The 57,671-nt window shown below is 38.1% G+C and carries 53 protein-coding genes (1 of these 53 running past the window's edge); 29 read left to right on the forward strand and 24 right to left on the reverse strand.

Translation table 11 applies throughout. The annotated features are described in order from the left end of the window. Positions 1 to 45: 45 nt before the first annotated feature. Genes FC27_RS04890 through rsmG form a run of 7 tightly spaced genes read right to left on the reverse strand, consistent with a single transcriptional unit; the run spans position 46 to position 5,433 of the window. The gene (locus tag FC27_RS04890) at positions 46 to 792 is read right to left on the reverse strand and encodes a DUF1129 family protein (protein ID WP_010625470.1); all 747 of its coding nucleotides are present in this window, start codon (positions 790 to 792) and stop codon (positions 46 to 48) included. A 14-nt stretch (positions 793 to 806) separates the two neighbouring features. Further along, entirely contained in the window at positions 807 to 1,910 is a 1,104-nt protein-coding gene (ychF, locus tag FC27_RS04895; protein ID WP_010625471.1) for a redox-regulated ATPase YchF, read from the reverse strand. Beyond that, complete coding sequence (locus FC27_RS04900) at positions 1,910 to 2,176, reverse strand: DUF951 domain-containing protein (RefSeq protein ID WP_029508253.1); 267 nt, start codon at positions 2,174 to 2,176, stop codon at positions 1,910 to 1,912. Before FC27_RS04900 ends, ychF begins: the two co-directional genes overlap by 1 nt. A 9-nt stretch (positions 2,177 to 2,185) precedes the next feature. Further along, positions 2,186 to 3,058, reverse strand: coding sequence for a ParB/RepB/Spo0J family partition protein (locus tag FC27_RS04905; RefSeq protein WP_010625473.1), 873 nt, complete (start codon positions 3,056 to 3,058; stop codon positions 2,186 to 2,188). After that, positions 3,039 to 3,815: a ParA family protein gene (locus tag FC27_RS04910; protein WP_010625474.1), complete on the reverse strand. Its 777-nt coding sequence runs from the start codon at positions 3,813 to 3,815 to the stop codon at positions 3,039 to 3,041. The genes FC27_RS04905 and FC27_RS04910 overlap by 20 nt, the downstream gene beginning before the upstream one ends. Positions 3,816 to 3,825: 10 nt before the next feature. Then, positions 3,826 to 4,692: a ParB/RepB/Spo0J family partition protein gene (locus tag FC27_RS04915; RefSeq protein ID WP_010625475.1), complete on the reverse strand. Its 867-nt coding sequence runs from the start codon at positions 4,690 to 4,692 to the stop codon at positions 3,826 to 3,828. A 12-nt stretch (positions 4,693 to 4,704) separates the two neighbouring features. Beyond that, positions 4,705 to 5,433: a 16S rRNA (guanine(527)-N(7))-methyltransferase RsmG gene (gene rsmG, locus FC27_RS04920; protein ID WP_056938075.1), complete on the reverse strand. Its 729-nt coding sequence runs from the start codon at positions 5,431 to 5,433 to the stop codon at positions 4,705 to 4,707. A gap of 468 nt (positions 5,434 to 5,901) precedes the next feature. On the opposite strand from rsmG, the gene FC27_RS04925 reads away from it, so the two are divergent. Then, positions 5,902 to 8,187, forward strand: a complete 2,286-nt coding sequence (locus FC27_RS04925) for an LPXTG cell wall anchor domain-containing protein (RefSeq protein ID WP_040521412.1) — start codon at positions 5,902 to 5,904, stop codon at positions 8,185 to 8,187. Between the two features lie 45 nt (positions 8,188 to 8,232). Here FC27_RS04925 and FC27_RS04930 read toward each other — a convergent pair whose 3' ends face one another. Together FC27_RS04930 and FC27_RS04935 are read right to left on the reverse strand one after the other, a co-directional pair. Beyond that, positions 8,233 to 8,724, reverse strand: a complete 492-nt coding sequence (locus FC27_RS04930; RefSeq protein WP_010625479.1) for a hypothetical protein — start codon at positions 8,722 to 8,724, stop codon at positions 8,233 to 8,235. Positions 8,725 to 8,895: 171 nt separating this feature from the next. Beyond that, positions 8,896 to 10,209, reverse strand: coding sequence for a C1 family peptidase (locus FC27_RS04935; RefSeq protein WP_010625480.1), 1,314 nt, complete (start codon positions 10,207 to 10,209; stop codon positions 8,896 to 8,898). Positions 10,210 to 10,265: 56 nt separating this feature from the next. On the opposite strand from FC27_RS04935, the gene FC27_RS04940 reads away from it, so the two are divergent. Continuing rightward, on the forward strand, positions 10,266 to 10,937 hold the full coding sequence (locus tag FC27_RS04940) for a type 1 glutamine amidotransferase (RefSeq protein ID WP_010625481.1): 672 nt from the start codon (positions 10,266 to 10,268) through the stop codon (positions 10,935 to 10,937). A gap of 88 nt (positions 10,938 to 11,025) precedes the next feature. Here FC27_RS04940 and FC27_RS04945 read toward each other — a convergent pair whose 3' ends face one another. The 3 genes from FC27_RS04945 to proC all read right to left on the reverse strand — a co-directional run bounded on the left by FC27_RS04945 (position 11,026) and on the right by proC (position 13,163). Next, positions 11,026 to 11,619 carry an ECF transporter S component gene (locus FC27_RS04945; protein ID WP_420805451.1) on the reverse strand — a complete coding sequence of 198 codons (594 nt, stop codon included), beginning with the start codon at positions 11,617 to 11,619 and terminating at the stop codon, positions 11,026 to 11,028. 72 nt (positions 11,620 to 11,691) lie between these two features. Then, on the reverse strand, positions 11,692 to 12,294 hold the full coding sequence (locus tag FC27_RS04950) for a hypothetical protein (RefSeq protein WP_010625483.1): 603 nt from the start codon (positions 12,292 to 12,294) through the stop codon (positions 11,692 to 11,694). Positions 12,295 to 12,392: 98 nt separating this feature from the next. Next, positions 12,393 to 13,163: a pyrroline-5-carboxylate reductase gene (gene proC / locus FC27_RS04955; protein ID WP_010625484.1), complete on the reverse strand. Its 771-nt coding sequence runs from the start codon at positions 13,161 to 13,163 to the stop codon at positions 12,393 to 12,395. A 150-nt stretch (positions 13,164 to 13,313) separates the two neighbouring features. Between proC and FC27_RS04960 the strand changes: the two genes are divergently transcribed. Continuing rightward, on the forward strand, positions 13,314 to 13,997 hold the full coding sequence (locus FC27_RS04960) for a DUF975 family protein (RefSeq protein WP_010625485.1): 684 nt from the start codon (positions 13,314 to 13,316) through the stop codon (positions 13,995 to 13,997). A gap of 138 nt (positions 13,998 to 14,135) precedes the next feature. On the opposite strand, the gene FC27_RS04965 is transcribed toward FC27_RS04960, so the two are convergent. Further along, the gene (locus tag FC27_RS04965) at positions 14,136 to 17,963 is read right to left on the reverse strand and encodes an amylopullulanase (protein ID WP_010625486.1); all 3,828 of its coding nucleotides are present in this window, start codon (positions 17,961 to 17,963) and stop codon (positions 14,136 to 14,138) included. Between the two features lie 576 nt (positions 17,964 to 18,539). On the opposite strand from FC27_RS04965, the gene thiD reads away from it, so the two are divergent. The 7 genes from thiD to FC27_RS05005 all read left to right on the forward strand — a co-directional run bounded on the left by thiD (position 18,540) and on the right by FC27_RS05005 (position 27,465). Further along, a complete protein-coding gene (gene thiD, locus FC27_RS04970; protein ID WP_010625487.1) occupies positions 18,540 to 19,349 on the forward strand; it encodes a bifunctional hydroxymethylpyrimidine kinase/phosphomethylpyrimidine kinase in 810 nt (269 codons plus the stop codon). A gap of 28 nt (positions 19,350 to 19,377) precedes the next feature. After that, positions 19,378 to 19,788 (forward strand): hypothetical protein, encoded by a 411-nt coding sequence (locus FC27_RS04975; protein ID WP_010625488.1) that lies wholly within the window; start codon positions 19,378 to 19,380, stop codon positions 19,786 to 19,788. Between the two features lie 583 nt (positions 19,789 to 20,371). Then, positions 20,372 to 21,835 (forward strand): cytochrome ubiquinol oxidase subunit I, encoded by a 1,464-nt coding sequence (locus FC27_RS04985; RefSeq protein WP_010625489.1) that lies wholly within the window; start codon positions 20,372 to 20,374, stop codon positions 21,833 to 21,835. Then, positions 21,832 to 22,851, forward strand: coding sequence for a cytochrome d ubiquinol oxidase subunit II (cydB, locus tag FC27_RS04990; RefSeq protein WP_029508256.1), 1,020 nt, complete (start codon positions 21,832 to 21,834; stop codon positions 22,849 to 22,851). The genes FC27_RS04985 and cydB overlap by 4 nt, the downstream gene beginning before the upstream one ends. A 1-nt stretch (position 22,852) precedes the next feature. Beyond that, positions 22,853 to 24,592 (forward strand): thiol reductant ABC exporter subunit CydD, encoded by a 1,740-nt coding sequence (gene cydD, locus FC27_RS04995; protein WP_010625491.1) that lies wholly within the window; start codon positions 22,853 to 22,855, stop codon positions 24,590 to 24,592. Then, positions 24,589 to 26,337 carry a thiol reductant ABC exporter subunit CydC gene (gene cydC, locus FC27_RS05000; protein WP_010625492.1) on the forward strand — a complete coding sequence of 583 codons (1,749 nt, stop codon included), beginning with the start codon at positions 24,589 to 24,591 and terminating at the stop codon, positions 26,335 to 26,337. Before cydD ends, cydC begins: the two co-directional genes overlap by 4 nt. A 402-nt stretch (positions 26,338 to 26,739) precedes the next feature. Then, positions 26,740 to 27,465 carry a MerR family transcriptional regulator gene (locus FC27_RS05005; protein ID WP_010625493.1) on the forward strand — a complete coding sequence of 242 codons (726 nt, stop codon included), beginning with the start codon at positions 26,740 to 26,742 and terminating at the stop codon, positions 27,463 to 27,465. A 59-nt stretch (positions 27,466 to 27,524) separates the two neighbouring features. On the opposite strand, the gene FC27_RS05010 is transcribed toward FC27_RS05005, so the two are convergent. From FC27_RS05010 to hisJ, 5 genes are all read right to left on the reverse strand, one after another. Further along, positions 27,525 to 28,241: a hypothetical protein gene (locus tag FC27_RS05010; RefSeq protein ID WP_010625494.1), complete on the reverse strand. Its 717-nt coding sequence runs from the start codon at positions 28,239 to 28,241 to the stop codon at positions 27,525 to 27,527. 4 nt (positions 28,242 to 28,245) lie between these two features. Next, a complete protein-coding gene (locus FC27_RS05015; RefSeq protein WP_010625495.1) occupies positions 28,246 to 28,914 on the reverse strand; it encodes an ABC transporter ATP-binding protein in 669 nt (222 codons plus the stop codon). Between the two features lie 473 nt (positions 28,915 to 29,387). Further along, on the reverse strand, positions 29,388 to 29,801 hold the full coding sequence (locus FC27_RS12000; protein WP_235699671.1) for a metallophosphoesterase family protein: 414 nt from the start codon (positions 29,799 to 29,801) through the stop codon (positions 29,388 to 29,390). After that, positions 29,791 to 30,264: a metallophosphoesterase family protein gene (locus FC27_RS12005; RefSeq protein WP_235699672.1), complete on the reverse strand. Its 474-nt coding sequence runs from the start codon at positions 30,262 to 30,264 to the stop codon at positions 29,791 to 29,793. The genes FC27_RS12000 and FC27_RS12005 overlap by 11 nt, the downstream gene beginning before the upstream one ends. Next, a complete protein-coding gene (hisJ, locus tag FC27_RS05025; RefSeq protein ID WP_010625496.1) occupies positions 30,264 to 31,148 on the reverse strand; it encodes a histidinol-phosphatase HisJ in 885 nt (294 codons plus the stop codon). Before hisJ ends, FC27_RS12005 begins: the two co-directional genes overlap by 1 nt. Positions 31,149 to 31,521: 373 nt before the next feature. Here hisJ and FC27_RS05030 point away from each other — a divergent pair, with 373 nt between their 5' ends. The 5 genes from FC27_RS05030 to FC27_RS12225 all read left to right on the forward strand — a co-directional run bounded on the left by FC27_RS05030 (position 31,522) and on the right by FC27_RS12225 (position 34,705). Then, positions 31,522 to 31,764, forward strand: coding sequence for a hypothetical protein (locus FC27_RS05030; protein ID WP_010625497.1), 243 nt, complete (start codon positions 31,522 to 31,524; stop codon positions 31,762 to 31,764). A 28-nt stretch (positions 31,765 to 31,792) separates the two neighbouring features. Further along, positions 31,793 to 33,232, forward strand: a complete 1,440-nt coding sequence (locus FC27_RS05035; protein ID WP_010625498.1) for a dermokine domain-containing protein — start codon at positions 31,793 to 31,795, stop codon at positions 33,230 to 33,232. A 64-nt stretch (positions 33,233 to 33,296) separates the two neighbouring features. After that, a complete protein-coding gene (locus FC27_RS05040) occupies positions 33,297 to 33,635 on the forward strand; it encodes a hypothetical protein (protein ID WP_010625499.1) in 339 nt (112 codons plus the stop codon). Between the two features lie 30 nt (positions 33,636 to 33,665). Continuing rightward, the gene (locus FC27_RS11775; RefSeq protein WP_010625500.1) at positions 33,666 to 34,340 is read left to right on the forward strand and encodes a hypothetical protein; all 675 of its coding nucleotides are present in this window, start codon (positions 33,666 to 33,668) and stop codon (positions 34,338 to 34,340) included. Between the two features lie 230 nt (positions 34,341 to 34,570). Then, positions 34,571 to 34,705: an LPXTG cell wall anchor domain-containing protein gene (locus tag FC27_RS12225; RefSeq protein ID WP_369336280.1), complete on the forward strand. Its 135-nt coding sequence runs from the start codon at positions 34,571 to 34,573 to the stop codon at positions 34,703 to 34,705. 72 nt (positions 34,706 to 34,777) lie between these two features. Here FC27_RS12225 and FC27_RS05050 read toward each other — a convergent pair whose 3' ends face one another. Continuing rightward, positions 34,778 to 35,749, reverse strand: a complete 972-nt coding sequence (locus FC27_RS05050; RefSeq protein WP_010625501.1) for a polyprenyl synthetase family protein — start codon at positions 35,747 to 35,749, stop codon at positions 34,778 to 34,780. 85 nt (positions 35,750 to 35,834) lie between these two features. Between FC27_RS05050 and FC27_RS05055 the strand changes: the two genes are divergently transcribed. Then, entirely contained in the window at positions 35,835 to 36,749 is a 915-nt protein-coding gene (locus FC27_RS05055) for a 1,4-dihydroxy-2-naphthoate polyprenyltransferase (RefSeq protein ID WP_010625502.1), read from the forward strand. Here the strand turns inward: FC27_RS05055 and FC27_RS05060 are convergent. Further along, on the reverse strand, positions 36,746 to 37,945 hold the full coding sequence (locus tag FC27_RS05060; RefSeq protein WP_010625503.1) for an acetate/propionate family kinase: 1,200 nt from the start codon (positions 37,943 to 37,945) through the stop codon (positions 36,746 to 36,748). The genes FC27_RS05055 and FC27_RS05060 overlap by 4 nt on opposite strands. A 126-nt stretch (positions 37,946 to 38,071) precedes the next feature. Here FC27_RS05060 and FC27_RS05065 point away from each other — a divergent pair, with 126 nt between their 5' ends. The 5 genes from FC27_RS05065 to FC27_RS05080 all read left to right on the forward strand — a co-directional run bounded on the left by FC27_RS05065 (position 38,072) and on the right by FC27_RS05080 (position 42,281). Next, complete coding sequence (locus tag FC27_RS05065) at positions 38,072 to 38,962, forward strand: hypothetical protein (protein ID WP_029508258.1); 891 nt, start codon at positions 38,072 to 38,074, stop codon at positions 38,960 to 38,962. Positions 38,963 to 39,025: 63 nt separating this feature from the next. Then, positions 39,026 to 39,181: a hypothetical protein gene (locus FC27_RS11780; RefSeq protein ID WP_155802171.1), complete on the forward strand. Its 156-nt coding sequence runs from the start codon at positions 39,026 to 39,028 to the stop codon at positions 39,179 to 39,181. A 42-nt stretch (positions 39,182 to 39,223) separates the two neighbouring features. After that, positions 39,224 to 40,060, forward strand: coding sequence for a hypothetical protein (locus FC27_RS05070; RefSeq protein ID WP_029508259.1), 837 nt, complete (start codon positions 39,224 to 39,226; stop codon positions 40,058 to 40,060). Between the two features lie 23 nt (positions 40,061 to 40,083). Beyond that, positions 40,084 to 41,334, forward strand: coding sequence for a glycosyltransferase family 2 protein (locus tag FC27_RS05075; RefSeq protein ID WP_010625504.1), 1,251 nt, complete (start codon positions 40,084 to 40,086; stop codon positions 41,332 to 41,334). Between the two features lie 2 nt (positions 41,335 to 41,336). Continuing rightward, positions 41,337 to 42,281, forward strand: a complete 945-nt coding sequence (locus FC27_RS05080; protein ID WP_010625505.1) for a glycosyltransferase family 2 protein — start codon at positions 41,337 to 41,339, stop codon at positions 42,279 to 42,281. A 41-nt stretch (positions 42,282 to 42,322) separates the two neighbouring features. Here FC27_RS05080 and FC27_RS05085 read toward each other — a convergent pair whose 3' ends face one another. Then, complete coding sequence (locus tag FC27_RS05085) at positions 42,323 to 43,912, reverse strand: L-lactate permease (RefSeq protein WP_010625506.1); 1,590 nt, start codon at positions 43,910 to 43,912, stop codon at positions 42,323 to 42,325. Between the two features lie 315 nt (positions 43,913 to 44,227). Between FC27_RS05085 and FC27_RS05090 the strand changes: the two genes are divergently transcribed. The 3 genes from FC27_RS05090 to FC27_RS05100 all read left to right on the forward strand — a co-directional run bounded on the left by FC27_RS05090 (position 44,228) and on the right by FC27_RS05100 (position 47,243). Further along, the gene (locus tag FC27_RS05090) at positions 44,228 to 44,815 is read left to right on the forward strand and encodes a TetR/AcrR family transcriptional regulator (protein ID WP_010625507.1); all 588 of its coding nucleotides are present in this window, start codon (positions 44,228 to 44,230) and stop codon (positions 44,813 to 44,815) included. Positions 44,816 to 44,824: 9 nt separating this feature from the next. Further along, positions 44,825 to 45,979 (forward strand): cation:proton antiporter, encoded by a 1,155-nt coding sequence (locus tag FC27_RS05095; RefSeq protein ID WP_010625508.1) that lies wholly within the window; start codon positions 44,825 to 44,827, stop codon positions 45,977 to 45,979. A 79-nt stretch (positions 45,980 to 46,058) separates the two neighbouring features. Beyond that, positions 46,059 to 47,243 (forward strand): NAD(P)/FAD-dependent oxidoreductase, encoded by a 1,185-nt coding sequence (locus FC27_RS05100; RefSeq protein ID WP_010625509.1) that lies wholly within the window; start codon positions 46,059 to 46,061, stop codon positions 47,241 to 47,243. Between the two features lie 143 nt (positions 47,244 to 47,386). On the opposite strand, the gene FC27_RS05105 is transcribed toward FC27_RS05100, so the two are convergent. Beyond that, positions 47,387 to 48,586, reverse strand: coding sequence for an ammonium transporter (locus FC27_RS05105; RefSeq protein ID WP_010625510.1), 1,200 nt, complete (start codon positions 48,584 to 48,586; stop codon positions 47,387 to 47,389). Positions 48,587 to 48,730: 144 nt separating this feature from the next. Between FC27_RS05105 and FC27_RS05110 the strand changes: the two genes are divergently transcribed. Continuing rightward, positions 48,731 to 49,522, forward strand: a complete 792-nt coding sequence (locus FC27_RS05110) for a DUF1003 domain-containing protein (RefSeq protein WP_010625511.1) — start codon at positions 48,731 to 48,733, stop codon at positions 49,520 to 49,522. A 221-nt stretch (positions 49,523 to 49,743) separates the two neighbouring features. Here the strand turns inward: FC27_RS05110 and FC27_RS05115 are convergent, their stop codons facing one another. Then, entirely contained in the window at positions 49,744 to 50,301 is a 558-nt protein-coding gene (locus FC27_RS05115; protein WP_056938076.1) for a cysteine hydrolase family protein, read from the reverse strand. Between the two features lie 171 nt (positions 50,302 to 50,472). On the opposite strand from FC27_RS05115, the gene cas9 reads away from it, so the two are divergent. The 4 genes from cas9 to csn2 all read left to right on the forward strand — a co-directional run bounded on the left by cas9 (position 50,473) and on the right by csn2 (position 56,567). Then, the gene (gene cas9 / locus FC27_RS05120; RefSeq protein ID WP_056938077.1) at positions 50,473 to 54,516 is read left to right on the forward strand and encodes a type II CRISPR RNA-guided endonuclease Cas9; all 4,044 of its coding nucleotides are present in this window, start codon (positions 50,473 to 50,475) and stop codon (positions 54,514 to 54,516) included. Positions 54,517 to 54,674: 158 nt separating this feature from the next. Beyond that, positions 54,675 to 55,550: a type II CRISPR-associated endonuclease Cas1 gene (cas1, locus tag FC27_RS05125; protein ID WP_010625515.1), complete on the forward strand. Its 876-nt coding sequence runs from the start codon at positions 54,675 to 54,677 to the stop codon at positions 55,548 to 55,550. Positions 55,551 to 55,554: 4 nt separating this feature from the next. Further along, positions 55,555 to 55,860 carry a CRISPR-associated endonuclease Cas2 gene (gene cas2 / locus FC27_RS05130; protein ID WP_010625516.1) on the forward strand — a complete coding sequence of 102 codons (306 nt, stop codon included), beginning with the start codon at positions 55,555 to 55,557 and terminating at the stop codon, positions 55,858 to 55,860. Beyond that, entirely contained in the window at positions 55,857 to 56,567 is a 711-nt protein-coding gene (gene csn2, locus FC27_RS05135; RefSeq protein ID WP_010625517.1) for a type II-A CRISPR-associated protein Csn2, read from the forward strand. The genes cas2 and csn2 overlap by 4 nt, the downstream gene beginning before the upstream one ends. A 423-nt stretch (positions 56,568 to 56,990) precedes the next feature. On the opposite strand, the gene FC27_RS05140 is transcribed toward csn2, so the two are convergent. Continuing rightward, positions 56,991 to 57,671, reverse strand: the 3' portion of a protein-coding gene (locus tag FC27_RS05140; protein ID WP_010625518.1) for an alpha/beta fold hydrolase. Its footprint extends 150 nt past the window's final position; 681 of the gene's 831 nt are visible here — the last part of the coding sequence; its start codon lies off the right edge, out of view; the stop codon is at positions 56,991 to 56,993.

A 57,671-nucleotide genomic window follows, 5' to 3' on the forward strand; every position in this document is an offset into this window, starting at 1 on the left:
ATTTGACTTAGAGCCTTTTTTGCTTGAATCTTTTTGAAACTTCTTTTAAATAAAGGCACGTGTTTTGATACCCATAAAACGTCTGTATAAGAAGCGACCACCATAAGCAACTACAGCTAATACTAAGTAAACAATTCCGTTCAGAGCTGGATTGATACTTGATGGCACTAATTCCATCAGTCCTAAGAAGACGAACATGATGATCAACCCGGCACCAAGATAACCGATGGTCAATAATAGTCCCGGACGTTCAGCCTTAGGCTTTCTCATTTGTAAGTTGAACCAAGTTAGGAGGACACCCCACATAGCAGCCAACAAAATCAAAGTAATGATACCTGTTTGGTTTTGTGGATTAGCTTTTTTACTAGTTAAACCAACAACTCCGTAAAGAACACTGAACAAGGCAAAGAATAGTAATGATGTATCAATACTCAAAGCCCAAAATGGTGTCTTTTTCTTAGGTTTCACTGGATGTGCGATATCACCAGCTTTTTTAGAAACTGGTCCATACAGTTGATTGGCTGGGATTCCCTTGATTTGATTCGAAACAATTTCAGGTAATAAATTGTTGATCGACTCCTCTGCCTCTGCTTCGGTGAAGTCATCATCAACTAACCATTTGTTAAGTTTAAAAACATATTCTTCGTTTTTATTACTTAATTGTTTCCGCAATTCTTTCGGATCAGCACTATTGATCTTTTCAGCGATTTCTTGATGTTTTTCTGCTTTTTCAGAATGTTTCTTCTGCTTTTCGGCAGCTTTTTTATTTCTTTCTCTTAAGTCGTCAGCCATTGATTTCTCCCTAATTAAACATTAAATCTAAATTCAATAATATCACCGTCTTGAACTTCGTAATCTTTACCTTCCAGTCCAAGTTTTCCAGCTTCTTTGACTGCTTGTTCACTGCCCAATTTATCTAGGTCGTCAAAAGCCATCACTTCAGCACGAATAAATCCACGTTCAAAGTCAGAATGGATGATACCAGCAACTTGTGGTGCTTTCATCCCTTCATGGAAAGTCCAGGCACGAGTTTCCTTGCCACCAGCAGTAAAGAAGGTTCTCAAGCCTAATAATTTATAACTAGCCTTGATCAACTTATCAAGTCCAGATTCTGTAACACCTTCAGCTTCAAGGAAATCTTGTCTTTCATCATCATCAAGTTCAGCAATTTCTTCTTCAGTCTTAGCTGAAACGCCAATAACTTGAGCATTTTCCTTCTTAGCGTAGTCTTCAATGACCTTGTAATATTTAGATGCTTCAGGATCTGACATATCATCTTCAGCAATGTTAGCAACATACAAAACAGGTTTTGAAGTTAACAAGAATAAGCCTTTAACGATTTTTTGTTCATCTTCGTTAAATTCGATTGAGCGAACAGCGCCGCCTTCTTCAAGAACTGGCTTGATCTTTTTCAAAACAGCCAACTCAGCAATAGCATCCTTATCCTTGGCACTTGTAGCTTGCTTCTCAACTTTTGAGAAACGTTTGTTGATTGCATCAAGGTCAGCAATGCCTAATTCCAAATTGATAGTTTCAATATCATCAAGGGGATCGACAGTACCAGTAACGCTAGTAATGTTGTCGTCATCAAAGGCACGGACAACGTGCACGATAGCGTCAACTTGACGAATATTTTCCAAGAATTTGTTTCCTAAACCTTCACCCTTACTAGCACCCTTAACGATACCGGCAATATCGGTAAATTCAAAAGTTGTATGAATGATTTTCTTAGCAGGGATCAGCTCGTCGATCCGTGACAATCTTTTATCTGGTACTTCAACCATACCCACGTTTGGATCGATCGTGGCAAATGGGTAATTAGCCATTTCCGCACCAGCCTTAGTTATAGCATTAAATAATGTTGATTTACCGACGTTTGGCAAACCTACGATTCCGGCAGTTAAAGCCATTATAAATCCTCCTGTTGATCAAGTTTATTTGGTCTCATTATTTGATTTTGTGGTAAATAAAGTTTTTCTTCCGCTGTATCAACATCCGCAGCAGGCGTTAAAACTTTCTTGAATTTCTTATTAAATTCGGCTCTGGGAATCATCACAATATGTCCACAGCCCATGCATTTGATCTTAATATCAGCACCTAGGCGAATGATCTCCCAACGATTGACCCCACAAGCGTGAGGCTTTTTCATAGTTATGATATCTCCTAAATTGAACATATTTTCCCTCTAATCTAATTTAATTCCTAAAATATCTAAGATCCGATTCAAATCATCAGTATTAGTAAAGTCGATCTCCAATTTACCATGACCATTGCGAGCAGTCTTGACCGCCACAGATGTGTCGAATTTCTCGACTAATCGGTCTTCAGTAGCCTTAACAAAAGGTGATTTAGGCTTTGGAGCCTTCTTCTTCTTTTTAGTATTATGCTTTGAATCAGTCGCTAATTGTTCCAACTGACGAACAGTCAAATCTTCATTGACCGCTTTTTGAGCCAACTTTTCGATCTGGTCTTGGTCCTTCAAACTCAATAAAGTCCGAGCTTGTCCCATCGACAAAGCACCACTCTGAACCAATTGCTTAGTCGATTCCGGAAGATTCAATAATCGTAAATAATTAGCAATATATGGACGACTCTTGCCCAATCTTTGAGAAACTTGTTCTTGGGTAAGATTTAATTTAGAGATCAAAGTCTGATATGCGTCAGCCTCTTCAAGTGGTGTGAGATCTTCACGCTGTAAGTTTTCCAAAACGGCAATTTCCATCATGCCAGATTCGCTTAATGGGCGAACAATAGCAGGGATAGTCTCTTTTTTGGCAATCTTACTAGCCCGAAATCTTCGTTCACCGGCAATGATCTCAAAACCATTGACACTTTCACGAACAATGATCGGTTGAAAGACACCGTTTTGATCGATTGATCTAGCCAATTCATTTAATGCATGTTCATCAAAAGTTTTCCTTGGTTGATAAGGATTAGGTCTAATTTCATCTAAATTGATATCAACTACAGTTTCACTGTTTTCATCGATAGCTTCGAATTCGGAAAAGATCGCATCGATTCCTTTTCCTAAGCCTTTTTTATTTTTGCTTGATGCCATTACGCTTTAGTACCTCCTTGGCTAATGCGATGTAAGCCTCTGCACCACGAGAACGATCGTCAAAATCGATGATAGGAAGTCCATAACTAGGAGCTTCGGCCAAAGTAGTATTTCTAGGTACGATCGAATCATAAACTCGATCGCCAAAATACGATTTAACTTCATCAACGACTTGCTTACCTAAATTAGTTCTTGAGTCGAGCATCGTTAAAAGAACCCCTTCAATTTCCAAATCAGAATTGAAGTGCTTTTGCACCAATCTGATAGTATTCAATAATTGACTCAATCCTTCCAAAGCATAATATTCACTTTGAACGGGGATCAAAATTGAATCACTGGCAGTAAAGGCGTTGGTCGATAATTGACCCAAAGAAGGTGGACAGTCGATCAAGATAAAGTCATAAAGATCATCAACTGTGTCGACCCCACCTTTCAGACGTGTTTCACGAGCCATCATTGAAGTAAGTTCCATTTCGGCACCTGCTAATTGAATCGTCGCTGGAACGATATCTAAACTATCATGTTTGGAATGAATGATCGTATCTTTTAATGGGTATTCATTAACTAAGACGTCGTAAACATCCTTAGATACATTGGCTTTCTTGATACCTAATCCACTAGTAGCATTACCTTGTGGATCAACATCAACGATCAAGACTTTTTGGCCCATATTAGTTAAACATGCACCCAAATTGATCGTCGTAGTGGTTTTACCTACACCACCTTTTTGATTTGCTACGGATATTTTTCGTGCCATCTTATTCCCCTTATTCCTCAAGATCGTCATCGTGAATGCGAATGTCGATCTCATAAAATCCTTTTTTCTTATCTTCTACAAAGCTAACAGAAGTACCATTCTTTTTCATCTTAGCGATATTTCTTTTAACTTCGTCAATCGAAGAATTAACATTAAATCCTTCTGGTTTTTGGGCTTTAGTAGCTTGGTGCTCAGTTTTTTTATTTTTAGTATCTTTTTCAGCTGACTTCTTCATATATGAGTCAACCAATGCTTTAGTCTGTTTAACATTCAAACTGTCGTTTTGAATCTTATCCAAGATCTTATCTTGTAAATCTTGATCACTGACACGTAATAATTCCCGCCCGTGACGAGTACTTATCTCTTCATTGGCTAAAGCGGTTTGAGTCTTATCACTCAAAGTCAGTAGTCGTAGTTTATTAGCCACATACGATTGACTCTTACTTAGCCGGTTGGCTAATTCTAGTTGAGTGATCTTCTCACTATCTAAAACTTTCCGATATGCTCGAGCTTCCTCGACTGGATTCAAGTTTTCCCGTTGAACGTTTTCGATCAGAGCCATTGAAGCCGTTTCTTCATCATTTAATTCTTTAACGATGACGGGGACTTTTTTCCAATTTAATTTTTTGAGTGCGCGAAACCGTCTCTCACCTGCGATGATCTCGTACTTACCATCTTCATATGAACGAACGACCATTGGTTGCAATAGCCCATGCTCACTGATTGTTTGTGACAATTCGGTAATACTTTTTTCATCGAAATCGGTCCGAGGTTGGTAGCGATTAGGGACAATTTTATCTAAACTAACTCTAATAACACGACCTCTGGTAGCATCCCCACTACTTTGAGTGTTTGTTTCTGATGATTTAAATGCCAAAATCTTTACCCCCTACTTTTTTACTAATGGTTTTCGAGACGGTGTACCTGGTTTCCTTGGATACTTTTTAGGTGTTTCCTTAGTTTTGCTTACAAAAATCAAATTACGCAAACCAGCTTCATTTGGCAACTCAAATGATTCTTGTTGACTGACTTTTCCACCCAATAACCCAATTGCATATTTGGCTTCCTGTAATTCAGCGTCAGCCTTATCAGCTTTCATAGCAATAAATTGGCCACCCTTTTGGGCAAAAGGCAGGCACAATTCTGTCAAAACAGTCATTGACGCCACAGCTCGAGCTGTCACCAAATCAAATTTCTCACGATATTGTTTATTTTGACCCAATTCTTCCGCACGTCCATGCACTAAGTCAACGTTATCTAAGTCTAATTTCTCGACTAATCCCTTTAAAAAGTTGATCCGTTTATTCAATGAATCGATGATAGTTACTTGTAGATCAGGATTGATGATTTTTAATGGGATCGAGGGGAAACCTGCTCCAGACCCGACATCACAAATTGAGAGACTGCCGTGGATCAATTGGTCGTCAAAAAAGTCCAGGATCAACGAATCATAAAAATGCTTCAAATATACCTGGTCCTTTTCAGTGATCGACGTCAAATTCATCACTTTATTAGTCTCAACTAACTCGCTGAAATACGTTTCAAATTGTCCTTTTTGGGTATCGTTCAATTCGATACCTTTTTCAGCCAACGCTTTGTAAAATTCTTCCGGTGTCATTCAGTTCCTCCAGCCGTGAAACATCTTGTTTCACACCTATTTATCGTATATTAAATACCAGTTTAATTCAATGACTTGTTATCTTTCTTTACTATTATATCAGGAAAAAAACTGTCATCATCTTTTATAAAAACTCAACCTAATAATGTTAGTATTTTTTGACACTTTCTTCAAACCCAAATCGTTTCAAAAACACTTCAACACATTGGTTGAAAATAATTTTAGAGATAACTTCAAAATAGCTTGTTAAAATTTCCACAAGAATAATTTCCAGAACAGTAAGAGCATTTCCCTTCAAATCAGCTTTAAAAAGTCATTTTATCGTTTCCATAATTTTTTAAATATTGAATATCCTAATTCTAATTGCCTTTAAAATTTATTTTGGGACATTCATGAACTAGTATCTCCATATACCAAAAACCCGAAATTGATTATATAGGAGAATCATTTCGAACGAAGGTTTTACTTATGAAAGTTATTCCAGCAAATAATTCCAGACACACTCACTTAGCAAGAAATGTAAAATACAAGGACCTAGCAATCGCCATCGCCCTTAGTAGTGCATCTCTGCTACTAGTTCCAACTATGGCCAAAGCTGATTCAACGACTGCCTCCGGATCTTCAACGACATCTGAAACTGTCGATCCAGTCACAACAAAAACTGAAACAGCAAGTACCACTGATACGACTAAACCATTAGTCACAACATCTGCAGCCAGTTCAGACAGTACAACTACGCCTGCTACAACGGTCAGTCCCAGCTCTACTACTAGTTCAAGTTCAGCTACCGATGCAAGTGCTCCCGAAACTCCAAGTACAACTCCAACTCCCGCTGGATCAGCATCATCAACAAGCGATAGTTCAACTACCACTACTTCGCCAGCCATCTCAACTGGCACTGCAAGTTCCCCAGCTCCTGCTACGGGCGCTACTTCAAGCTCACCAGTAGCTTCAAGTCCTGCGGGTTCAGCAGAATCTCCATCGACCAGTTCCCCTGGTTCAGCCACTGCTCCAACAAGTCCAGCTACTCCAGCAGCCCCTGCTACAAGCACCAGTTCTAGTACTCCAGCAGCAACCTCTCCTTCGACAACATCGACAGGTTCAACTACGACTCCAGCTACAAATGATTCATGTACCATCAGTGCTTGTCCAGTTGATGTCGACGGAAATCCTTTAGGTGATGCGGTTGTATTAGGTACTTTTGACAACGATTCGACAGCTACTATTGATTGGAGTCCAGACTTGATTGCCAAAGTCTTAGCCAATATTCCTAATTCGAGCCAATATACTCTCTGGGATCCAAGTTCAGTCTCAGGTACGGAAACGATCAAAATTGGTAGTGATGATGTAACCATCCCGGTTACCTTCGCTTTAAAGACCGCCACAACCACCTACACCTTTGTTGATGAAACTACCGGTAAGACTATTTATACCCAAACTGATACTTGGGATCTGGCTAACAATCCTAGTGGGTCGTTTGAACCTGACGGTCTCAGACCTGCTATGGCGGTAATGGACTCGGCTGGATTGACCACTGATGATCAATCAACATCACCACAAACTGATACTAGCGACCTACCGTATTTTGGACCTGACGGTGATATTTTCGATGACGGATATTACTTATTAGATTCCGCCAAAAGTGGCAATACAACGCCATTAGCATATGTCGCTTGGCCTGCCAGCGGCAGCATCAATAAAACTTTTTACTACACCGAGGCTTCAATGCCGTCCGTTACTATCGATGCTGTTGACGACTCTGGCAACACTTTGAAGACTTTCTCGTCAACTACTTTTGGAGCTAGCTTGCCTGCTTCAGAAGTCAATGCTGCCTCATATTTGCCTTCGACTAGTGGGATCGACATTCCTGGCTACACTTTGGCTGGGGTCACGATGACTGGTTCGAACAGTCGTTCCGGACAAGCTGACAAAACGTTGACTTACACAGGTTCTGATGCTAATTACGCCGACTTTTTAGCTACCACAGAAGGTTCTGGGACTTATGACGTCAGAACATTCTTCAGTGATTACGCTACTGTAGCGATTCATTTTGAATATAAACCAGACTTAGTCAACTTGATGGTTCAACCAGTCGATTCAACTGGCGCTGACATCGGTGAACCGATCCCTGACGGTTCTGGATTTGTTGGTGAAACCGAAGAAATACCAGCTCCCACTGTTCGTGGGTTTGCTCCAGTTTTAGCTTCTGAAGACGAAAAAATCACTCCTGACGGAATGATCATTTTAAAATATGTTCCCGTTGCCGCAAGTTCGACTACTGGTTCCAGTACCAGTTCAACCAGTGGTTCATCTGGTTCAAGTAGCTCTGGATCCGGCTCATCTTCATCAGGGCCTAGCAGTTCAGAAAGCACAGCTTCTAGTACTGCTTCTGCACCAAGTACAGTAAAAGCTGCTCCTACTAAAGCTAAGACAGTTGCACTGGCAGCTTCCAAATCAGCTGCTCCAATTTCGACTACCTCAGTTAGCCCTGCAGGTCATTCTGCATTGATATCAACTCGTGAAGCTTATCAGACTGGAAAAGCAAGTCCGACCTACACAACTGGCAGTTATTCACCATCGAAGATTGCAACTGAAACAAGATTATCATCAGGCGGAATTCTCCCTGCAAGTGAAAAATCAGCTTCAGCTTTCCCACAAACAGGCAATCAAGTTTCTCGGGCACTTACAGCTCTTGGTTTAACTTTAATGGCCACTTTGGGTCTGTGTTATAAAAAAATCAAAAAAATGATTTAAATAAATCCCGATCATTTGAATTGATCGGGATTTTTCATGGAAAATTTAATTGTTAGCTAGCGACTTTAAGTCGTTCAACGAGCCATTTTTTGAAAGTATTTGATATTGTTGATAAACTTGGACCCAATTACCGCTGCTTAGCGATGCACGCAACGGAGTATATTTACTATTCGTAAATATTTCATGAGCAACTTTTTGAGCTTCCGGTGCAGATAATGATGAAGTTTGTTGAATCAATTGAGCTGCCTTGTCTTCATTGTTAGCAGCGGAAATAACCGTGGACATCTTAGTATTTTTCATCTGATCAGCTGCCTGTTGAATCTTTTTATCCTGTGTTGGATCACCAGTCTTACGAGCATTGATCTTCTTAACTAACTCATTTTTGATGACTGAATCAGTTGGCGTATCATTGCCAGAAATACTACGCCAAGCATTATTGATCGGCGTGAAAAATAAAATACCACAAGTTATAACTACAATGATTATTAGAGCTATCCACCAGCGACGTACCTTATGTTTAGCCTTTGCACGATGCATTTTATCACCCAATCTTTCAATAGTTAAAGTAGACTTTAATTATATATTTCTTGATCAGCTATCACAATCAATCTTCATACTAAATATTTTATACAAAAAAACTGTTAAATTATTTTGAATTTAACAGTTTTAGTTTACTCAATTTGAATTATTTTATATAACGCCGTTACACTATTCCATAGCATCCCAAGCAGGTAAGACAATAGGTTCTTGTTGATAAGCCGCTAATTCGTCAGACGTTAAATACTTCTTATTGATGACGACCTCGTAAACATTATCTTCAAACCATTGATCATCCATCGTGAAATAGCCTTTATCGCCATTAGCCTCACCCCAGGAATTTTCAACTTTCCAACGATTAGGCTTTTGGTCACGTAAATTGACACCAGTAAAAACCATCGCATGCGATACAGAAGCATTTCCAGTATCAAGTGACTCACCCTTAGTCATCTTCGTATCGATGCCAAACAATTGATCATACTGATAAAGGTCACCAAATAGCAAACCTTCCTTACGTTCTGACTGATTGCCAACATCATTGCCAAACCAAACAGTATCGTTAGCTTTCAGCTGTTGAATCGATAATTCCTTCAAGCGTTCAATCGGCAAATTCAGAAATTTCTCAGCGACTCCGCCAACAATATTTCCTTGCGTATCAATCGTATAAGGCTGATTGAACTTCTTGCTATCCTGCGGGGAATTCATGATACTGACATAGTCATCCAAGTCGATCGCAAAATAATTTTTGAAAAATTCTAATGGTGTCAACTGATCTTCTTCAATCATCTTGCCATTATCATCACGAATAGAGATTTCAAAATCGACTGGTGGTTGGCCAAATGAATAGACGCAAATACGATATATATCAGTCAGCATAGCTTGAACACGTTCATCTGTAGGTTTGTTGTCCTTGATGAGTTGACGTAATTCCATCCCATCTTTTCTCAATAAATTGTTGAGCGTAGCATTGAACTCCCCTGTATTCTCGGAAGTCTTTGTTTCTGGCATCACATATTGTGGTACGAGTCCATATTTTTTGATCAAATTAGTACTGTATTGCCATTGACCGCCATCTCCAGATGGTTGTGAGAATAAGAAATTCACTTTCCGGTCATTCAATGGTAAATCAGCCGTTTGCACGATATTTTGGAAAAAGTAGTTGGCTTTTTCCAATCGATCATAAAATGATAAGTAGTTTTCTGATAACTCAAAATCTTTAACTTGATAACGGCTAGCAAACTCAGTTCTCAAATTATTCAAAGTAGAAAAGAGCCAGCAACGTCCGGAACGCTTCTGATCAGAAACTTTTCCAGTTGGTACTTCAATATTGAAGGCAGGATTCAACTTGCTTTTTGCTGCAACATTTTTGGCAGCTTGATAGATACCCACCTCTGCGACAACGTTTCGTAATGCATTATTTGAAACATCTTGTTTCATGTCGGCATGGAAATCTGCTAAAATGTTTTTAGTAATTTCTTTTGTCAAAATAATCACCTCATTGATTAAATGTTACAATACTTTAGCTATTTTTGGAGAATATTATGTCTGATAAAATTAAAATCGCATATTTATACGAAGATTTAATGAATACATATGGCGACAGTGGCGATGTCAAAATACTAGCATTTTTATTGAAAGAACAAGGTTATGATACTCAAGTTGACAATATTAGTTTGGGTGCCGATTTCAATGCTTTTGATTACGACTTTCTCTTTTTTGGCGGTGGCCAAGATTTTGAACAAACTGTCGTTGCTAAAGATTTAGTACGTCATCGTGATACGATCAAAGACTATATCGAAGCAAGTAAGCCTATGCTTTGTATCTGTGGTGGGTACCAATTCTTAGGCAAATATTACACGATGGTCGATGGCACGACTATTCAATGCTTGGATATTTTGCCTTTGCATACTATCTTCAAAGCAGATCATCGGATGATCGGCGATACTGAATATCAAACTGAATGGGGAACTGTCCGTGCTTTTGAAAATCACGGTGGTAGAACTTATTTTGATGATAAGAACAAATTAAAACCACTCGGTAAAATGATCGAAGGTTATGGCAATAATCCCGAAGACAAAGCTGAAGGTATGCGCTACAAAAACACGATCGGTTCATATTCACACGGACCTATCTTGAAAAATGAAAACATCGCTAAAGCTATCGCTAATAAGATCATTCATTCACATCAAGATTGTTTAGCTACAGCTAAATAAGCTATCTTAAATCAATTCAATCCAATAAAAGAGGCTTGACCCTGTTCAACGGGAGTCAAGCCTCTTTTATTTAATGAGATTTCTTATTCTATTCCAAGAATTTATTTGTTTTCAATATTGCTGTCGAAATTGCCGGTGCAATGATGACAGCCGCAATCAACTCGGGGACACCATTTATACCAACAATACCTAATAGAATGGCATTCAAAGCTGAAGTTTGAGCAGCATATGCCTGAGACAGTGTACTGGCGTACATCAACCTCATCAAGACTAATACTAAAACTGTATTAGTGATTGAACCAATGGCAGCCGAAATACCCATCCCGATCAACTTCTTCTGAGTGTGTTTTTTAAACCAAAGATAGATCCATCCGGCAAACAGTCCGACTAAGACTCGTGGAATAACGGCAACAACTGGGTTAGTAAAAACTGTCGTATCAATGATCGATGTGGGACTAGTCAAAGCACGTAAAATCGTACCAATGCCCCAGACTAATCCAACGATTGCTCCATCTGTTGGTCCAAGGACAATTGCCGCCACGATAACTGTGACATGAATAATCGTGACATTAACGAAACCTGTTGGAATGTAACCTAAAAATGGCACCATTGACTGAACGAAGATAATGGCCATTAATATCCCTAAAATGGCTGTTTTATATGCTTTTCTCTTTTGCATAATTTTCCCTCACTATTACTTAGCTAGCAAAAAGTTACTAACAGTTTACAGTATTTCGAAATAGTTAGCAAAAGATTAATTTGACAGACTTGCTTGGAGTTCTTTCAACGAGCCATCATTCGATAATTTTTGATATTGTTGATAAGCACCCAGCCAATTATTGTTACTAAGATCTTCCCTTAACTCCGAGTATTTATCATCAGTAAATAATTCTTGGGCAGCCCGTTGTGATTGGCTTTGATTCATACCAGTTTGGGATTGAATCAATTGTGCAGCCTCTGTTTTATCGTTTGCAGCAGCTTTTACTTTTGATGGTGAAATGCTACTGATCTTGGACAGATAGCCACTTGAATCGCTTGAATCATCCGATTTGTTAGAGTTACTAGTTTCTTGATTACCAGTTTTGGTTTCCGTTTTTGGAGCCGCCACTTTAACATTTGAGTCATCCTTTTGATCTTGCCTATGTGGCTCAGCTGCCTTTGATTCCATTTTGAAAGACTGTCTCAAAGTCCTCTTAGCCACTTTTCTAGTCATAACGTCGTTATGGCTTGTCATTGAGCTTTGACTACTGCCAATTGGTGAGGTAAAAGCCGACCCCAGCAAGAAGACTGTCAGCAGCCCTAATGCTGATGTGTAAACTTTATGTTCTTTCTTTTTTACATGTTTCCCATTTCTCATAATAATCATTCCCTATTTACAAAATTATACAAAAAGAGAGCAATTCAAAATGAATCACCCTCTTTTGGACATTTGAGTTAAATCATTTAAAACTAATATTATTCGCCTTCAGCAGCATCAACTGCCTTGATGACCGCATTTCTAAAACCATTTTCTTCTAAGGCAGTGACTCCCCGAATAGTCGAACCACCTGGAGAAGTTACTTCATCTTTTAATTCTGGAACACTGAGATCTGATTGTTTTGCAAGCTTGCTGGCACCGATAGCCATCCCGATAGCTGCATCATAAGCTAATTTGCGGTTCAATCCATGTTTGACCCCTGCGTCACTCAAAGCTTCAATAAATAAGTCTAAAAAGGCCGGACTGCAGCCAGCAACGGTTCCTAAGATACCTAACTGCTCACTGGGAACTTCAACGATTTGACCTGTATAGCCAAGGATCGAAGCGACCTTTTTCTTGTCAGCTGGTTCAAAATTTTCTGAATAAGTGATACCCGTAAAACCAGCTCCGACTTTAACTGGTGTATTAGGAATGGCTGTTGCCACTTTAGCGTCTGAACCTAATTTTTTCTTCAAGCGTGGAATCGTAGCTCCGCCTGTGAAAGTGACGATCAATTTCCCCTCAGAAACGGCACTTAATTCACTCAAAACGCTATCCAAAGCAGTTTCCCCGACCGCGATGAATATTACCTCTGGATCAGTCAATTGCTTGATCTTAGGGACCATTTTAAATCCTAATTGAGATTGGAGATCCTTAGTTGTGTTTGACTTTCCACCTTTAACGACGATTTGATCATTATCAAATCCGTTCCGCACTAAACCGGTGATTACAGCTCCACCGATATTTCCTGCACCGATAAATCCTATCATGTTTTCCACTCCCTTTAAAATAATTATCATAAAACGTTATGTCATAATTTATTATATTCTTTAAGTCGTTATGTGACAGTGCAAATAACGAAAAAATACTTGGCTTTTTTGGCACCTTCTGTATCCTGTCTTCATAAAGGGGGGTATTCAATGATAAACAACAAAACGCGTTCACAATTGAAACAGGAAGTTAAAACTGTTCTTCGTGGTAACTGGGGTAAGGCTATCCTACTGTATTTATTTATTTTAATTCTGCTATTTTTGACAGGTTCATACAACTCAGCAAGCAACTTGATGCCTAATTTAGCCAACCAAAACATTTTCTCTAGTGAGATCATTTCACTTATTATTAGTTTCATTACCATACTAATTGGTCTTTCAGCTAATTTTCGTGCTTTAGATTGGCTCCGAGAACCTACATTACAGTTCAAACCAATCAGCAGTAGTTTTCAACTATTCAAGAATCCAGACTGGTACCGGATCATTGGGATCGATATTATTTCGACGATCTTAGTCTTTTTATGGTCATTACTATTGATCATCCCAGGGATAATCAAATCACTTTCCTACTCACAAATGTATTTCATCTATAAGGATTTGTCTGACCAAGGTAAAGCGAAGGACTATTCTTTGATCGACTATATTACGCAAAGTCGGAAGTTGATGAATGGTCATAAAATGGATTATTTCATTTTGAATCTTAGTTTTATTGGCTGGTTCATCTTAGCAGTGATCACTTTCGGGATTGGTTTCATTTGGTTGATCCCCTATTATCGTATGACGATGGCCAATTTTTACCGAAATTTAGTTGATAGTCAGTCGCAAGTTATTTAATATTACCATTTCATAACGCCACAAACAGTCGACCTCAAAAGGTCGGCTTTTTTCTAGATACAAAAAAGTAGTCGAAAACCATGTCTGATTTTCGACTACTTCTTTTATTTTGTTGCGATGTTCTTTAGCTATGAAACATTAAGCCAAAGCTGTTGCTAAAGGATCACTCTTGGTCCAGAAACCAACTTGGCGAATCTTTAGACGCCAACTTGGATCAATATTTACATGAATTCTTTCAGCGACTTTCTTCTTCTTGATAAGCTCAAGAACTGCTGCTGCGGCAGCGGCAATATCGAATCCGATAATACCTACTGTCATCATTAGAACTCCGATAACAATTGGAGCAGTAATGGCGATATCAAGAGCAATAGCTTGAATCAAGATGATTACACCGACGATAGCATCAGCAATCCATCCAAATAGTGGAATGAATGAGAATGGTAATGCGATCAAGGCTGCAATTTCAACGATAGGAATCGAGATTTGTAGAACTAGACCCATCCAGAATGGCCATGATAAGGCTATCAATAGACCAGGAACGAAGAATAGCATCATTAATCCACCGATTGCTACAGCTAACTCGAGACTAGGGATAGCAAGATCAGTAAAGATCAATGCCATAAATCCAAATCCAATGAACCACTTCAAGAAGTTAAGTACTAAGAATTGAGGTATTAATACTAATAGAATCAAGAATGTAGCTAGACCTGCGAGGATACCTGCGAAGTTAAAGGCAAGGTAACCAAGTAAGACAACTGCAAGACCGGCAATTAAGCCAAGTCCAATGACACCTGCGAATCCACCGGCTACGACAGTCAAGACTGCGAAGGCGGCAATAACTAATCCAAGTAATGCTGTAATAGGAACTAGCATTGCGATTAATCCACCTGTAATTATTGAAATAATTCCGGCAATTACTTGTGCAACTACAAGACCGATTGTCATAACGATTGGAATTGCGATGCCTGCTAGAACGATACCAGCAGCAAGTAATAGCATAGGAATAAATGATAGAACAATAAATCCAGGAATAAATGTAAGTGCTAAATTAATGATTGTTAATGGGATTGTAATTAAGTTGATAATTGGAATTAAGTTAGCAATTAACAAGATAGGTGCAGTTACTAATGAAACTACCAACATGATTGGGAATACGACTAATGATGGAAGAATCAAGGCACCAAGGACCGTATAGATAAATCCGATTGGTAAGGCAGTAATTGCAAATACAATACCCCATGTTGCGATTGCAAGTGGAACCCAAATTGGTGATGTCAAAATTGTTACGACTGGCATTGCCAAAAGCAATACTGGACATGCGATCATGGCAAGAATGATGGCGCCAAACAAATCATCCTTGTTATCGACCGTCTTCTTAGTAACTAAGGCATCAGGTACATATTTACCATCTTTGTAATCTTGGTAAATTTGAGAACCTTGCATGATTTCTGTAGAGATGGCTTTATCAAAGTCACCATTCTTCAAACTGTCACCAAATGCTCTAAAGACTTGTGGTAAGTTTGCTAAATATTTATCTGAGCTACCAGTGATAGGGTTCGTATCTAATGTGATTAAATATGAATTTCCATCAGTTGTATCTTGGAGATATTTGGCAATCATACCAGTCTTATCGGATGAAGATGTCTTCTTTGAGATGTCGTGTAAAATTCCTGGCATTGAACCAAGGATTTCTGCTTTTTCATCTGTTGAGGCATCACCCATCTTGTTGTTGATGTCACTTTGAATTTGTGAGAACAGCTTTGAACCAGTTGCATTAGTAGTATCTTCAGTTTCAGTTGTGGCTGAATCATCAGCCTTATTAGCTGATTCATCTTTATTTATTACTAATGAATCTGCTTCTTCAGCGTTCTTCTTAGCAAGAGCTTCTGATGCTAGATTATCCAACGTAGTCTTAGCATTGTAATATCTCTTGTCAATCTTTTGTGCTCCGGTTGTATCGGTGTTGGAATCAACTTTCGTGATCGTAATGTGATCTTTCATAGCTGACCATGCATCCGATGCATCAAGCTTATTATCAGTAGTTGTATACTTTCCTGCTAAATAATCTTGATAAAGTTGTGAATCTAGTAAAGTATCAATATCCATGGCCTTATCGAATGCATCATCAGCAATATTTTCACCAAAGGCTTTTAATAAACCTGGCATTTGTTGTTGAAGTACATCGGTACTGTTAGCATCTGCTACACCATTAATTGTGGTATAAGCAGTTCTACCAGTTGAAAGGCGTGTTGCGTAATTGAAGACTTGATCTTGACTAGCTGCATTAGCAGCGTTGGACCAAATCCAAGGCATAACCTTGACTATTTCAGCTTGCTCCTCAGCGGTTGCTGTTGGAGCTTTATTATCGATATCTTTTCTTACCATTTCAAAGGTACTATTCTTTTGGTAAGAAGTTGTGTCACCAGTGTTATCTGCATTATTAGGATCGGTATCGTTATTCTTCAATACTTCATTAAGAGTAGCTGCCGGATCTGATGCCTTCCCATCTGGTGTTTGAATTACATTTGAAGCGTTTGTCCCAGCTTGTGTCTGAACACCTGTATCGTTACCAGAATTTGTCGATTTAACAGGTTGTTCAGTTGCCGTTGTTTGTTGACTATCATCAGTTGTAGCTGTTTGAGTTGCATTGTTACCAGTTGTATCTGCTTGTGTAGCTTCATTATCTTCATCAGTTGTAGCTGAGTTATTAGCAGAATTTTCCGTATTGGCAGTATTAGCTGTGTTTACAGAATTTTCTGTGTTTGCAGTATTAGCTGTGTTTGCAGAATTTTCCGTGTTAGCAGTATTAGCTGTGTTTGCAGTATTAGCTGTGTTTGCAGAATTTTCTGTGTTTGCAGTATTAGCTGAATTTGATGTTGATGCTCCAGTTGTAGATTCATCTGGAAGTGCACTATTTACAGTTCCACTTGATGAATTATTATTTGTTGTTGCTTTGTTACTTGTTGCGGTTGATGAATCGTTGCCTGTATCAGTTTGGTTGGCGGCTGTTTCTGTATTATTAGAAATTTCACCAGTTACGCTGATTGTAGTCCGACCCATAATGGCTTTTTCAGCTTCCTTGTAAGTTGGTTGATAAGTATTATTTTCACCAGCTTGGGCAGTTGAGCCATTCTGTGTTGTATAACTATTTGTTGCTTGTTGGTAAGTAGTATAGCTAGTTGTATTGTATGACGTTGAAGCTGAGCTAGTTGTTGTTGCTGAACTAGTTGCAGCTGATTGTGTCATAGCGTTTTGACCATAACTAGATGTACCTTGGTTGTCATAGGCATTGCCATAAGTATTACCGTAAGAATTACCATAAGAATCGTCATAACTGTTTCCATAGGTATTTCCGTATGTATTACCATTGGTTGTTTGTTGGCTAGTTGTTGTGGTTGTACCATTTGAGCTAGCTAACGATTGTTGACTCTGCCACTTCGAAGTGATCTGGTTATTGTTAACAGTAACCGGAGATCCTTGGAAGTTTGCTTTAACAGATGTTGTTGTATAAACATTCTTAGTGGCTAACCCTACAGCTGTTTGATAATTACCACTATCAACATCCTTGTTAAAAGTAAATGTAACTGTTCCCTTGTCGGGATTCTTCTTTACCGTATATGGTAAAGCGCCATCTGCATTAACAATGGAACTGTTATCCAAGTCAACGTTTTCCTTGTTGAAGTTAACAACAAGTTGATCGCCTTTTTGAATGACATTGTTACCTGAAGCGACAATGTTTGCTACAAATACATAACCGTTCTTCTGCTTTTCAAGTCCAAGATTGAAAATGCTATCGGCATTTCTCAGTGGTGTCTTGATTTTTGCATTAGACTGAGTAACATTTTCAGTTTTCACATTGGCTGATGTTGCAGCAGCGGAAACTACCCCGGCAGCTCCGTTGGCAACGATTGGTCCAGCTAATGCTAATGCTGAAAAAGTAACGACGGCTTTTTTTAGCAATGACATACCGTTTCTCCCCCCTCATAATTATTTTTTGTGAATGGATATAATAAATATTATATCTGCGATAAATATAATGCATTCTGTTTAAAGATTTCAACTTATTTCACAATTTAATTTCAAAAATATTAAAGAAACATTACATTATCTTGATAATTTGATAAATCAAAAAGCCTATTAATTCAACATTTTGTTAGCCAACGGTTAAAGACGCTTTTAATAATTTGTCTCATTTTGTCATATTTGACGCAAAGATTGTGAAATAATTTCAGAATTTCTCCCTGCGTAGTTTGCTAACAATCGAACGGCACCTTTTGTCGGACAACCGCTTTCAAATTTTCCTAGCATCAATCAGTTGATTAATGACTTTCACATTGATTTTCATCTTTAACAAATTATTTATCGAAAATAAAATTTTAATTCACTGATAATCTTGATATAAAAGGATTTTCAAACCTTTAAAATAAAATTCATTATATTAAAATTTATTTATTATTTTTAGACAAAGTGATGTAAATAAGTACCACATTACCCCTCAGACTGGTAGTATTTAATTAATCGAATTTTAAGGGGGTCTTTGTTTTGAACGAATTTACACAAGTATTAACTATTGCCGGTTCCGATTCCGACGGAAGTGCCGGTGCACAAGCAGATTTAAAAACTTTTATGGCACGTGGAGTTTATGGGATGTCAGTTTTGACAGCCGCAGTAGCTGGTAATTCATATGGTATTCATGACGCTACTGTTATGACACCTAAATTTATCGACAGCCAGATCAAGGATATTAAGGATGATTTTAAAGTTTCCGCCTTCAAGACGGGAATGCTCTCAGATTCTGCAACCATCAATACTGTTGCTGACGCTATTAAAGACCATCCCTTTGGTTTCTTTGTTTTAGATCCAGTTATCATTACTAAACACGGTGCAATGTTACTCGAAGAAGATGCTTACCAAACTTTGATCGACAAACTATTCCCGCTAGCTGATATCATCACTCCTAATTTCTACGAAGCTAAGAAGTTATCTGGATCAGATTTACATGATCGCGAAGAAATTGTTCGAGCAGCTCATAAACTGCAAGAATTAGGACCAAAGAACATTATGATCAAGGGCGAACACAGCGATGATTCGATTTCTGAAGTTGAAGATTTTGTTTTGTTAGAGGACGGACAATCGTTTTGGATCTCAGAGCCTTATGTTAAAACCGATCATATCAATGGTACTGGTGACACATTATCATCAGCTATTGTTGCTGAAGTTGCCAAGGGCAATGATCTAGAATCTGCTATTAGAACTGCTAAGACATTCACTTATAACGCTATTAAAAATGTGATTGATGTGGGACATAAATATGGACCGATTAATCATTTCATCAAAGATGATATACAATAGAAGAAAAACGAATGGAGGCCTTCTTCATATGGTAAGAATTACTAAAATTTCTGCAGGGACCTTACTATTCATTCTGGCAATCATCTTAATGATCAAAACTGGTTTTCAAGGCTTTGTGACCGCATTGATTGGTAATGGTCCGGTTGCTGGTGCAGCAGGAACTTTACTAGCGATTGCTTATATCGTTACGGGAGCTATTTATCTTTTTACTAATCGGACTTACAGTTTAGTCCCTGATATCATCAGTTTACTGATTCTCATTATTGGTGCCGTCTTCGGCATTATCAATTCGGGGTTCCCAGATACTAGTTATCTCAAATTCTGGGCTTGGCTAGGCATCATTATTGGAGCAATCGTCTTGATCACTAGTATCGTTGATTTGATCATCAACCCAATTCCTGAAGAACCTGAGGATAATGAGCCAACAAGACAACGGTAAAATCCAAATAACTATTATCAACAGAGCTCGAACAATAACTACAATAATAATCAGAATAACCAATACACCGGTAATAACTACCAACCTGATCAATACAACAATCAGAGACCAGTAACCGGTCAACGATCTCAAACCAGTCGGAGACAAAATCAACCAGCTAATAATTATGTACCTGACAATAATCGCTACGGAAATTCAGGTAGCCAAAATGATAATGGCTATTATCCAAATAATCCGCAATTTAACAATAGTCAGCAAGCTAACAATCAGTATGATCAGCCAAATTCTTCTATTAATAGTAGTTATTCAAATTACCAAACTGGCCAGAATCGTCCAGAAAATGGTCGAGCCAGCGAAAATTTAAATAATTCTTCAAAAAAAATTTCAAATAAACATCTTCGCTACGATCCGTCAAAAAGCCGTCGTAGCAAGCATTAATGCAAGCCCTTTCAGGCTTGCTTTTTTTTATCGTTCTTTATATCGTGATAAATCATTTATCGCTATTGATTATTTAATTAATTAATCATATGATAAACGTAGTTATAGATGTATATCTATAAATTTTGATGAGGAGGTTATATATATGTTCGGTATAGGATTAACCATCGTCGGATTGGCTCGTTTCCAATTTGCTATGACTACCGTGTTCCATTTCTTCTTTGTTCCGTTTTCAATCGGAATGGGTTTTGTTGTAGCTATCATGGAAACAATTTACGCAGTCAAGAAAGACAAGGTTTACCGCGACATGGCTAAGTTCTGGGGAAAGATCTTCTTACTTAGTTTCGCCGTGGGTATTGTTACAGGTCTTATTCAAGAGTTCCAATTCGGTATGAATTGGTCAGAGTATTCTAGATTCATGGGTGATGTCTTCGGTGCACCATTAGCTATCGAAGCATTACTAGCATTCTTTATCGAATCTGTCTTCATTGGTATTTGGATGTTTACTTGGGATAGATTCAGTCCAGGTTGGCATGCATTTATGATTTGGATGACATCAATCGGTACTATGTTATCAGCCATTTGGATTTTAGCTGCTAACAGTTTCATGCAACATCCAACAGGTTTCACGATCGCCGTTATGGGTGGACGTACACGTATCAAGTTAACAAGCTTTGGTGACGTGGTTGCTAACCCACAACTATGGAGAGTCTTCCCTCACTTGATCATCGCTGCTATTATGACAGCTGGTGTTGTCATTGCAGGTATGAGTGCTTACGGATTACTTCGTAAGAAGAACGGTGAGAATCACTTCTTCAAGACTTCATTAAGATATGGCCTTTGGGTCGGTTTAATTGGCTCCATCTTGACTATCTTTGCTGGTGATTTCCAAACACAACAAATGATCAAAGATCAACCAATGAAATTCGCTGCAACTGAAGGTATTTATCAAAATACTAAAGACCCTGCTCCATGGACTGTCATTGAGACAATCGATGCTAAGGGTCACAAGGCATCACATCAAGTTGAGATCCCTAAGGTATTGAGTTTGTTAACATACCACAAGGGTTCAGGTGCCGTTAAAGGTATGAATCAAATCAACAAGGAACTCAATAACGAGTATGGTAACAAGAAGTTCGGTACTCAAATGGGTTCTGAACTAGACTTTTATCCACCTGCAAAGACATTGTTCTGGAGTTTCAGAATAATGACCGCAGTAGCATTCTTAGTTCTATTATTTGATTTCCTTGGTTTATTGTTCTCCAGAAAGAGCAAGGATACTATCGAAAACAAGAAATGGTTACTTTATTGCTTGGGTATCGGTATTTGGATTCCATTCATTGGTAATTCAGCCGGCTGGTTCGTAACAGAATTTGGTCGTTATCCTTGGATCGTTTATGGATTATTTACAATTTCTCAAGCCGTATCTCCATCATCGACCATCGGAAGCTTGCTATTTAGTAACATCCTTTACTTCTTACTATTTGCCTTCCTTGGTGGTGTCATGGTTTGGTACAGCAGACAAACATTACATCAAGGCCCTTATTTCGAAGAAAAGGATTCTAAGCAAAACGTAGATCCTTTTGCAAAGGAGGCATTTGGTAAATAATGACACTCTCAATATTATGGTTTTGTATAATTGGTCTTTTATTCGCCATCTTCGTCTTCCTAGAAGGATTTGATTTCGGTGTTGGTATGGCAACACGTTTGATCGCACACGATCAAGAAGAACGAATTGCTATCCAATCGTCAATTGGACCTCACTGGGATGGTAACGAAACTTGGTTAGTTACAGCTGGTGGTGCAATGTTCGCATCATTACCACTTTGGTACGCATCATTGTTCTCAGCTTATTATTACCTATTAATGTTAGTATTAACCGCTTTGATTATCCGTGGTGTTTCATTTGAATTTACGAAACACGCAACTACAAAAGCTGGCAAGAACTTCTGGCTCTGGTTATTCTTCTGTGGTAGTTTCTTTGCACCATTCCTATTGGTTATGATGCTTACAAGCATGATCCAAGGTATTCCTTTGAATGCCAACGGTGATGCTATTGGACTTGGCTTCTTCGATGTTGTTAACTGGCTCTCACTTGTTGGTGGTGTTGCTGGTGTACTTCTATCATTGGTCCATGGTTTGAACTTCATTCGTTTGAGAATGTCTGGTGATTTACCAGACCGTGCTCGTAACATGAACAAGATTCTTTATCCTATCTTGTTTGCCGGTGAAGTTGTTTTCGCTCTATTAGTAATTTTCCAAACAGACTTCTTTACTAAGAAGTTTGTCTCATCACTGATTATCACACTGCTAATTGTATTATTCTCAGTCTTGGGTTACTATGGAGTCCTAAAGGATAGAGCAGGCTGGAGCTTCGTAGGAAGTGGATTATCATTAAGTGCAGTCATCGTACTAATCTTCAATGGTATGTTCCCACGTGTCATGATCAGTACAACTGGTGGTAACGACATTCTGATTAAGAACGCCGCTAACTCACAATATACATTGACAGTTATGACAATTGTCGCATGTATCTTAGTACCTATCGTATTGATTTACTTTATTTGGTCATATACTCTATTCACCAAGAAAATAAATCCTAAGGATAATACGGTGAAATATTAATATGATTGATAAGCGATTATTTCGCTTACCAGGAACAAAACGTCTTCTACTTATGCTTGCAGGATTAACTTTCTTGCAAGCATTTGTTATTTTATTCCAAGGTAAGTATTTAGCAGATGCATTAGTAAATTCGTGGCAAATGAAACCACTACAAAGTATTATGCTTCCTGTGACACTATTTGCAGTGGCTTTTGTCGTGCGCCATTTATTGAATTTGTTGAACACAAAAATAGTTCAATATTATTCTGGCAAAATGTCAGAAGAAATTCGTTCCCAACTCCTTGATAAAGTCTACAATTCTGGACCTCAAATGATCTCAGAACGTGGAACAGGTAACCTAGTTACTGCCTCATTAGACGGAATCGACTTAGTCGAGAACTACTTCAAGTTGATTTTTACAAAGATGATGAACATGTCCATCATCCCTCCTGTTTTATTAGTATATATTTACTTCCAAAATATCGCCTCAGGTATAACTTTGACGATCATCGTACCCTTGATAATCCTCTTTATGATCATCTTAGGACTCGCAGCACAATCAAAAGCTGACGAACAATACGCACAATACACGATCTTGTCTAATCACTTCTTGGACGCCTTGCGTGGCTTACCTACACTAAAAATGTTGGGTTTAAGTAAGCGCTATGTTAAGAATATTTATACAGTCAGTGACGAATATCGGCGCCGGACGATGAATACTTTGCGTATCGCCATTTTATCGACGTTTGCGCTCGACTGGTTAACAACACTCGGAATCGCTATTCTAGCTGTATTCTTGGGCTTAGGATTGATTAATAATCAACTCCCACTGTTTCCAGCCTTAGTAACTTTGATACTAGCACCTGAATATTTCTTACCACTCCGTGACTTTTCAAGCGATTATCATGCCACACTTGATGGTAAAAATGCTCTAACTAATATTCTTTCTATCTTAGAACGTCGAGATACCGAGGATACTGACAAATTAGATAAATTAACTTGGGATAAGGACTCAAGCCTTGAAATAAACAATTTACAATTCAATTATTCGGATGAAGAAAAGGCTGATGCTGTCAGTCTGGATGTTGATCATCTGAAATTGTCTGGATATCATCATATCGGTGTCATTGGAAAATCTGGTTCCGGTAAATCGACCTTGATTCGTGTCATCGGTGGTTTCTTGACACCAGAACACAATTCAAATATCACGATCAATGGCCAAAAGGTCCCTCATTTTACACAAAGAAATTGGCAGAAAGAATTGACTTTCTTGCCGCAATCTCCTTACTTGTTCTCAGGAACATTAGCTAAGAATATTGCTTTCTATCGTCCTGAAGCTTCTCAAGAAGAAATCGAAAATGCGGCCGATAAAGCTGGTCTAAAAGACTTTATCAACACTTTAAAAGATGGTTATGAAACAATGATCGGTGAAGGTGGCCGTGGTATCTCCGGTGGCCAACAACAACGCATCATGATTGCTCGTGCCTTTCTTGCCAACGACCGTCACATTTTAATTTTTGATGAGCCAACTGCTCACTTGGATATTGAAACTGAGTATGCTTTGAAGAAACCAATGGAAGAACTATTCAAAAACCACCTAGTGATTTTTGCTACCCATCGTCTTCACTGGATCAAAGAAATGGACTATGTTGTCGTAATGGACGATGGTGAAATAGTCGAACAAGGTACACCAAAAGAATTAGGTTCTCATGAAGGCGCCTATTCCGACTTAATCGAAAATATGCGAGGTGATACACTGTGAACTTTTTCAAGACATTCAAACATGATACTTGGGTCAAACCTTATATAAAACAGTACAAGGGTCTATTGATCTCTGTTCTGATACTAGGATTCTTTACCGTCTTGTGTGCGACTGGATTAATGTTCACAGCTGGTTACACGATCGATAAAGCCGCTACTCATCCGTACAATATTTTATTGATTTACGTACCAATTATTTTGACTCGTGGTTTTGGTATTGGACGTCCAGTTATCAAATATATTGAAAGACTTAGAAGTCATAACTGGGTCTTAAAGATCACTTCTGACTTAAGAACTCGTCTCTACAAGACACTTGAAAGTGATGCCTCATTTTTCAACGAGCATCATAAAGCTGGTGACATCATGGGACTCTTATCTGAAGATATCAATCACTTGCAAGATTTATATTTAAGAACCGTTTTCCCTACTGTCATTGCTTATATAGTTGCCTTAGTCGCATCGATTGCAATGGGATTTTTCAATCCTTCTTTTGGATTTTTTGTCTTATTACTCTGCGTTGTCGAAATCGTAATCGTACCTTTAGTTTCCGTTGCTATTGAAAGTGCCAGACGGGAACGTCAAAAAGCTTTGAAGAGCGACTTGTATACTAAATTGACCGATAACATTTTAGGCGTCGACGACTGGGTGATTTCAGGTCGTGAGGATGACTTCAAAAAACTATCCGCTTCAACTATTGCTGAGCTTGATGCTTCCAAAGATAAGTCAAAAGCCTTCAGAAGAAACCGAGACTTCGTTTTACAATTTATTTTTGCAGTTATCATGATAGTAATGTTGATCTTTACTAATATCCATATGACTCAAAATCAAGAAATGGCTAACTTCACTGCTGCGGTATTTTTAGCAGCTTTACAGCTATCTGATACCTTTGTCCCAGTCAGTCAAGGATTTGAGGAATGGCCTCAATACCGTGACTCGATCAATCGTCTTAATACTGTTCAACCCGTCGAACCTAATTTGCCTGAACAAGTCGAACTTGATCCCAAAGATTTCAACGGTCTCGATTTGGAAAATGTTAGTTTCGAATATTCCAGCGACTCACCTATTCTGATCAAGAATTTCACTCAAAAAATCACTAAGGGTGAAAAGCTTGCTTTGTTGGGTCCGAGTGGTATTGGTAAGACGACGATACTGCAACTTATTTTAGGTGACCTTATTCCTCAAAAAGGTACGATCACTGTTAATGATTTGAATGTTCAACAAATTCAAGATCACCGGGAACAAATTTTCTCAGTCTTGAATCAAAACCCCTTTTTGTTCAACACTAGTGTGATGAACAATGTTCGGCTCGGTAATGAGGACAAGAGCGATTCTGAGGTTAAAGAAGCTTTGGCCCGTGTTGGTTTAAAGGATTTGCTCGACTCATTGCCTGATAAGTACAACACTTCAGTCGGCGAGAATGGTTCTCGTTTCTCTGGCGGTGAACAGGAGCGGATCGCTTTGGCCCGTATTTTGCTGCAAGATGCTCCGGTCGTGCTTTTGGACGAGCCTACTGTTGGGCTTGATCCGATCACTGAAAATGCTTTGCTTGAGACTTTCTTTGATGTTTTGAAAGACAAGACTATTATCTGGGTCACTCATCACTTGCAAGGTGTCAATCATGTTGACCAAGTTGTCTTTGTTACCGATGAAGGAATCGAGATGCAAGGTGCTCCGGATGATCTTTATCGTACTAACTCGCACTTTAAGGAGTTGTATGAGATGGATGCTGGTTTGGAAGCTGACTAGGTTTTGCTTTGTTTGAGGCTCACTGCCGGCGAAGCGGCTCCGCAAATTTGGGCTGGAACGTGGTGGACGCCACTTGGAGCCTCCCTGCGGGAGTCTTCAAGCTGGGTCTTATTCTAAGCTCGCTTCGCTCACTAAGAATAATTTCACCACTTAGCCCAATTTGCTCTGTCGCTTCACCTGGGTTAGTTTTATCCTTCCTTAATTTTTATAAAGAAAAAATTGTATTACCACCAAAAAAGTCACCTTTGGTGGCTTTTTTTCGTTCTCTTTTTCTAGTAACTGCTTTTCTGTTTCAATACGTGACTATATTTTTCTTTACCATCTAATTTTCTTATATAATTGGATTAAATACTTGCTTGTTACGCGGCGTCATACTGTACTTTTTTATTGGAGGTGAAGTTTATGTCTACTTTTTCTACTGGTGAAATGGCTTCTTTGGGACATGTTTCAGTTCGGACTATTCAGTATTGGGACAAGAAGGGGCTTCTTACTCCTTCTACTAAGGGTCCATCTGGTCGTAGGATCTATGACTCTTCTGATGTTCAACGTTTGAAACTTATTTTGCTCTTCAAAAATATTGGCTTGAGTCTTTCTGCTATTAAAGAAATCGTTGATGGTGATAACTCCGTCAGTACTTTGAAATTGTTGCTTACTGAGCGTCAAGACTCTCTTCGTGATCAAATCTCTGCCGATAGATCTCAATTGGCTGAAGTTGATTCTTTGATCAAAAGTCTGCCCTCCTTGGATAACCTTTCACTTAATTCTATTGATGACATGAACTCTATTATGGACAATAAAAAAGCTTTGAAAAAAGTACATATCCACCTAATTTTATTTGGTTTGCCTTTATCTGTACTTGAAATTGGGTCGATTATTTATTCAATTGTTATCAGAAGTTGGTGGCCGTTTGTCATTTGGGTGCTGATTGATATTATTGGCGCTGGTTTCTTATCAAGATATTATTTTAATTCGACCGAATATGTTTGTCCAAACTGTCAGTTTCAATTCAGGCCTACTTTTTGGCAAAGTTTTTGGGCTCCTCATACTTTTGCCACTCGCAAGTTGACTTGTCCTAATTGTGGTCAGAAAAACTACTGTGTCGAAGTTTATGGGGTTTCTAGTGAATAGCATTTTTAAAAGGGACTTATGATTATTTGACAATCATAAGTCCCTTTTCGATTCATATATTAAAGTAACTTTTTTGAACTATTAATGTGCATAATCACAAAATATATCGGTAAAAGATTTAAAACAACGGTTACGATAAATAGCGTTATATCATTGACATTTAAAGATATATTTTGATTGATACTTTGCATGATATTGTTGTAATAATACCCGGGGAAGATCATTTGAATTTTGCTAAGTATTTTTATAAAGGTGTTTGACCCAAATTGAGTTAATGGGAGGATTGTCATTGCAGCAATCGTAATGATTGGGAAACTTATTGCGTCGAGGATTTTTGTATCTACTTTAGTTCCTAAAGCAAATCCAATAACACTAAAATACAATCCCATGACTGTCAGCAATAATAGTTGTGCGAGCGTGTAATAATTTGATTTCATATGAAAAAAAATAGTAGCAACTAAAAAAATAACTGAAAAAATTAAGAAGTTAAGAACTAACTGTACGATAACTTGATCTACAAGATATTTGTTCATCGTGTATTTGGTGATCCGTGATTGAAATGAATAAAATTCTAGGTTTGAAGATATCCTCTTACTGAAGGTGGCCAAGCAATTACCGATTATCCCGATGAACGTTGCCATTCCAAGTATCACGGATTGCGTCATGCCCGTTTGAAGATTAAACATCATCACATACCAAATTATTGGCATGATGATAGTAAACAACACAAATCTTTTATTTCTTAAAACTTGCTTGAGTTGGATTGTATTCGTCATTTTTTTACCTCTTTTCCATGACCTTTCGATAATGTTCTTCTATTGTCTGCCCAAAACTATGTAGTTTATCAACCGTGGTGTCAGATACAATGACCCCATCATTTAAAATTAAGACACGATTAAAAAAGGTATCTATTTGATTGAAATCGTGTGTGATGATTACTAAAGCAAAATCTTTCGTTCTCATTAACTCCCAAAACTTATCTACTGCATCTAAATCCATGCCTGTTGTTGGTTCATCTAGAAAAACAATTTTTGGTTCATTTACCATACTTAGAACTAACGACAGTCTTCTCTTTTGACCTCCTGAAAGTTTTCCCACAAAAATATTTGAGCAGTTTTCTAAGTTCACTTCTTTAAGCCAAAATAGATAATCTTCATTTTTTAAACCACACATGCTTAATTTCAACGATATGATTTCCTTTACAGTTAAATCATCAATTAAGATATCGTCCTGGGGCATAATCCCCACTTCTGAGTTGAAATTCAACTTGGTTTCAATCTGACCTGATTTAGAATCCATCTGCCCAGAGATGATCTTGATCAACGTTGATTTCCCAGCTCCATTATTTCCTAATAAAGCAATGTTGTCCTTTTTATTTACATTAAAAGAAACCCCTTTTAAAACTTTTTTATCTTTGAATTCTTTATAAATATCCTTAACGACCAACATTTTTGATCCCCCCTTACATCAACTCAAAATATACTCTACAAATTTTTTATTTATAGCCGATTTTTGTAGGTAATATAAATATAGCAGTTTGCAAAAGATATATATAGCATGTTTTAGCTCACAAAATTCACATCATTTAATACTTTTATATTTGAATTAAATAATTAAAACCAATTCTAGGTTTTCTATATAAAATTTATAAATAAATAATTATAAATTATGCAGTGAAAATACCATTCGTCTATAAAAAACACATCTAAGTTTGAAGAATATTAAATATACTTAAAATTCCAGTCATTATAATTTTTAACTTAAAATTCTTTGACTCGTTTTTTGTAATATTCATCAAAAATAAATTTAAACCGTTTTCTATAATACGTCTCATATGGAAAATCAAATATATCTAAAAAAGCCTCATAATCATTAGATTAGAATCTAACAATTATGAGACATTTCATGATATCTCAGCTTTTTTAGCGTACTCGACTGATCTCTTCCATTGATTCAAAAGTTATTACGAATTTTTCTATCTTATCAGGATAAAGATTTATTTCAACGCATCCTCTAGTAAGGTCTCCATAACAGTTGTATCCTGTGGTATTACCATAATTTAATTCAATCCCATCCAAGGTACTAGAGAAATTGTTATTGTGGTCGTGACCAGCAAAGAGTGCCTTAACATTTTTATTTCTCAATAATGCATAAAATAGGCCAGAATTTACCTTTGGTGCACAGACATTTTCACCAAACTTTCCCGAAGTGATGTTCTCAGCCGCCATTCGATATTCTGGTAGCGGAATATGCATAAATCCAATATCGACGTTCTTCTTAGAACGCAAATATGGCAGGTTTAAGAACCATTGTATCTGCTCGGGCTCAATCGTCAATCTTGGGCCAGTGCGTATAAGAGCCGCTATCCCAGACATATATGACGTGTTGTAGCTCCCCCGAATCACGATTGTGGACTTCCAAAGTGTAACTTTCCCGGTTCGAGTTGAGAAAATTATTGTGTCGGTCACAGAGAAACTCGAGTTTCTTTTCCATTGATCGCATATCACTGCGTTTCAGTGGTCCCTCCACGTCATGGTTACCATAGGTGATGGCAACAGGTGTCTTCAATGAATTCAGAAAATCATAAAAAACGGCCAAACTCTCTCTAGCTGTTGAATTATCTTTCCCCCAGATAATATCACCAGTGATCATGATCAAATGAAATTTCTTTTGAGTAAACAAGCGCCGTAAAGAACTTAAGGTCTTGAGATCCGATTCCCCGAACGGATATGAACCTAGATGAATATCGGTTAACTGGCAGATTCGCAACGGTCTGCCATCATGTACTGTTAAATCCATTACTTCCCCCCACACTGACACAATTTTTGTACCAAGTATTCGTTGAAACCTTGATCGATATTGCTTGAATCATGGGCATCTGAACCATAAACCAGTTTGATACCTTGCTCATTTGCTCGTTCAATGATTGAGACATAAGGCGATGACTCGCACTGAGTGAACTTAGCCAATCCTGACATATTACAATCCAACATGTCATTTTGACGACTCACACGCTTAAGAATCTTATCAAATAAACGTTTTGTCCGATGATCGTCCCAGACAGTCTCCTCAGGAAAACATTTTCTCCATTTTCGGTATAGCGTTATATGCCCGTATCTGAAAGGCTTATTTTCACATTGCCATTTGACTGCTTCTAAGACAGTACTGAGATACTTTCGAGCAACACCAACTGGGGTCTTATAATATTTCAGTACCCCATCACAAAAATCATCAAAGTCATCATCAACAGCTCGCAGTCCTTGATCAGTTGGCAAAAAATGGACCGACAAAATTGCGTCGTCAATCAAATCCCCATACTTCAATAACTGACTCTTAGTCCATTCTTGACAGCCATCGATATAGTCAAATTCAAAGCCGATCAAGATCCTAATTTGATCAGCATACTTTCTCTTTAAAAAATTCATTTTCTCAAAGTAGTCTGGTAAGGCGTCATAATCCATCGCTGCAGTGGTAATAGCATGTGTGCTACCACTGACCATCTTATAAAATTGTGGTGGCATGGGAAAATGTTCTGTGATCGAATAAGTTTTAAATCCTGCCTTGATTGCTAGACGGATAAAAAATTCAGTATCTTCTTTTGAACCATGTGGACAAAACTCAGTATGTGTATGTCCATTCCACTCTTTACAACAAATTTTTTGTAGTTCACGGTGTGATAACATTGACCCTCAAATCCCCCTTAGTTGATCATCTGTAACGCCGTTATATAAAATTATGGAAAACACCGATCTTTCTGTTTCAGAAATTTCCCTTCATCGACAGAAAGCTGTGATTATCTCCAAGTTGAAGATAGCAGAAGATTGTATATTTATTGTATAGAATTATTTTCTAATCATCCATTGGACTATACCACGGGGGTTTAGTCCTAATAAATTTAATTTTTTATACCATCATTAATGGTTACCATTAATTATTTTTATACGAAAATTTTGTAAGACTTCAGGATTCATTATTGATCATTATGGTGTTAATCTTAGCTCGAACTTTCGATTATGAAATAAATTTGCTGGTGAATAATCTCATCGAGGCGACATCATGAAAATTAAATATACCGATCTGGCAATTGCTATTGCCTTGAGTTCTGTGAGCCTTTTTTTGACCCCAACTTTTACCAAGGCAGCGTCAACCACCAGTGAACCTACTAATACTGGTTCAACTACTTCCGAAGTTAGTCCTGCCAGCTCAAGTTCGACTACTCCAACGATAACAATTTCTTCAAATTCTGACGCACCTAGGTCATTTACGACTACTGATGGAAATAAAATTTCCCAAAATTAACTACCGAGTAATGGTGTAAAATTTGTCGATGACACTACTAGCAACCTCGACAGAGCCTGATACTGATTACTCTGTTAGCGTCCTAGCAGTCGATATGAACGGCGATAAGTTAGGTGCACCGGTTCCAATTACTTTTGGGACTGCCAATTCGACAGTTGAGATTAACTGGACTCCGTCACTGGTCAACTTGGCCACGCCAAAGCTTTACAATATGGCCCAATATCAATTGATGGATCCCAATTCAATGACAGGTACTTTGTCCGTACCAATCAGCAATAGTAACGTTACGGTCGACATTTATTATGCTCTGAAAACTGTAAATGCGACCTTCAATTATATTGACGAAACCACTGGCAAAACACTATTTACGACCACTGACACCTGGACTTTGGGAGGCCCTACCGATTATCTTAAAACTGGGATCAGACCACCTAGTGCAATTTTAAGCAATGACGTCTTGACAGCGTCATATTCTTCGGCTTCCCCGCAAACTGACGTGACTAAATTGCCTTACTTTGGGCCTACTGGGATGATTTTCAACAATTCTGGCTACGTTTTAGATACTGCCAAAAGTAGCGACTTCAATCCTGCCAGCTATATTGACTGGCCCGCTGAAGATATCACTCAAACGTTTTACTACAAAGAAGCTGCAGCTCCAACGATCTCTATCAGCGCTCTCAATCAAAATCAAGCTAATTTGAAAAATATTTCTAGTACTCAGATTGCAGCTGGATCTTCTACGGCGACGATTAGTTCTACGGGCAGCTTACCTGTTTCAGCTGATTTGATTATTCCCGGTTATACCTTGAACGGAGTGGACGTAACCAAATCAGGAAGTTTATCTGGCGCCGCTGATTCGACCAATCATTACAGTTTGACTCCTGAATCATATAGTACTTACTTGGCTAGTGATGCAGCTAAAACAACCTCCGATGCTAGAAGTTTAGGCGATTATCAAAACATGACTGTCAACTATACTTATCAAGGAAATACTGTTAAATTGATGGCCCAACCTGTCGATGAAACAGGAGCTGCCATTGGTTCTCCTATTGCTGTCGGTACAGGGATAGTAGGTGGTCAAGCAACTATCTCTTCACCAACAGTTGAGAATTACAAACCAGTTAACGCAAATTTAACTACAACCATCACACCTGAAGATGCAACCATTCAAATCCCATATACCAAAGTTCCCGAAATTAACACTGGCGATAATACCGGAGAAGGTACAGACTCAGGTAATGAAAGCTCCGGTACTGGCAGTCAATCAACAGGTACTGGAAATGAATCCACCGGAAACAACGGTTCAACAACCGATAACTCAAGTTCTCAAAATCCAGGTAACACTACTGGGTCTGGTAATGAATCATCAGAAAATAACTCAGGAAACGAAAGTTCGGGAACTAACAACCCTACAACTGGTGGCACTTCAGGATCTCAAACACCTGGAACCAACCCAGACGAAAGTTGACAATCACAAGGTAGTAGTTCTGAATCTAGCAACCAATCTGGTAGCGAATCCGGTAGTAACCAAGATGGCAATACCGGAACAGGTAGTGAATCAGGTGGGCAAACCGGCAATGAATCATCTGGTTCGACCAATGAAAACACTAGCGGTAACAGATCAACAACCAATAACTCTGGTTCCCAAACATCAGATAATAACTCCAGTGGCGAGACGCCAGGTGAAGGTCCTCAAACTCATAGTGGTGGCTCAGGTTCCGGCAGTCAATCTGGTGAAGAAGGTTCTGAATCTGGCAATGAAACGAACAACGGCAACTCAAACTCTCAAAACTCAGGTACTGGCGAACAACCTTCTGGTGGCGGTTCAGAATCTCAAGGTAATGGCTCTGAATCTGGTAACGAATCAGTAACCAACCCAGGAGATAATACTGGAGCGGGCAATGAATCCGGTGACCAATCTGGTAATGAAGGTTCGAATTCCGGTAGTGAAAACACTGACAATAATGGAACTGGAAATGAAAATTCTGGATCCGGTAACGAATCAGGATCCAACCCTGGAGGTAATACTGGAACAGGTAATGAATCTGGTGGTCAATCCGGTAATGAAGGTTCGAATTCCGGTAGTGAAAACACTGGCAACAATGGGTCTGGAAATGAAAATTCTGGATCCGGTAACGAATCAGGAACCAACCAAGGTGGTAATACTGGGTCTGGCAATGAATCTGGTGGTCAATCCGGTAACGAGTCTTCTGGTAATAACCAAGGTAGCGGTTCTGGAACAGAAAATGGATCTGGAGGTTCAGAAGTTCCTGGTAGTGGTCAAGGAACTGGTAATTCCGGATCAAACAACGGTTCCTCCTCAAATAGTACTGGAAATCAAAATGGTTCAGACAATTCCAATCAATCTGGTAACCAAAGTGGCTCAGATAACTCCAACGAATCTGGTAACCAAAGTGGCTCTGGCAGCTCCAACGAATCTGGTAACCAAAGTGGCTCTATCAACTCCAATCAATCTGGTAACCAAAGTGGCTCTGGTAGCTCTAACGAATCCGAAAATCCGAACGGTTCAAATAACTCCAATGAGTCGACTGAACAATCTGGCTCTTCAAATGTAAACACTACTGGTGTTAGTTCTGAAGGTTCGACAAATAGCCAATCTGGTAGCAATCAAGGTTCTACTTCGAATGGTTCGGCTTCCACTGGATTTTCTGATAACGAACAAACAGCAGAAAATGGTACCTCTAGTGCTAGTGGCTTAAATCAAATTACGTCTTCTTCCTCAGACTACCTTTCAAATCATTCAACTATTTCTGAAAGTGCCCAAAAATCTACTGGTTTTTACAATATTCCTGCTAGCAACAAGGGCTCACAAAAGCTTCCCCAAACTGGTAATAAACTGACTTATGCTTGGTCTTTGCTCGGTGTATCATTACTAGGAATCTTCGGCTTGGCTTTCAGAAAAATCAAACATTGGCTTTAGCAGATTACTTAGTTTATGACTTTTTTAACCAAAATAAAAAGGACTTCTTACGAAGTCCTTTTTTCGTCCAAATTAATCAATTCGATCTAACAATTCTTGAACTACTTTTTTCAGTGCCGTGCGATTACGACCTCTTGGCAAACGGTCGATTCTTTCTGAAGCATGCTTACTGAAAGTTCTGGCAATATCCTTTGCTTGATCTAAATAGCCTTCGTTGACTACGATCCTAGCTGCTTCATTGATATCATCACTGCTTAAATCATTCTTAGACAAGACATTGATCAAAGCTTGGTTGTTATCTTGAAGTCCTAGAATATACGGCAATGAATAAACGCCGTTACGTAAATCTTCAAAATTTGGCTTACCAGTATCGCGGCTATCACCAAAATCTAGAATATCGTCGATGATCTGGAATGACATTCCGATATCGTGACCAATATTTTTGGAGCGGGCTACTAATTCGTGGTCCCCATCTGATACTAGTGCGCCCATCATTGTACTCAAACTAAATAATTCCGCTGTTTTACCAGCGATTTCTCGGAAATACATCTTAGCCGTTGCGTGAATATTGAAGTTGATCAACAGCTGGTCTAGTTCCCCAATCAAAATTTTCTTCATACTCAAAGCATTTTTTAAAATATAAGATTGTTCTGGCAAGTGGCGTGAGATTATTTCAAAATATACGGTAAACAAATAATCTCCAGCGTAAATTGCATTGCGCTTGCCATATTTTGTATGGATGGTTGGTTTCGATCGGCGTAACGGCGAATCATCAATGACATCGTCGTGAATCAAGGTCGCCACATGTAGCAATTCTAAGGATGCCGCTAGTGGTACCAACTCATCGTCAGTTTTTTTATCAGGTCCAAAGCCACTGAATAATAGAAAAAATGCTGGACGAAGCATCTTTCCACCAGATGTTAGGTCCCTAATCATCTTGGCAATAGCTTCATTTCGCATATCCAAACTATTGTGAATAAACTCAGTTGTATGGTCGATTCTCTTCCCCATCTTTGGATATTCTTTCCAAATAGAATTTGCCATCTAATACCCTCTCTACCTACGTTACTTGTCTTGTTGCATAAAGTAATTCTATAATATATGTTATCAAACAAAAAGGACTGATTTTGTGAAACCATCAGTATTTTTCGAACTAGTCGAAATAAAAGCTAAGACTGCGAGCGTTTTCCCTTTTCTAATGGGAACATTATACTCGTACTATCATTGGCATTCTATTAATATTTTCGACTTAGTTCTCTTCTTTATCGCCATGTTCCTATTCAACATGGCCGTCGACATCAATGATAATTATTGGGATTATAAAAACGCTACCGGTGTCGAAAGCTTTCGTCGTGAAACTAACGTAATTGGTGTCAACCACTTAAATATCCATATGATTGGTTGGATCGATTTCTCGTTCAGTCTGATTGCCGCAATCATTGGATTATTCATCGTTTATCGGACCGGCTTACCGCTACTTTATCTCGGACTATTCTCATTCGCCGTCGGTTTTCTTTATGCAGGTGGACCAAAACCCATCAACCGTGGACCTTTTGGCGAATTCTTCGCCGGATTCACGATGGGATTCGTCATTTATTTGATTGCCATCTACATAAATGTTCACAACGCTCCTGGCGCATATTTGGACTTTCAATTCTACGGTGACGCATTGTTATCTTCATTACTAACTTGCTTCGCTATCTCCAATCTTTTGTTAGCCAACAACATTGCTGACGAACAAGAAGATAAAAGCTTAGGTCGCAAAACGATCGTTTATTACTTAGGAAAAGAAAACAGTATTTTCATCCTTAATTCATTGTATGTCTTAGGTTACTTAGCCTTGATCTGTTCGATCATCATCGGATTACTTCCAAAGACTATGTTCCTAATGTTGTTACTGATCCCTATCGTATATAAAAATACCCGGAAATTCAGCAACAATCCGATCAAGAAAGAGACATTCCCATTAATAATCAAAAATTTGTTCATCATAACTCTGATTGAAGTCATAACCTTCTTCATTGGGGTTTTGATCAACTTCTAGTTTAATAATTTTGCAAAGTCATAAGTATCTTGAGCAATCATAAGTTCTTCATTAGTAGGCACAGCATAAGCCGCAACATTAGAATCATCAGTGGTGATCTTAACTTCTTTACCACGAGTGTTGTTGTTGTCTGTGTCTACTTTTGTACCTAAATAGCTGATTCCATTCAAAACATCAGCCCGAACCTCAGGACTATTTTCGCCAACACCAGCGGTGAAGGCCAAGACGTCAACACCGCCCATTTCAGCAATGTATGATCCTACATATTTGATGATCCGATTACGGAAAATATCCAAAGCTAGTTGAGCACGGTCATTGTCACCTTTAGCAGCGGCTGTTTCGATATCACGCATATCTGCAGAAATACCGGAAATACCCAATAATCCCGATTTGTGATTTAGAATATCGATCATATCGTCAACATCGTACAGATTCAATTTCTTCTTTAGGTACGGGATAACAGATACATCGAGATCACCACTGCGACTGCTCATTGTGATACCAGCTAATGGTGTGAATCCCATAGAGATGTCAAAAGCCTTTCCGTCTTTGATGGCACTGATCGAGGCGCCACTTCCTAGGTGAAGGACGATAACTTTTTTATCGTTGATCCCACCTGGCACTATTTGATTCAATCGTTGGGAGATATAACGGTGGCTAGTTCCGTGAGCCCCATAACGGCGTGCTTTATATTTTTGATAGTATTCCATTGGGATACTGTATAAATAGTTAACTTCAGGGATCTGTGAAAAGAAGGCTGTATCAAAAACAGCTACTTGAATGGCTTTAGGGACTAATTTTTTGAAAACGCTGATGTAATAAGCTTCGACTTTATTGTGGAGTGGTGCATATTCAGCTAGTTCTTGGATCAATGCTAAATTTTGTTCGGTCACGATTTCCGATTTCTTGAAGTGTTCTCCTCCAGCGACGACTCGATGTCCAAACGCAGTGATATCTTCAAAATGGTCAATAATTTTAGCATCTTTTAAAGCACTAAGGATCGACAAAACAGCGATTTCATTAGATTCAACTGCTTCTTCACGTTCAGTCTTTTTTCCTTGATACTTTAATTTGAATACAGCCTTGGGCGAACCAAGTCGATCGATCATTCCTGATGCAATCTCATTTTTCTCAGGCATTTCAAACAACTTCCATTTTAAAGTGGAACTACCTGCATTTATAGACATAATCTTCATCGTAAAATCTCCTTTAAAAACTGTACTAGAGCTCCTCAAATCGGCTCGTGGCCCGTTTTGACACTATTTTAAAATAATGATACTCTGTAATAACTATTATAAGTCTTTTTGGGGGGTATTTCATTCGTGAAATTATTTAGTAGATTACGTAAAGATGTTACGGACAAGAATGCCCGTGACACCACTGCTCAAGCCCAATCTCACCCATCCGAAGATAGTTCAAATTCCAATCGATCATCGTCTGAAAGCTCCAATGAAGCATCCCAAAAAAATCCTCAGACTGACTCTTCGACTAAAAAAATTAATAAATCTGAAGCCGACAGTGCCCCACAAGTTTCAAATTCAGACAAATCCAACAACCAAATAGTTTCCGTTCATGACAAACGTGTCAAAATTGAAAAAGACATGAACAGTCTTTCCCATGAATATGCTCAACTTCGCGGGAAGTTAAAACTTAACTTGTTCAGTGAACGTGATGACTATCAAAGTAAGTTGAATAGTTTGACGAAGCAACTGCACGACCTCCAGGATAATGAGAAGGCTGTACAAGAACAACTAGAAAACAATCGTAACGAAAACGACGGCAAAGAAACTGAAAGACTTGCCGGTATTCGTGCTGACCAAAAACATCAAAATGAACTCTTGTATAAGTATAAAGAGCAACAAAAGACACTTGCTGGAAGTATCGAGAAAAACGATAAACAGTTGGCCAGTAAGCAAACTCAACTAGCTAAAAATCAAAAAGAAGAAGCCGACCTTTCTAACGAGATCAAAAATGAAACTGACTTGCAAAAGATGCTCGCCTTGATGGAAAAGCAAAAGAGTCAGATCGACAAGATCTATAAGAGCCGTCAAAAGATCAACGATGAATTGGCTGACATTCAATCTGAATTAGGCAATAACAAAAAAGATCTCAACGATGTCAATGTTAACATCAATGAGATCTCGAGTTCGGTTGCCCTACTGAAAACTAAAATTAATCAAGTTGAACAAAACATTCAAAATAATCGTGCTTAAAGAACTCGCAATATTAATCAATTATCAGCCTCTTCTAAGAGCAATACGAACGAGATCAATGGTTTGAAGATTCAGATCAAAAACGTGACTGATAATATTAACTATGTTGATAAATATATCAAGGATGTTTTCCATGCTGCTTATTTAGTTCGCGAGGTTTTCCTTGAATCAAATAAGGACTACCTAGTCATGTCAGATTCCATCGATCATGACCAATAAGAATCAGACTTATTCGATATTGTTAACTACTTGGAAAAGAAGTTGGATAAAACTGTTACTTTGGTTACGACCTTCTACAATGATCAATTCGATGCAATCGTTGACGGTTATACTAAATCAATGAATATCCAAAGACCTAACGTCATCAACTTATTCGCCGATTTGCAAAAATCAGATGAGCCAACGGACAAACGTGTCAAAATACCTGAGTCAAATGACTGGGTGACACGGACTGATATCAAAACACAAAATACTTTGATCTACGATCACAGTGGTAATTTGATGATGACTGTTGAACACTTGAACGAAAAGATCAATCGGATCAACTACTTCAAGAATTCCAAAATCGTCAAAACTAATATTTATAATCCTGATGGTATTTTGTCATCAACTCAGATTTTCAACAAAGATCAAAAATTAGGTGAAGAAAACTTCTTCAGAACTGACGGTTCGATCGTTATCACCATTAATTATGAATCTGGTGTGGCTAATGATTTTCAAGTCTTCGATGGCTCTGGCTTGTTGACTCAAGACTTCGACAAAAAAGAGGAACTAATCACTTGGTGGATCAACTCACTTTATGAAGGCAAATCTGACTTAGTCTTTGTCGGTAGCAGCACTGACTTGCTATATAAGGCAGTTGCACAATTGCGAGACCGGGAAAAAACTGACTTGATCACTTTCGTCGAGAATGCCCACAGTAACATCGGCCGTATCAAGGCTTTGTTGCACAAAGAACCTTTGATCAACAATATATTCGTTCAATACGAACGCGACTTACACTCAATCGAGAATACCACTGACCGCGATATTAGCGTCAGTGCCATCAAGACAGCGGTAAGTGACGAAATGTATTTACCTGAATCACTCAAAATATAACTTATAGTTTGAAGGAGGTACTCATGCTTATTTTGAAAATAATTTTGGGTATCTCTTTTTTTGCGACTTTATTTACGTTTATCCTTAGTATTGCAACGTATTTCTTCCCCGTAAGAAAGAGTACCCCTGATAAATTCCTGTCTGACTACAAGGTCTACATCTTGATGCCGGTCTTAAATGAATCATCAGTCATCAAAGATACTGTGGAACATTTCTTCAACAATAGCTATTACAGTTATAAGAACAATGTTCATCTGATCTTGATCGATGACCGCAGTACTGATGGTTCGACTGATATCTTAAAGACCCTTAACCAAAGATTTCATAATTTTCACGTCATCAAAAGACGCTTTCCTGTTGCTCAACATGGTAAGGGTGAAGCTTTGAATGCGGGGATCGAATTCGTCAAAGCAAATAACCAGTGGGACCCTGACAAAACCATCATTGGCGTGATCGATGCGGACGCTTCGATGTCGATAGTTGATATAAATAAGATGGTCAACGTTTTCGACCAAGATGACGACCTAGCCATGGCTCAAAGTCGAGTGGCCATGAATCGGACGAACAATTGGCTTGAGTCTTTACAGGATTTTGAATTTGTCGTGCCAAACTCATTATTGCAAAATATGCGTAATTTCTTTGGGAACGCTGCTGGTGCCGGCAATGGCCAATTTTTCCGTCTGACTGCCCTAAAAAAACACAATCCATGGGGTTCAGCCCTTTTGGAAGATTTTGAGATCAGTACTCGGATACTACTTAAAAATCAAAAAACTACTTTTGTTCCTGATGTGATGGTCTACCAAGAGCCAGTCTCCAAAATAAAAGATTTCATCAAACAGCGAGCACGCTGGGCTCAAGGCAGTTTAGATTGTTTATTTCTGTTAGGACGCAAAACGCTCACTAGTAACCTCAGCGTTTGGGAAAAAGCCGAGATGCTTCTATTCATGTGTTCGACCCTACTAAGCTTGATAATTATCCTGACCAATATTTTTTCAATAGTTGCAATTATTTTAGGTTTGACGGTCGTTAATTATTCGGCTCCCTGGTGGATGATTTCGATGTTGCTACTGGGTCTAGCTCTTGTGATTTTCTCGGTAATCCAATACTACCGTTATATTAAGATTTCAGTTGCCCAAGCGGTCGGTTGCATATTATACTTCTATGTATATATGTTTTTGATCATTCCCATCGTTATGATTGCCTTCACAAACTTTGTAACTGGTCGCAATCATTGGGAAAAGACGACTCACGGACTTAAAGAAAGCGAAAATTAACTATGAAGAAAATTTCGATTGTGGTTCCTTGTTTTAATGAACAAGAAACAGTCAATATTTACTTTGATGCGATGACTAAAATGCGTCTGCAAGCTAATAAAGACGTTGAAAAATTTCAAATAGAATATTGGTTCGTCGATGATGGTTCATCCGACCAAACTTTGCCGACTCTTAAAAAGCTTCAGCAAGCTCACAGCGACGAAGTCCACTATATCTCCTTCTCCAGAAATTTTGGGAAAGAGTCAGCCTTGTATGCCGGCTTAAATGCGGTCACAGGTGATTATATTGCCGTTATGGATGTTGACTTGCAAGATCCGCCTGACATGTTGCCGACGATGTTCGACATCCTTGAACAAGGCGAATATGACTGTGTCGGCTCTGCTAGAGAAGACCGAAAAGGTGAAAACCCAATCGTCTCCTTCTTCTCGAATGCTTTTTACGGCTTGATCAACAAGATGTCCCAAACGAAAATCATTCCTGGGGCGCGTGATTTTCGTTTAATGACTCGTCAAATGGTCGAATCGATCAAGTCCATGACCGAGTACAACCGTTTTTCCAAAGGAATCTTCAGTTGGGTCGGTTTCAAAACCAAATACTTACCTTATAAAAATCATGAAAGAGTTGCTGGCACTACTTCCTGGAACTTCTGGAAACTACTCAAGTATGCTTTGACTGGTATCATCGACTTTACCGAACGTCCGTTAGCAATCGCGACTTGGTTCGGTTCAGCCTTCTCATTACTGTCGATCATCGCGATCATTGCTATTATCGTCAGAAAATTCATCAATCCCTTCAGTTCCGTTAACGGCTGGGCTTCAATCGTTTCAGTCATCTTACTGATTGGTGGGATTCAATTGATCAGTATTGGGATCCTTGGTGAATATATCGGTAAAATCTTCTTGGAAGTTAAAAGACGTCCAATCTATATCATCAAAGAAAAGAAGTAAAAAAAGCCAATCCATCAGGATTGGCTTTTAAATTGACAATTTTACATTAAACTTATAAAAACAAAACCGGTGATACCAACTAATAGTCCATACACTAAAGCTGGTAACGCAGTTTTTCTTAAGATATTACCTTCTTGTCCTTGAAGACCTACGACAGAACTAACTGACACGATGTTGTGGACACAGATCATATTTCCGGCTGCCGCACCGATCAATTGCGCTGCTAAGACGACTTGTTGATTAATGGAAGCATTCGTAGCAATATCTGATTGAATCTGTCCAAAGGTCAGTGTCGAAACGGTCGCACTACCTGTAACGAAGGCACCTAACTCACCTAGGAATGGAGCAATGAAGATCCAGACTGAGGAAAGTGATTTCGAAACCACTGTCGCAATATAAACTGGCATACTTTCCATTTTGACTGAGTTAAGACCTGAGTTAGCGAAAATCTGGACCATGATCAAAGTCACACTCAAGGCAATGGCTGTCGACTTCATCGAGAAGACAACCTTTTTTGCCGTTGAGAAAAAGACATTTAAGGATTTGACTTGAATCAATAGTCCAATAATCACGGCAATCGTCATCAAAGTACCAGGTGAATAGAGAAATTCCCAATCTGATTTGATTGCTTCAAAGCCAAGGATATTGGTCCAAGATAAATTGATAGCTGAAGTCAAAAAGCTCTTCAACGGTTGGAAAATTCTTGAAGCCAAGAGCATCAAGATAATGGCGATATATGATGACCAGGCAGTCAACAATGACATTTTTGGCTTGTCTGTTGAGATCTCTTTAGTTGAAGTTGTCCAAGGATCTGTGATGACTGACTTTGGTAAAAGGAATTTCAACTTGATCATGGCGATGGCCACGATGATAGTGATAAATGGTGTCAAGATCGAAACGAATTCGTATCCAACGAAGGTCGACATAGCAATAGATGTCAAACTATAAACCAGTCCAACTACTAATGTCCATGGTGCCAATTGGAAAAAGTCTTTGGCTTTGCTGCTTTCCTTTTTACCAAAGAAGAAGACCAATAAGAATAGCAGCATTAGTGGCATGAAGGTTCCAGCAAACAAGTCGATCCTAGTGATCTGTTGTCCGATGGCGTTTAAAAAACTAGTGCTCCCGTTGACGTTACTGAGCCCTACTGTCAGTGGCGTTCCAACGGCACCAAAAGCGGCTGGCGTGGAGTCAGCTACTAAGGCAAGTGTTACGGCTGCCATTGGTGAGAATCCTAAGGCAATCATTAGTGGTGCGGTCACCATTGCTGGTGTTCCGAATCCTGAGATCCCTTCGATCAGGCCACCAAAGAGATAGGCGACGATGATGATCTGGACTCTCATGTCGGCGGATAAATGATGAAAACCGAGGTTGATCCGGTCGATTGCTCCGGTGTGTCGCAAGGTATTCAACATCATCAAGGCTCCAAACAAGATCCACAGGATCGGTAGAGTTTTGTGAATTCCTTGTAAAACGGAAGCAAAAACTACGTCTGCAGGCATTTTCCATAGGAAGTAACCCTCAAGTAGTACGATCACAGCACTGATCGACATACCTTTGGTCGCCGGCATATTAAGAATACCGAGTAGGATAAATGGTAATATCACAGCTGAAAGTGCAACGATTATCATAATTCGTCCTCCTTATGTAAGTGCTTTCTAACTTATTTATTATATCCTGATTTCACAATTAAAAGTTGAAAAAAATAAAAATTTTATTGTCAAAATTTGAGTCGAAATGTATGAAATTCTTGCTAAAATGATTTAAAGTTGGGTTAATATGCTAAATTTCACTTCTCTGATATTGATAAATGAAATATCAATTGATAACATTAATAGTCTTAATAAAAAAATTGTTGAATAAATTTTATCAAATGATAAATGACTACGTTTTTAACGACTATTTTAATGTATAATAAACACGAATACTCAGAAGGTGATATTGCAATGAATTCACGAGATAAACAAGCTGAAAAAACTAAAAATGCAATTTTGGAAGTAGCTTCGGAAAATTTCCTTTCACAAGGTTACCAAGCCACTTCGACGAGGAAGATTGCCCAAGCTTTAGATATTACGCAGCCCAATATGTATCATTACTATAAAAATAAAAAGGTCCTCTATATTAAGTCGATCGAACATGCTATCGGTGGTTTTAGTGAAGCATTATATAAGACGTACGATGATAACCAAGACAAGCCATTCGAAGAAATGCTTTTGACCATCTCGACTTTTATAATTGAAAACTTTAAGATCAATTATTTCATGATGATGCATGACATAAATACTTTCTTCTCAGATGAAGAAAAAAAGACTATCGGTGAGACTTGGGACGTAGGTTACTACAAAGTTCTCAATAACGTTTTTGAAGACCATAAGGATGAACTTAGGACTGATCTCCCCTTACCCGCACAAGTTGGAACTTTTCTAACTATGCTGTTACCATATATAGAGTACAATGATGCTAAGCGAAAGCGAAATATCGCTAATTTAGGTACCATGGTGCGCATCTTTATTCATGGTATAAAAAAGGATTAGGACACAAATATGGAATTTATAACATTATTAGCCTTAATGCTCTTTTTGACCTTAGTAGTCAGTCACCTGTTCAATAAAATGAATCTACCGGCAGTTATCGGCCAGTTGATTTTAGGTGTTATTTTGGGAAAAGGTGTTCTCAATATCATCAAACCAACTCACGAAGTCGAACTGTTTGCTGAGATCGGTGTTATTTTATTAATGTTTCTGGCCGGTCTTGAGAGTGATATACAACTACTGAAAAAGCACTTCAAACCCAGCGTCAACGTGGCGATATTTGGTGTTATTTTACCAGTAGCCTTGACCCTTTTGACAGCGGTACTGTTCAAGATCAACCTACGAGAAAGCATCTTTATTTCCGTAGTCTTCGCAGCTACCTCTGTATCAATTTCCGTCGAAGTTTTAAAAAGTTTGAACTACCTATCGACTGATTCCGGCACCGTCATCTTGGGAGCAGCGGTAGTAGACGATATCCTAGCCATCTCTATTCTAAGTGTGATGTCTGGGACGTTGACCGGAGACTTCTCCGCTATGAAGTTAGTGGGTCTCTTAGGTCTTTGGATCGTCTTTGGCATCATTACTTACGCCGCTTATAAATGGATCATCCCGCAGATCATGAAGTTGGCTAATTACATTGAAGCAACTCACGCCAGTACCATTATGGCTTTGCTGATTTGTTTGCTCTTTGCCGTCTTAGCTGACGTGGTCCAATTGGATGCCGTTTTAGGCGCTTTCGTGGCAGGGATCGCCGTTTCAAATTCACCTAAGTTTGAGGAAAAGATCAATCGCGATATCGAAACGATTGGTTACGGAATCTTCATCCCGATTTTCTTCATCAGTATTGGACTCAATTTGGAATTTGACAGTTTCCTCAAAGATTTTTGGCTAATAGTCCTATTCACAGTTACAGGAATTATCGGCAAGCTGTTTGGAGCCGGATTTGGGGCTAGGTTATCTGGTTTCAATAATAAGGATTCTTACGTTATCGGTTCAGGCATGATTTCACGTGGTGAAATGGCCTTGATTATCGCACAAATCGGGTTTAGCGTGAAACTGCTTTCAGAAGAATACTACTCAAGTGTAATTATCAGTATTATACTGATAACGATTCTTGCCCCATTCTTCTTAAAACACTCCATCAACAAGAATCCGGTAAGTATTTAAGTACCGAAAAGGTGCTAGAAGTTATATAATGATTGTGTGAGTAGTAAACAATATTTGATAAATGAAGGAGAAGGTAGATATGGCACATATTTTAATTTTAGGCGCAGGATATGGTGGATTAAAAGCAGCTCGAGATTTAGCAAAAACAACTCCTGCAGATACACAAATCGACTTGGTCGATAAAAATGTACTACACGTTGAGAAGACAGCATTACATATGGTCGCAGCAGGTACTGCTAGACCAGAATCAGTAAGTTTTGATATTCGTGATGTTATCCCTTCAAATGTTAACTTTATTCAAGCTACAGTTTCCGAATTCGATTTGGATAACAAAAAAGTTTCATTCACAGATCATGACGATATCGAATATGACTATGTCATCATTTCATTAGGATTCCGTTCTGAAGACTTCGGTCTCGAAGGCGCAGATAAGAATGCTTTGATCCTTCAAGATCTTGATACAGCTACTGAGATCTACGAGACAATCAATAAAAACATTGCAAACTACAAGAACTCACAAGATCCTAAAGATCTTTCAATCGCAGTTTGTGGTGCTGGATTTACTGGTATCGAAGTTCTTGGTGAATTAGTCGATACAATTAAGATCTTAAAAGCTAAATATGGTGTTCCCGAAATCAAGGTCACATGTCTTGAAATGTCAACACGTATTTTGCCAATGTTTGATGAAGGACTTGCTAACTATGCTGTTTCTTACCTTGAAAAGAATGGCATCAAGTTATTAACAGGTGCTAAGATCACTAAGATTGAAGATGGCGGCGTTGTATACAAAGACACTGAAGATCAAGAACATACAGTTGAAGCAAGTACTATCGTTTGGACTGTTGGTGTTAGTGGTTCAGATGTCATCAAAGATTCTGGTGTCGATGCTAAGAGAAACCGTGTTACAACAACACAATTCTTAAACCTTGAAGATCATCCTGAAGCATACTTCATTGGTGATGATTCAGCCTTGATCCCTGAAGGTGAAGAACGTCCATTACCAACAACAGGTCAATTAGCAACTGCTGAAGGTGGCGCTGTTGCCTTCAATATTGCTTCAGCTTTGGCTGGAACAGAATTGAAACCATTCGTATACAAATCAGCTGGTACTGTTGCCTCATTAGGTCAAAACCATGGTATTGCTCAAATTGGCGACCGTAAGTTCAAAGGTGTTACAGCCTCATTGATCAAACATTTGGCAGCTGACAGAAGCTTCTTGGAAATGGGTGGCGTAAAGACTGCTCTTAAAAAAGGTTCACTCTAAAATTTAAAGATTAAAGCTAAATGATATACAGATGGAAGGACCCTTTAGTTTGGTTGATAAGCCAAACTAAAGGGTTTTTCTTATGCACAAAAATAAGGTATTCGACTTTATCGAATACCTTATTTTTTACCAATTAAAATTGCTTAAATATGTTGAGCGGCTGTTGTCTTGCGATGAACTGAATCTGAGCTTTCTTTAAAGACTCTCTTGAGAACTTTGACTATAATAAAGTTCATTACAAAGACAAATGTGAAGGCGAAAACTACGGCAAATAATTGTAGTCCAAATTGTTTGAAGCCGCCTCCTTGAAGCAAACCGTTGTTAATGACGTTAGGATTGATGCCTTTAGTAGCAAACAAGCCTGTAGCAAGTGATCCGATGATACCACTGATACCATGTGAACCCATGATGTCCATGCAATCATTGATGTGCCACTTGTATTTGAGAATATTGATGAAGTAATAGCTACCAGCTGCGGAAATTACACCGATGATCAATGAAGCTGGCAATGTGACGAAACCTGTGGCTGATGTGATACCAACTAATCCACAGATGACTCCGGTACAAACACCGTTCATGCTGATCGACTTCTTGTAGTAATCTTCAAGCAAGGCGTATGTAATCATTGCAGCGATTGGAGCCATTGTTGTCGTAAAGAATGCTTCTAGACCTTGAGCACTGAGTGCTAGTGCACTGCCGGCGTTGAATCCATACCAGCCGATCCAGAGTAAAACGGTACCTAATAGAACGAAGAAGGCATTTCCATGTGCGTTCTCTTTTGCTTTAGCATCTTTTGCATGCTTTGAGATTGCAAAATTTGAAAGGATCAATGCTGTAACACCAGCATCAATGTGAATAACCGTGCCACCAGCAAAATCAAGTACACCTAACTTTGCAAGGAATCCTGTACTGGACCAAACCATGTGTACTAATGGGTAGTATACTAAAACTGACCAAATAGCAACGAACAAGACGATATATTTTGTTGATTTCTTCGTTGCAATCGAACCTAAAAATAGTCCTGGTGTTAAAATTGCGAACATCATTTGAAACAGGATAAAAATAGTATTTGAAATATTTGTTTTTGGATATAAAGCCGTTAAATTAATTCCTGATAAGAATATATGTTTGAGATCACCAATGATCCCGAATTCGTTACCTTCGAAAGATAATGGATATCCGACTACGAACCAGAGCAGTCCGACGACGCCGAACATCAAGAAAATTTCCAATAACATTTTAGTGGTGTCTTTTTGAGGTATAAATCCGCCATAGAAGACGGCAATTCCTGGAGTCATCACCCATACCAATAGGACTGACAGTATCATAAATGCACTATCCATGTCCCTCATCTCCTTTAATATTAATTTTGTTTCGAAGTATAGCACCTTTTTCTGAGATGTATACCAATTAGTTTTCTGTAAACGTTACCTTTTTTTCATAAATTGATTTATAATTAAACCAAATGCCATTAGGAGTGTGCCAACATGTCAATTGAAAAAAACAAGATTTGCGTCATTTGCGGACAACATTTTTCGGCCTCCGAAGGATTGTTTCTTCGTGATTTGAATGATCGCCTTAAACAACAGATCATGGCGGAAACTGATTTCGCGAAGAACTCATCATTTATCTGCTTAAAAGACCTCCAACATGTTAGAATCAAGAACATGCAAGCTGTTATTGATCAAGATCTCGATGTAGACCAAAGAATGAATTCTGAGCTTCAAAAAGAATTATCGAAGGATACTTATGTTATCCGAAACTTGAACGAAACTGTTAATGGTCAATTAACACGTGGTCAAAAAATGGCCGACGCTGTCGCTAAATTTGGTGGTAGCTGGGGGTTTATCATCACCTTCTGTATCGTCCTAGTCGTTTGGATGACAGTAAATGTCGTCCATCTTTTCGGGATCAATTTTGACCCATACCCATTCATCCTTTTAAATCTGTTCCTTAGCTGTGTGGCTGCGATTCAAGCTCCCATCATCATGATGAGCCAAAACCGTTCTGCTCAACGTGATCGTTTTGATGCCGAGAACGATTACCGGACCAACACTAAATCGGAGATGGAGATCCGTATCCTTCACAAGAAGATCGATCAAATGAATGAAGTCCAGTGGCCTCATATCCTTGATATCGAGAAATTGCAGATTGAAGTCATGGGCGAAATCGAAAATGAGATCCAAACTCTACGAACTGAACAAGAAAGACTTAAAGAAGGTTCACGAAATACCCGCCATCCATCACGGAATCGTGGTCATAATCGTGACCGCTACTAATTTTTCGAACCAGATAAGACAAAATATTTCTCTGGTTATGGAGAGTATATGACCGGTCACTGATGAATACAAAAGAAAAGTATTGAAATTTTACAAATTTATTTTTTTATTTTTTGCACATCTATTTGGATAAAATTAACTTACTAATTTTGAAATTATTATCTCAGACATACTAAAAGGGTCGTCAATTTTGAAAATTGACGACCCTTTATTTTGGGTAATTATTTCACCACTTTAGCTCCGAGGACATTTTCGAAATGGTCCAATGCCCAATCATGTCCAGCTTGATTGAACGAAGCCACAGCTGACTTATGAATAACTAAGTTATAGCAAAGATTATAAGCATCAACAGCAGTGTGCAGAACACAAATATCAGTGCAGACACCAACTAAATGGATCGTATCGACATCGCGTTCACGCAGGCGTAGGTCAAGATCTGTCCCTGCAAAAGCACTATAACGAGTCTTATCAAATTGCTTTACTGTATCCTTACCAGAATTCTCTTGGAACCATTTGCCAGTTTCACCGTATAATTCCCTACCCCAAGTGTCACGAACGTTGTGAGCTGGGAACAGCTTCGTTTCAGGATGATAGTGATCAAATGGACGATGGACATCAGTTGGTAACCAGACCCAATCGCCATCCTTTTTCATATTGTCAGCAATCTTAACAATATTTTTGTCAATTGCTTGACCAGGTTCTCCGCACGTTAAGGCACCCTTATCCGCAACAAAGTAATTAGTATAATCAATAATCAGTAAAGCTTGATGTGAAGCCATTATTCATACCCGCTTTCTGGAACTTATTTGTTAAGTAAATTATTACTAGAAAAACAGATTGTGTCAAATATATAAGTATCATGGGCCGTTATTTTCACAATACTTATTGCTACTTAATGAAACGCCAAGATGCTAAAGTACAGGTGATTTTAGCTGTAAGGAGCAATAATCATGACTAAACGAGAAGAACCATACAACGTCGGCCTCGATATTGGTAGCAGCTCTGTTGGCTGGGCTGTGGTCGACAATAATTATCATTTATTGAACATTAAAAAAAATAATCTCTGGGGCGCGCGCTTATTTAAAGAAGCAGAGACCGCTCAAGTTACCAGAGGTCATCGTTCAATGAGACGTCGTTATCGAAGAAGAAGAAATCGTTTAAATTGGCTGGATGAATTATTCGCAGATGAACTAGCTAAAATAGATCCTTCATTTTTATTACGAATGAAAAATTCTTGGGTCTCTAAAAAAGAATCCACTCGTAAACGTGACCCTTACAATTTATTCATTGATGAGAAATATAATGATGTGGATTATTTCAATCAATATCCAACGATATTCCATCTTCGTAAGGAATTGATCACTGAAGATAAGAAGGTCGATATCAGACTAATTTATTTAGCAATCCACAATATTATCAAGTACCGTGGTAACTTCACTCTTGAAAATCAAAATTTTGATATTTCTCAATTAAGCAGTAATTTTTCACAACAAATCAGTGACTTTTTTGCTTTGTTTAGTGATTTTGGAGTCATCATGCCTGAAGATTTCGATCCCGACAAAATCAGTGATATTTTACTGAATCCCAATCTTTCACCTTCGGGAAAAGTTTCTGAGGCAATAGCAACTATCTCTCCAAAAACTAACGTAAAAGCCAAAATAAAAATTATTTTATTATTACTTGTTGGTAACAACGGTGATTTGAAAAAATTATTTGATTTAGAAACAACTGAAAAAATAGCTGTTAAATTATCATCTCGACATATCGACAGTGAATTGCCAATCATTTTATCAGAACTGAATGAGCAACAAGAAAATATTATTACCATTGCCAATTCTATTTTTGGTTCAATCATTCTAAAGGACTTTCTTGGCGATGAGACCTCAATCAGTGCGGCAAAAGTAATCAGTTTTGAAGATCATAAACAAGATCTTCAAAAACTGAAAACTATGTGGCGCGAGACTTCTAACAAAGAAGCAGTCAAAGCTGGTAAAAAAGCTTATGAAGATTATATTGGTCATGAGGACTCTGAAACTTTTTACAAAAAAATCAAGAAATTTTTGGAGAAAGCTCAACCTGTTGATCTTGCAAATAAGGCACTGGCAGAAATTGAATTGGAAAATTATCTACCCAAACAACGGAACCGAAATAATACAGTTATACCTTACCAACTCAACGAAAACGAGTTGATTGCCATTCTAGACCACCAAGAAAAATATTATCCTTTCTTAAAAGAAAATCGTGACAAGATACTTTCCTTGCTCACATTTCGAATTCCTTACTACGTTGGGCCATTACAAGACTCTAACAACAATCGTTTTTCTTGGATGACCCGTAAAGCAAGTGGTGCAATAAGACCTTGGAATTTTTCTGAGAAGGTCAACGTTGAACAATCTTCAAATGATTTCATCAAACGGATGCGTTCGACCGATACTTATTTGATCGGCGAGCCAGTTCTACCGAAGAAAAGCTTGATCTATCAGTGCTATGAGGTTCTATCTGAATTGAACAACACCCGTGTAAAGGATGGCAGTAGCAATCCTAAACGCTTAGATGTCACAATTAAGCAACGCATTTACAATGAAATATTTAAGAATCAAAAATCAGTTTCAGTTAAGGTATTGCAAAACTGGCTGATAAAAGAAAGCTATTTTAAATCACCAGAAATCTCTGGTTTAGCTGACAAAAAGAAGTATTTATCATCTCTTTCGACCTACATTGATTTCAAGAAAATTTTTGGACAGAGGTTTGTTGATGACCCCGTCAATTCGCCGCAATTGGAAGAATTAGCAGAATGGTTAACACTCTTTGAAGATAAGAAGATTCTGTTAATCAAATTGCAAAACTCTAAATACTCTTATGATCAAGCCACTATCAATAAATTATCGACGATGCGGTATCAAGGTACTGGAAAACTTTCAAAAAAATTATTAGTAGATTTGAAGACTACTAAAAAGTCAATTGGCAAAAGTGGCGCTGAATCTCTTTCCATACTGGATTTGATGTGGTCGACTAAAGATAATTTCATGCAAATCATCCACGATGCAGATTATACTTTTGAGCAACAAATTAAAGAATTCAACTATGATACGGAAGATGAGCTGACGCCTTTGGAAAAAGTGGCCAATTTACATGGCTCACCTGCTTTGAAACGGGGATTGAATCAATCGATCAAGGTTGTCGCAGACATCGTCAAATTTATGGGCCACGATCCAGAAAAAATCTTTATTGAATTCACTCGTTCTGATGACTTCAGCAAGTTGACTATTTCTAGATACCGTCGGATCAAAAAGCAGTATCTAGAAATTGCCAAGGCAATCAAAAAAATACCAGCAGAATTTAAAGACATCAAGGAATATCAAACTCAACTTGAGGAAAATAAAGGCAAGTTGGCAAGTGAAAGACTGATGCTATACTTCCTGCAATGTGGTCATAGTTTGTACAGTAATAAGCCGATTGATTTAAATATGATCAATAGTTCTAAGTATCATGTAGATCATATCTTGCCACAATCTTACATTAAAGATGACTCTCTTGAGAATAAGGCTTTGGTCTTAGCTTCAGAAAATGAAAATAAGATCGACAACATGCTGATCAGTCATGACATCATTGCTACTAACTTACCACGCTGGCAGGCTTTGAAAGACCAGAATTTGATGGGATCCAAAAAATTTGCTGATTTGACAAGAACAACCGTGACTGAAAACCAGAAAAAAGGATTTATTCAAAGACAGCTAGTCCAGACTTCCCAAATCGTTAAAAATATCACACTGATTTTAAATGATCTTTATAAAAATACTAGCTGTATTGAAACTCGAGCTACTCTCTCAAGCGAATTTAGGAAAGCCTTTAGTAATTTCGACGAAACTACTTATCATTATCAATTTCCTGAATTTGTTAAAAATCGAGATGTCAATGATTTTCATCATGCTCAAGATGCTTTTCTCGCTTGTGTTATCGGTGAATATCAACTAAAAAAGTATCCTAAAGATAATTTACGATTAGTCTATGACCAATATTCAAAGTTTCTCGATTCACTAAAAAAAGACACCCGCAAAAAAAATGGACGGATGCCAAGATACACTCAAAATGGGTTTATTATTGGATCAATGTTTAACGGTAAGACCTACGTTGATGACAACGGTGAAATTATTTGGGATCAAAAAATCAAGGAGTCCATTCGTAAGACCTTTAATTATCATCAATTCAATGTCGTCAGACAAACCATTGAACAGCATGGAAAACTTTTCAACGACACTATCCAACCACACAGTGACAGGTATAAATTGATTCCATTGAAGACCAATCGTGACCCAGCTATTTACGGTGGATACAATAACGATAACAATGCCTATTCTGTTGTGCTGGATGTTGATGGTAAGAAAAAAATAAACGGCATTCCTATTAGAATTGCTAACCAACTCAAATCTGATGAACTTGATCTAAGCAGTTGGCTTGAAAATAATATCAAACACAAAAAACCAATGACTATTTTAATTGATAAAGTCCCAAAGTATCAACGAATTATCAATGAAGAAACAGGTGACCTATTGATTACTTCTGCAAACGAAGTAATCAACAACGTACAGTTGTTCCTACCAAGTATGTACACCGCATTAATCAGTTTATTAGATTCGACAAAAACTGAAATGTATTCAAAACTTTTAAGTAACTATGAAGCAAACATTTTAATAGATATTTACGATTATCTACTGACTAAATTGAAAAATAACTACCCACTTTATCGAAAGGAGTGGGCCAAACTAGCTGAACATCGTGATGACTTTATTGAATCTGATCTGGTAACGCAAGCCAGTACTCTGCAACAGTTAATCAAGTTTATGCATGCTGATCCTTCAAATGTTAATTTAAAATTTGGTAATTTTAAAGGCAACCGTTTTGGTCGTAAAAATGGCAATATTAAACTGTCAAAAACTGATTTTATTTATGAATCACCAACCGGATTATTTAAATCAATTAAACATATCGACTAAAAATTCAGAGCAAAAAAATAGGCCCCATTGGGCCCAATCAAAATGATCGATTTACTTTAATGTTGATTTTAATTCTCTAAGTCATCTCAATTACTTAGAACATTGTCAGAATATCTTGTTACGCACAATAATGCAAGAAGTCTGTTGGAGGAAATACCATGGGTTGGCGTACGATTTATATTACCCAAAAATCAAAATTATCCTACAAATCAAATAATTTATTGATTCAAACTAATACTGACGTGACACAAATCTCTTTTCATCAGATTGGAACTATTATTATCGCTACTACTCAGTCAGTTATCACAGGTTACCTGATTGCCAAGCTTGTTGAAAATAATATCAAAGTTATCTTTTGCGCTGCAGATCATAATCCCTGTGCTGAATTGAGCGGCTATTATAATAACGTCAATCAAAATAAAAATATTGAACAACAAATATCTTGGTCGATCACCAAAAAACAGCAATTGTGGACTAAGATTGCGTCCAATAAAATTGATAATCAGATTCAAATCCTCAAGAATAATCAGAAAGAATACACTGATTTAATATTGGAAAAGGACCATCTACTTGAAAACGATGAGTCCAACCGCGAGGCAGTAATCGCCAGAAAATATTTCTCAAGAATCTTTGGTGGTGAATATACTCGCGGTGAGGAAAATAATCTCAATGCTATGTTGAATTATGGTTACACGATTCTCTTGTCAGCAACTAACCAGGAAATAGCATCGGCTGGTTATTTAACTCAACTAGGGATCCATCATCATAGCCTTTTGAACGATTTCAATCTATCGAGTGACTTGATGGAGCCCTTCCGGCAGTTTATCGATGTGAAGGTGATAGAAAAACAGGAATATAACTTTGATGAATACATTAAATTTGAATTAATCGACGTTTTGAACCAGGAGATCCATTACGCTGGAAAAACGTTTATCTTAAGAAATGCTCTCGCTAAGCATGTTCGTGACTGTTTGAAATATTTAAACAACGAAAATATTACTATGAATAGGATAATTTTAAATGATGAGGTATAGAGTCATGCGCCTAATTGTTATGTTCGATTTACCTACACTTTCTGCGAGTGATCGACGAAACTATCGTCAGTTCAGAAAACATTTACTTCAAGACGGATTTCTTATGATGCAAGAATCTATTTATACTTGCATCTTAATTGATCGTCAAGCAGCTAATTTGCTCGAGAAAAAAATTTCATTATATGCTCCCCAAAAAGGGTTGATTCAAACAATGATTGTGACCGAAAAGCAATACACTGCTATCAATTACATTTCTGGTGCCAGTAACAACAATATTAATGATAAATTTGAAAGGTTAACTGTGATATGAGCAGTCAAAATTCCTTAACCATCTTTCCCTATTCTCCATTCAAACTTGATTGGGGAATCAACGAGATCAATTTTCAAAATAACTCCGAATTTTCCAGTTTACTGTTTCACTTGCATAAGCTGAATAATAAGGAAATCTTATTAGATGACGAAGAAAATTTCGTTCAGTTTTACACTGCTAAAAATCTCGATACTAGCTCCTTAAAAAATTTGGAGATAATTGGAGATTTAAACTCCTTTAGTATTAATACTACGCAAAATTTGAAGAAAGTTTTTAAAAAAATCAGCCAAGATTCTTTACTAGAATTCAATGACCAAATCGAATCATTGAATAACCAAATCAACGGTCTGATTTTTGATACAACTAGCAGATTTGACGGTCAACTTAGTTATGATACTTATGCAAATTTCGAGAATCTGCTCAAATTAAAACTTTTGAAGTTTAATGAATATGGATGGACCAACTTCTATGATAAAATCTTGGACGTAATAAATTTCTTCAATGAATTCACCGACAAACATCTGCTGATTACTTATAATTTGCACAATTTGTTGGATTATAAACAGCGTAATGAACTCAATCAGTACCTTAACTCTGCCGAGATTTCTCTCGTCAGTTTTGAGTCAATTAAATTTGATTTAAACATGGGGAAAATCAACCATCGGATATTTAATATTGATGAAGATCACATCCGCTTCGATTATTAGAAAACCTAATTTAAATACTTAGTATCAATTTGTATTTAATTTAGCAATACCGTGGTTGTAGGATTAATATGGCTTAGGATAGTTTTAGATCTAAGTCATCTCAATTACTTAAGAGCCACAAGAAATATTTAAATATCCCAGACCGATGTTTTAGATTCAAGTCATCTCAATTACTTAAGAGCCGCCATCTGCCTTATACAGTTGTACCCCGCTGTTTTAGATCTAAGTCATCTCAATTATTTAAGAACCCTGGTTACACCAGCAGTTTACGAAGATTTAGTTTTAGATCTAAGTCATCTCAATTACTTAAGAACCTGAGTATTTTAATAACACAATCATATCTATCTCTAAATACAAAAAAAGCCAGCATTGTTTTTAATGCTAGTTACAAAAAAAGATACTGAATCCAATGGATTCGGTATCTTATTTGTTATCGTCTAAAGTTGTATCCTCATCAAACTTGATGATCATTTTGGCTACTTCTTCTGGTTTTTCTAACATTGCGGCGTGGCCGACTCCTTTAATGTCTTCTATTTTGACGTCTGGGACTCTGCCTAAGCTGGCTTTGGCGTCTTTGACACCATTCTCACCTAGGATCTGGTCTTCGTCCGCAAACAGCAAATATGCTGGTTTTGGAATGGCTCTTAGTCGTTTGTTCAATGGTTTCTTGTCTAAGTATTCTGGCGCAATCTTTTGCAATTGTTTGGCCGTTTTACGCTCAACTTGCTTAGATGCTTCTTGAACCACTTTGGGATTCTTCAATTTTGATGTATCAAACTTTTTGGCAAAATATAGTTTTGTTTTCACTTGTGAACTTGTCACCATGCCACTCAAGACAGAGTTCAAGGTGTTAACGTGTGCATATTTTTCATTTGCTGGAGTATTTAATAGGACAATCTTGCTAACAGCAATGTCGTGCATTTCTGTCATGGTTGTAACTACTAATCCACCAATACCATAGCCAAATAATATGACTGGTTTGACGACTTTCAGTTTTCCTAAAGCTTCCCAAACTGCCCAAGCTTCAGTATCCATCTGATAGCTCTCATCTTTTGCTGGAGCGGATTTCCCGTGTCCCAACAAGTCGACGGCTACGATTGAATA

It is taken from the genome of Companilactobacillus versmoldensis DSM 14857 = KCTC 3814, assembly GCF_001434295.1.
Lineage (GTDB): Bacteria > Bacillota > Bacilli > Lactobacillales > Lactobacillaceae > Companilactobacillus > Companilactobacillus versmoldensis.

What these genes read in the sequence shown, in the direction of transcription:
- FC27_RS04890 (WP_010625470.1), bottom strand. Translation starts at nt 792, where the DNA reads ATGGCTGACGACTTAAGAGAAAGAAATAAAAAAGCTGCCGAAAAGCAG.
- ychF (WP_010625471.1), bottom strand. Translation starts at nt 1,910, where the DNA reads ATGGCTTTAACTGCCGGAATCGTAGGTTTGCCAAACGTCGGTAAATCA.
- FC27_RS04900 (WP_029508253.1), bottom strand. Translation starts at nt 2,176, where the DNA reads ATGTTCAATTTAGGAGATATCATAACTATGAAAAAGCCTCACGCTTGT.
- FC27_RS04905 (WP_010625473.1), bottom strand. Translation starts at nt 3,058, where the DNA reads ATGGCATCAAGCAAAAATAAAAAAGGCTTAGGAAAAGGAATCGATGCG.
- FC27_RS04910 (WP_010625474.1), bottom strand. Translation starts at nt 3,815, where the DNA reads ATGGCACGAAAAATATCCGTAGCAAATCAAAAAGGTGGTGTAGGTAAA.
- rsmG (WP_056938075.1), bottom strand. Translation starts at nt 5,433, where the DNA reads ATGACACCGGAAGAATTTTACAAAGCGTTGGCTGAAAAAGGTATCGAA.
- FC27_RS04925 (WP_040521412.1), top strand. Translation starts at nt 5,902, where the DNA reads ATGAAAGTTATTCCAGCAAATAATTCCAGACACACTCACTTAGCAAGA.
- FC27_RS04930 (WP_010625479.1), bottom strand. Translation starts at nt 8,724, where the DNA reads ATGCATCGTGCAAAGGCTAAACATAAGGTACGTCGCTGGTGGATAGCT.
- FC27_RS04940 (WP_010625481.1), top strand. Translation starts at nt 10,266, where the DNA reads ATGTCTGATAAAATTAAAATCGCATATTTATACGAAGATTTAATGAAT.
- FC27_RS04950 (WP_010625483.1), bottom strand. Translation starts at nt 12,294, where the DNA reads ATGAGAAATGGGAAACATGTAAAAAAGAAAGAACATAAAGTTTACACA.
- proC (WP_010625484.1), bottom strand. Translation starts at nt 13,163, where the DNA reads ATGATAGGATTTATCGGTGCAGGAAATATCGGTGGAGCTGTAATCACC.
- FC27_RS04960 (WP_010625485.1), top strand. Translation starts at nt 13,314, where the DNA reads ATGATAAACAACAAAACGCGTTCACAATTGAAACAGGAAGTTAAAACT.
- FC27_RS04965 (WP_010625486.1), bottom strand. Translation starts at nt 17,963, where the DNA reads ATGTCATTGCTAAAAAAAGCCGTCGTTACTTTTTCAGCATTAGCATTA.
- FC27_RS04975 (WP_010625488.1), top strand. Translation starts at nt 19,378, where the DNA reads ATGGTAAGAATTACTAAAATTTCTGCAGGGACCTTACTATTCATTCTG.
- FC27_RS04985 (WP_010625489.1), top strand. Translation starts at nt 20,372, where the DNA reads ATGTTCGGTATAGGATTAACCATCGTCGGATTGGCTCGTTTCCAATTT.
- cydD (WP_010625491.1), top strand. Translation starts at nt 22,853, where the DNA reads ATGATTGATAAGCGATTATTTCGCTTACCAGGAACAAAACGTCTTCTA.
- FC27_RS05005 (WP_010625493.1), top strand. Translation starts at nt 26,740, where the DNA reads ATGTCTACTTTTTCTACTGGTGAAATGGCTTCTTTGGGACATGTTTCA.
- FC27_RS05010 (WP_010625494.1), bottom strand. Translation starts at nt 28,241, where the DNA reads ATGACGAATACAATCCAACTCAAGCAAGTTTTAAGAAATAAAAGATTT.
- FC27_RS05015 (WP_010625495.1), bottom strand. Translation starts at nt 28,914, where the DNA reads ATGTTGGTCGTTAAGGATATTTATAAAGAATTCAAAGATAAAAAAGTT.
- FC27_RS12005 (WP_235699672.1), bottom strand. Translation starts at nt 30,264, where the DNA reads ATGGATTTAACAGTACATGATGGCAGACCGTTGCGAATCTGCCAGTTA.
- hisJ (WP_010625496.1), bottom strand. Translation starts at nt 31,148, where the DNA reads ATGTTATCACACCGTGAACTACAAAAAATTTGTTGTAAAGAGTGGAAT.
- FC27_RS05030 (WP_010625497.1), top strand. Translation starts at nt 31,522, where the DNA reads ATGAAAATTAAATATACCGATCTGGCAATTGCTATTGCCTTGAGTTCT.
- FC27_RS05035 (WP_010625498.1), top strand. Translation starts at nt 31,793, where the DNA reads ATGACACTACTAGCAACCTCGACAGAGCCTGATACTGATTACTCTGTT.
- FC27_RS05040 (WP_010625499.1), top strand. Translation starts at nt 33,297, where the DNA reads ATGGCAATACCGGAACAGGTAGTGAATCAGGTGGGCAAACCGGCAATG.
- FC27_RS11775 (WP_010625500.1), top strand. Translation starts at nt 33,666, where the DNA reads ATGAATCCGGTGACCAATCTGGTAATGAAGGTTCGAATTCCGGTAGTG.
- FC27_RS05050 (WP_010625501.1), bottom strand. Translation starts at nt 35,749, where the DNA reads ATGGCAAATTCTATTTGGAAAGAATATCCAAAGATGGGGAAGAGAATC.
- FC27_RS05060 (WP_010625503.1), bottom strand. Translation starts at nt 37,945, where the DNA reads ATGAAGATTATGTCTATAAATGCAGGTAGTTCCACTTTAAAATGGAAG.
- FC27_RS05075 (WP_010625504.1), top strand. Translation starts at nt 40,084, where the DNA reads ATGCTTATTTTGAAAATAATTTTGGGTATCTCTTTTTTTGCGACTTTA.
- FC27_RS05080 (WP_010625505.1), top strand. Translation starts at nt 41,337, where the DNA reads ATGAAGAAAATTTCGATTGTGGTTCCTTGTTTTAATGAACAAGAAACA.
- FC27_RS05085 (WP_010625506.1), bottom strand. Translation starts at nt 43,912, where the DNA reads ATGATAATCGTTGCACTTTCAGCTGTGATATTACCATTTATCCTACTC.
- FC27_RS05090 (WP_010625507.1), top strand. Translation starts at nt 44,228, where the DNA reads ATGAATTCACGAGATAAACAAGCTGAAAAAACTAAAAATGCAATTTTG.
- FC27_RS05095 (WP_010625508.1), top strand. Translation starts at nt 44,825, where the DNA reads ATGGAATTTATAACATTATTAGCCTTAATGCTCTTTTTGACCTTAGTA.
- FC27_RS05100 (WP_010625509.1), top strand. Translation starts at nt 46,059, where the DNA reads ATGGCACATATTTTAATTTTAGGCGCAGGATATGGTGGATTAAAAGCA.
- FC27_RS05105 (WP_010625510.1), bottom strand. Translation starts at nt 48,586, where the DNA reads ATGGATAGTGCATTTATGATACTGTCAGTCCTATTGGTATGGGTGATG.
- FC27_RS05110 (WP_010625511.1), top strand. Translation starts at nt 48,731, where the DNA reads ATGTCAATTGAAAAAAACAAGATTTGCGTCATTTGCGGACAACATTTT.
- FC27_RS05115 (WP_056938076.1), bottom strand. Translation starts at nt 50,301, where the DNA reads ATGGCTTCACATCAAGCTTTACTGATTATTGATTATACTAATTACTTT.
- cas9 (WP_056938077.1), top strand. Translation starts at nt 50,473, where the DNA reads ATGACTAAACGAGAAGAACCATACAACGTCGGCCTCGATATTGGTAGC.
- cas1 (WP_010625515.1), top strand. Translation starts at nt 54,675, where the DNA reads ATGGGTTGGCGTACGATTTATATTACCCAAAAATCAAAATTATCCTAC.
- cas2 (WP_010625516.1), top strand. Translation starts at nt 55,555, where the DNA reads ATGCGCCTAATTGTTATGTTCGATTTACCTACACTTTCTGCGAGTGAT.
- csn2 (WP_010625517.1), top strand. Translation starts at nt 55,857, where the DNA reads ATGAGCAGTCAAAATTCCTTAACCATCTTTCCCTATTCTCCATTCAAA.